Annotated in this window: 45 protein-coding genes and 2 pseudogenes; 19 read left to right on the plus strand and 28 right to left on the minus strand. The window is 72.4% G+C overall.

Annotated elements, in window-relative coordinates:
* Positions 1-573 precede the first annotated feature (573 nt).
* The gene (gene dnaK, locus ACGF4C_RS17835; RefSeq protein WP_393567257.1) at positions 574-2,457 is read left to right on the plus strand and encodes a molecular chaperone DnaK; all 1,884 of its coding nucleotides are present in this window, start codon (positions 574-576) and stop codon (positions 2,455-2,457) included.
* Positions 2,454-3,149, plus strand: coding sequence for a nucleotide exchange factor GrpE (grpE, locus tag ACGF4C_RS17840; protein ID WP_393567258.1), 696 nt, complete (start codon positions 2,454-2,456; stop codon positions 3,147-3,149). Before dnaK ends, grpE begins: the two co-directional genes overlap by 4 nt.
* Here grpE and ACGF4C_RS17845 read toward each other — a convergent pair.
* The 4 genes from ACGF4C_RS17845 to ACGF4C_RS17860 form a co-directional block, all read right to left on the minus strand.
* Entirely contained in the window at positions 3,106-4,239 is a 1,134-nt protein-coding gene (locus ACGF4C_RS17845) for a PP2C family protein-serine/threonine phosphatase (RefSeq protein WP_393567260.1), read from the minus strand. The two genes, grpE and ACGF4C_RS17845, sit on opposite strands and share 44 nt — an antisense overlap.
* 122 nt (positions 4,240-4,361) lie before the next feature.
* On the minus strand, positions 4,362-4,568 hold the full coding sequence (locus tag ACGF4C_RS17850) for a hypothetical protein (protein WP_107052853.1): 207 nt from the start codon (positions 4,566-4,568) through the stop codon (positions 4,362-4,364).
* Between the two features lie 493 nt (positions 4,569-5,061).
* Positions 5,062-5,328 (minus strand): acylphosphatase, encoded by a 267-nt coding sequence (locus tag ACGF4C_RS17855; RefSeq protein WP_393567262.1) that lies wholly within the window; start codon positions 5,326-5,328, stop codon positions 5,062-5,064.
* A gap of 84 nt (positions 5,329-5,412) precedes the next feature.
* Positions 5,413-6,186 (minus strand): DUF72 domain-containing protein, encoded by a 774-nt coding sequence (locus ACGF4C_RS17860; RefSeq protein ID WP_393567264.1) that lies wholly within the window; start codon positions 6,184-6,186, stop codon positions 5,413-5,415.
* Positions 6,187-6,334: 148 nt separating this feature from the next.
* On the opposite strand from ACGF4C_RS17860, the gene ACGF4C_RS17865 reads away from it, so the two are divergent.
* Positions 6,335-7,168: an alpha/beta fold hydrolase gene (locus tag ACGF4C_RS17865; RefSeq protein ID WP_393567266.1), complete on the plus strand. Its 834-nt coding sequence runs from the start codon at positions 6,335-6,337 to the stop codon at positions 7,166-7,168.
* Positions 7,165-8,460, plus strand: coding sequence for a cytochrome P450 (locus ACGF4C_RS17870; protein ID WP_393567267.1), 1,296 nt, complete (start codon positions 7,165-7,167; stop codon positions 8,458-8,460). The genes ACGF4C_RS17865 and ACGF4C_RS17870 overlap by 4 nt, the downstream gene beginning before the upstream one ends.
* Here ACGF4C_RS17870 and ACGF4C_RS17875 read toward each other — a convergent pair.
* Entirely contained in the window at positions 8,405-9,277 is an 873-nt protein-coding gene (locus ACGF4C_RS17875) for a helix-turn-helix transcriptional regulator (RefSeq protein ID WP_393567269.1), read from the minus strand. The genes ACGF4C_RS17870 and ACGF4C_RS17875 overlap by 56 nt on opposite strands.
* A 163-nt stretch (positions 9,278-9,440) precedes the next feature.
* On the opposite strand from ACGF4C_RS17875, the gene ACGF4C_RS17880 reads away from it, so the two are divergent.
* A complete protein-coding gene (locus ACGF4C_RS17880) occupies positions 9,441-10,922 on the plus strand; it encodes an MFS transporter (protein ID WP_393567271.1) in 1,482 nt (493 codons plus the stop codon).
* A 16-nt stretch (positions 10,923-10,938) separates the two neighbouring features.
* Here the strand turns inward: ACGF4C_RS17880 and ACGF4C_RS17885 are convergent, their stop codons facing one another.
* The 7 genes and pseudogenes from ACGF4C_RS17885 to ACGF4C_RS17915 all read right to left on the minus strand — a co-directional run.
* The gene (locus ACGF4C_RS17885; RefSeq protein WP_393567514.1) at positions 10,939-11,700 is read right to left on the minus strand and encodes a GNAT family N-acetyltransferase; all 762 of its coding nucleotides are present in this window, start codon (positions 11,698-11,700) and stop codon (positions 10,939-10,941) included.
* A 197-nt stretch (positions 11,701-11,897) separates the two neighbouring features.
* The gene (locus tag ACGF4C_RS17890) at positions 11,898-14,660 is read right to left on the minus strand and encodes a SpoIIE family protein phosphatase (protein ID WP_393567273.1); all 2,763 of its coding nucleotides are present in this window, start codon (positions 14,658-14,660) and stop codon (positions 11,898-11,900) included.
* A gap of 124 nt (positions 14,661-14,784) precedes the next feature.
* A pseudogene (locus ACGF4C_RS17895) lies at positions 14,785-15,702 on the minus strand (LLM class F420-dependent oxidoreductase); the annotation flags it as partial.
* Between the two features lie 306 nt (positions 15,703-16,008).
* Entirely contained in the window at positions 16,009-17,166 is a 1,158-nt protein-coding gene (locus ACGF4C_RS17900) for an XdhC family protein (protein WP_393567275.1), read from the minus strand.
* Positions 17,147-19,312, minus strand: coding sequence for a xanthine dehydrogenase family protein molybdopterin-binding subunit (locus ACGF4C_RS17905; protein WP_393567277.1), 2,166 nt, complete (start codon positions 19,310-19,312; stop codon positions 17,147-17,149). Before ACGF4C_RS17905 ends, ACGF4C_RS17900 begins: the two co-directional genes overlap by 20 nt.
* Complete coding sequence (locus ACGF4C_RS17910; protein WP_393567279.1) at positions 19,309-20,301, minus strand: FAD binding domain-containing protein; 993 nt, start codon at positions 20,299-20,301, stop codon at positions 19,309-19,311. Before ACGF4C_RS17910 ends, ACGF4C_RS17905 begins: the two co-directional genes overlap by 4 nt.
* Positions 20,302-20,459: 158 nt before the next feature.
* Positions 20,460-20,999, minus strand: a pseudogene (locus ACGF4C_RS17915) ((2Fe-2S)-binding protein); the annotation flags it as partial.
* A 582-nt stretch (positions 21,000-21,581) separates the two neighbouring features.
* On the opposite strand from ACGF4C_RS17915, the gene ACGF4C_RS17920 reads away from it, so the two are divergent.
* Positions 21,582-22,184, plus strand: a complete 603-nt coding sequence (locus ACGF4C_RS17920; RefSeq protein WP_393567281.1) for a TetR/AcrR family transcriptional regulator — start codon at positions 21,582-21,584, stop codon at positions 22,182-22,184.
* Positions 22,185-22,288: 104 nt separating this feature from the next.
* Here the strand turns inward: ACGF4C_RS17920 and ACGF4C_RS17925 are convergent, their stop codons facing one another.
* Positions 22,289-22,498, minus strand: coding sequence for a hypothetical protein (locus ACGF4C_RS17925; RefSeq protein WP_393567282.1), 210 nt, complete (start codon positions 22,496-22,498; stop codon positions 22,289-22,291).
* Between the two features lie 310 nt (positions 22,499-22,808).
* Between ACGF4C_RS17925 and ACGF4C_RS17930 the strand changes: the two genes are divergently transcribed.
* On the plus strand, positions 22,809-22,952 hold the full coding sequence (locus ACGF4C_RS17930; RefSeq protein WP_199816338.1) for a hypothetical protein: 144 nt from the start codon (positions 22,809-22,811) through the stop codon (positions 22,950-22,952).
* 22 nt (positions 22,953-22,974) lie between these two features.
* On the opposite strand, the gene ACGF4C_RS17935 is transcribed toward ACGF4C_RS17930, so the two are convergent.
* The 3 genes from ACGF4C_RS17935 to ACGF4C_RS17945 form a co-directional block, all read right to left on the minus strand.
* The gene (locus ACGF4C_RS17935; RefSeq protein ID WP_393567284.1) at positions 22,975-23,466 is read right to left on the minus strand and encodes a J domain-containing protein; all 492 of its coding nucleotides are present in this window, start codon (positions 23,464-23,466) and stop codon (positions 22,975-22,977) included.
* A gap of 240 nt (positions 23,467-23,706) precedes the next feature.
* Positions 23,707-25,311, minus strand: a complete 1,605-nt coding sequence (locus tag ACGF4C_RS17940; protein WP_393567285.1) for a SufS family cysteine desulfurase — start codon at positions 25,309-25,311, stop codon at positions 23,707-23,709.
* On the minus strand, positions 25,298-26,680 hold the full coding sequence (locus ACGF4C_RS17945; protein WP_393567286.1) for a family 2B encapsulin nanocompartment shell protein: 1,383 nt from the start codon (positions 26,678-26,680) through the stop codon (positions 25,298-25,300). Before ACGF4C_RS17945 ends, ACGF4C_RS17940 begins: the two co-directional genes overlap by 14 nt.
* 457 nt (positions 26,681-27,137) lie before the next feature.
* Here ACGF4C_RS17945 and ACGF4C_RS17950 point away from each other — a divergent pair, with 457 nt between their 5' ends.
* A complete protein-coding gene (locus ACGF4C_RS17950; RefSeq protein ID WP_393567288.1) occupies positions 27,138-27,896 on the plus strand; it encodes a dienelactone hydrolase family protein in 759 nt (252 codons plus the stop codon).
* Between the two features lie 17 nt (positions 27,897-27,913).
* Here ACGF4C_RS17950 and ACGF4C_RS17955 read toward each other — a convergent pair whose 3' ends face one another.
* On the minus strand, positions 27,914-28,546 hold the full coding sequence (locus tag ACGF4C_RS17955) for a GPP34 family phosphoprotein (protein ID WP_393567289.1): 633 nt from the start codon (positions 28,544-28,546) through the stop codon (positions 27,914-27,916).
* Between the two features lie 197 nt (positions 28,547-28,743).
* Here ACGF4C_RS17955 and ACGF4C_RS17960 point away from each other — a divergent pair, with 197 nt between their 5' ends.
* Positions 28,744-29,130, plus strand: coding sequence for a DUF2267 domain-containing protein (locus ACGF4C_RS17960; RefSeq protein ID WP_393567291.1), 387 nt, complete (start codon positions 28,744-28,746; stop codon positions 29,128-29,130).
* 11 nt (positions 29,131-29,141) lie between these two features.
* On the opposite strand, the gene ACGF4C_RS17965 is transcribed toward ACGF4C_RS17960, so the two are convergent.
* Together ACGF4C_RS17965 and ACGF4C_RS17970 are read right to left on the minus strand one after the other, a co-directional pair.
* Positions 29,142-30,263 (minus strand): hypothetical protein, encoded by a 1,122-nt coding sequence (locus tag ACGF4C_RS17965; protein WP_393567293.1) that lies wholly within the window; start codon positions 30,261-30,263, stop codon positions 29,142-29,144.
* Between the two features lie 141 nt (positions 30,264-30,404).
* On the minus strand, positions 30,405-32,489 hold the full coding sequence (locus tag ACGF4C_RS17970; RefSeq protein ID WP_393567295.1) for an ATP-binding protein: 2,085 nt from the start codon (positions 32,487-32,489) through the stop codon (positions 30,405-30,407).
* Between the two features lie 169 nt (positions 32,490-32,658).
* On the opposite strand from ACGF4C_RS17970, the gene ACGF4C_RS17975 reads away from it, so the two are divergent.
* The 3 genes from ACGF4C_RS17975 to ACGF4C_RS17985 all read left to right on the plus strand — a co-directional run bounded on the left by ACGF4C_RS17975 (position 32,659) and on the right by ACGF4C_RS17985 (position 40,292).
* Complete coding sequence (locus ACGF4C_RS17975; protein ID WP_393567296.1) at positions 32,659-33,177, plus strand: hypothetical protein; 519 nt, start codon at positions 32,659-32,661, stop codon at positions 33,175-33,177.
* Between the two features lie 209 nt (positions 33,178-33,386).
* The gene (locus ACGF4C_RS17980) at positions 33,387-36,209 is read left to right on the plus strand and encodes a hypothetical protein (RefSeq protein WP_393567298.1); all 2,823 of its coding nucleotides are present in this window, start codon (positions 33,387-33,389) and stop codon (positions 36,207-36,209) included.
* Positions 36,210-36,248: 39 nt separating this feature from the next.
* On the plus strand, positions 36,249-40,292 hold the full coding sequence (locus ACGF4C_RS17985) for a hypothetical protein (protein ID WP_393567300.1): 4,044 nt from the start codon (positions 36,249-36,251) through the stop codon (positions 40,290-40,292).
* 37 nt (positions 40,293-40,329) lie between these two features.
* On the opposite strand, the gene ACGF4C_RS17990 is transcribed toward ACGF4C_RS17985, so the two are convergent.
* The gene (locus ACGF4C_RS17990) at positions 40,330-40,911 is read right to left on the minus strand and encodes a GNAT family N-acetyltransferase (protein ID WP_393567302.1); all 582 of its coding nucleotides are present in this window, start codon (positions 40,909-40,911) and stop codon (positions 40,330-40,332) included.
* A gap of 2 nt (positions 40,912-40,913) precedes the next feature.
* Positions 40,914-42,173 carry a helix-turn-helix domain-containing protein gene (locus ACGF4C_RS17995; protein ID WP_393567304.1) on the minus strand — a complete coding sequence of 420 codons (1,260 nt, stop codon included), beginning with the start codon at positions 42,171-42,173 and terminating at the stop codon, positions 40,914-40,916.
* A 360-nt stretch (positions 42,174-42,533) separates the two neighbouring features.
* Between ACGF4C_RS17995 and ACGF4C_RS18000 the strand changes: the two genes are divergently transcribed.
* The gene (locus ACGF4C_RS18000; protein WP_393567305.1) at positions 42,534-43,514 is read left to right on the plus strand and encodes an esterase/lipase family protein; all 981 of its coding nucleotides are present in this window, start codon (positions 42,534-42,536) and stop codon (positions 43,512-43,514) included.
* Between the two features lie 163 nt (positions 43,515-43,677).
* Here ACGF4C_RS18000 and ACGF4C_RS18005 read toward each other — a convergent pair whose 3' ends face one another.
* Positions 43,678-45,183, minus strand: coding sequence for an MFS transporter (locus tag ACGF4C_RS18005; protein ID WP_393567307.1), 1,506 nt, complete (start codon positions 45,181-45,183; stop codon positions 43,678-43,680).
* Between the two features lie 309 nt (positions 45,184-45,492).
* Between ACGF4C_RS18005 and ACGF4C_RS18010 the strand changes: the two genes are divergently transcribed.
* Positions 45,493-46,143 carry a TetR/AcrR family transcriptional regulator gene (locus ACGF4C_RS18010; protein ID WP_393567308.1) on the plus strand — a complete coding sequence of 217 codons (651 nt, stop codon included), beginning with the start codon at positions 45,493-45,495 and terminating at the stop codon, positions 46,141-46,143.
* 44 nt (positions 46,144-46,187) lie between these two features.
* Here the strand turns inward: ACGF4C_RS18010 and ACGF4C_RS18015 are convergent, their stop codons facing one another.
* Genes ACGF4C_RS18015 through ACGF4C_RS18025 form a run of 3 tightly spaced genes read right to left on the minus strand, consistent with a single transcriptional unit; the run spans position 46,188 to position 47,668 of the window.
* On the minus strand, positions 46,188-46,373 hold the full coding sequence (locus ACGF4C_RS18015) for a hypothetical protein (protein ID WP_393567310.1): 186 nt from the start codon (positions 46,371-46,373) through the stop codon (positions 46,188-46,190).
* A 15-nt stretch (positions 46,374-46,388) separates the two neighbouring features.
* On the minus strand, positions 46,389-47,102 hold the full coding sequence (locus ACGF4C_RS18020; protein WP_393567311.1) for a hypothetical protein: 714 nt from the start codon (positions 47,100-47,102) through the stop codon (positions 46,389-46,391).
* A gap of 50 nt (positions 47,103-47,152) precedes the next feature.
* Entirely contained in the window at positions 47,153-47,668 is a 516-nt protein-coding gene (locus ACGF4C_RS18025; protein ID WP_393567313.1) for an RNA polymerase sigma factor, read from the minus strand.
* Between the two features lie 434 nt (positions 47,669-48,102).
* Between ACGF4C_RS18025 and ACGF4C_RS18030 the strand changes: the two genes are divergently transcribed.
* A complete protein-coding gene (locus ACGF4C_RS18030) occupies positions 48,103-49,515 on the plus strand; it encodes an amino acid permease (protein ID WP_393567315.1) in 1,413 nt (470 codons plus the stop codon).
* Positions 49,516-49,624: 109 nt separating this feature from the next.
* Here the strand turns inward: ACGF4C_RS18030 and ACGF4C_RS18035 are convergent, their stop codons facing one another.
* Both ACGF4C_RS18035 and ACGF4C_RS18040 read right to left on the minus strand, forming a co-directional pair.
* A complete protein-coding gene (locus tag ACGF4C_RS18035) occupies positions 49,625-49,963 on the minus strand; it encodes a toll/interleukin-1 receptor domain-containing protein (protein WP_393567316.1) in 339 nt (112 codons plus the stop codon).
* 179 nt (positions 49,964-50,142) lie between these two features.
* Positions 50,143-51,279: a substrate-binding domain-containing protein gene (locus ACGF4C_RS18040; RefSeq protein ID WP_393567318.1), complete on the minus strand. Its 1,137-nt coding sequence runs from the start codon at positions 51,277-51,279 to the stop codon at positions 50,143-50,145.
* Positions 51,280-51,785: 506 nt separating this feature from the next.
* On the opposite strand from ACGF4C_RS18040, the gene ACGF4C_RS18045 reads away from it, so the two are divergent.
* The 4 genes from ACGF4C_RS18045 (at position 51,786) to ACGF4C_RS18060 (ending at position 56,147) form a co-directional block, all read left to right on the plus strand.
* Positions 51,786-54,353, plus strand: coding sequence for an ATP-binding protein (locus ACGF4C_RS18045; protein WP_393567320.1), 2,568 nt, complete (start codon positions 51,786-51,788; stop codon positions 54,351-54,353).
* Positions 54,334-54,810, plus strand: a complete 477-nt coding sequence (locus ACGF4C_RS18050; protein WP_030804461.1) for a roadblock/LC7 domain-containing protein — start codon at positions 54,334-54,336, stop codon at positions 54,808-54,810. The genes ACGF4C_RS18045 and ACGF4C_RS18050 overlap by 20 nt, the downstream gene beginning before the upstream one ends.
* A 412-nt stretch (positions 54,811-55,222) precedes the next feature.
* On the plus strand, positions 55,223-55,585 hold the full coding sequence (locus ACGF4C_RS18055) for a DUF742 domain-containing protein (protein WP_393567515.1): 363 nt from the start codon (positions 55,223-55,225) through the stop codon (positions 55,583-55,585).
* Positions 55,533-56,147 (plus strand): ATP/GTP-binding protein, encoded by a 615-nt coding sequence (locus ACGF4C_RS18060; RefSeq protein WP_393567321.1) that lies wholly within the window; start codon positions 55,533-55,535, stop codon positions 56,145-56,147. The genes ACGF4C_RS18055 and ACGF4C_RS18060 overlap by 53 nt, the downstream gene beginning before the upstream one ends.
* A 373-nt stretch (positions 56,148-56,520) precedes the next feature.
* On the opposite strand, the gene ACGF4C_RS18065 is transcribed toward ACGF4C_RS18060, so the two are convergent.
* Positions 56,521-57,330 (minus strand): universal stress protein, encoded by an 810-nt coding sequence (locus ACGF4C_RS18065; RefSeq protein WP_393567323.1) that lies wholly within the window; start codon positions 57,328-57,330, stop codon positions 56,521-56,523.
* Positions 57,331-57,671 lie beyond the last annotated feature (341 nt).

Raw genomic sequence — 57,671 nt, forward strand, 5'->3', positions numbered from 1 at the left:
GCCCCTCCGGCCCGTCCCCTCCCGTTGGGGGAAGGGTGCGGGTGGGTAGGGGTTGGCGTGGGGACGTCCGGACCCGTAGGGGTGGGTCGAACAGATCCCGTAAGGGTCGCGAAGGCCCCCTGCGGGGCCACAACCGGACACGCGGGCGGAGCTATTCCCGCTGACCGGCGACGTGAGGTGTACGCGGTGCGACGCGCGCCCCCGCTCACCCGCACACTCCCCCCTCACGGGAGGGGACGGGTCGGAGGGGCCGGTTGTGTGGACGTAAAGCGTCAGCAGTCCACACAACCGGCCCCGGAGGCCCGTCACCGCACCCACCACAAACCCAGCCCGCCGCAGGCGCAACGGCGAGCGAGCCCCGCGGCGCAGCAGACAACTACGTACGCGGCGCCGCAAAGCGCAACGGCGAGCAACCCCCACGGCGGGAAAGCCAGGTACGTGGGAGGCGCCGCAAAGCGCAACCGCGCGCAACCCCGACGGCGGGAGAGACGGGTACGTACGCGGACCCCAAAGGCGCAATATGGGACAATTGCCGCGGCGAGCGCCCCGGGCCGCTAGGTGAGGAGAAGAACCATGGCACGTGCAGTGGGTATCGACCTCGGTACGACGAACTCGGTGGTCAGTGTGCTGGAGGGCGGCGAGCCCACGGTGATCACCAACGCCGAGGGGGCCCGCACGACCCCGTCGGTGGTGGGGTTCGCCAAGGGCGGTGAGGTGCTGGTCGGGGAGATCGCCAAGCGGCAGGCCGTGACCAACATCGACCGCACCGCGCGGTCGGTCAAGCGCCACATGGGCGAGTCGGACTGGCGCTTCCCCGCCAGCGGCGACATCGACGGCAAGCGGTACACCGCCCAGGAGATCTCCGCGCGGGTGCTGCAGAAGCTCAAGCGCGATGCCGAGGACTACCTGGGCGAGGACGTGACGGACGCCGTCGTCACCGTTCCGGCCTACTTCAACGACGCGCAGCGCACCGCCACGAAGGAGGCCGGGGAGATCGCCGGCCTGCGGGTGCTGCGGATCGTCAACGAGCCGACCGCCGCGGCGCTGGCGTACGGCCTGGACAAGGAGAACGACCAGACGATCCTGGTCTTCGACCTCGGCGGTGGCACCTTCGACGTCTCCCTGCTGGAGATCGGCGAGGGGGTGGTCGAGGTCAAGGCCACCAACGGCGACACCCATCTGGGCGGTGACGACTGGGACCAGCGGATCGTCGACCACCTGGCCAAGCAGTTCAAGAACGCGTACGGCATCGACCTGTCGAACGACAAGATGGCCACCCAGCGGCTGCGGGAGGCCGCGGAGAAGGCGAAGATCGAGCTGTCGGCGGCCACCGAGACGACGGTCAACCTGCCGTATCTGAGCGCCTCGGCGGAGGGTCCGCTGCACCTGGACGAGAAGCTCACCCGCTCGCAGTTCCAGCAGCTGACCGCGGACCTCCTGGAGCGCTGCAAGACGCCGTTCCACAACGCGGTGAAGGACGCCGGAATCAGCCTCTCGGACATCAACCATGTGATCCTGGTCGGCGGTTCGACCCGGATGCCCGCGGTGACGGAGCTGGTCAAGGAGCTCACCGGCAAGGACCCGCACAAGGGCGTGAACCCGGACGAGGTCGTGGCGGTGGGGGCCGCCCTGCAGGCCGGTGTCCTCAAGGGTGAGGTCAAGGACGTCCTGCTCCTCGATGTCACCCCGCTGTCCCTGGGCATCGAGACCAAGGGCGGCATCATGACCAAGCTCATCGAGCGGAACACGACGATCCCGACCAAGCGCTCGGAGATCTTCACCACCGCGGAGGACAACCAGGCGTCCGTGCAGATCCAGGTCTACCAGGGCGAGCGCGAGATCGCGGCGTACAACAAGAAGCTCGGGATGTTCCAGCTCACCGGCCTGCCGCCGGCCCCGCGTGGCGTCCCGCAGATCGAGGTCTCCTTCGACATCGACGCCAACGGCATCATGCACGTGACCGCGAAGGACCTGGGCACGGGCAAGGAGCAGAAGATGACCGTCACCGGCGGCTCCTCGCTCCCGAAGGACGACATCGACCAGATGGTCCGCGACGCCGAACGGCACGCCGAGGAGGACCGGCAGCGCCGTGAGGCCGCGGAGACCCGCAACCAGGGCGAGCAGCTCGTCTACCAGACCGAGAAGTTCCTCAAGGACAACGAGGACAAGGTCCCCGGTGAGATCAAGACCGAGGTCGAGACCGCCGTCGGTGAGCTGAAGGAGAAGCTCAAGACCGAGAACACCGCGGAGATCCGCACCGCCACCGAGAAGGTCGCGGCCGTCTCCCAGAAGCTCGGCCAGGCCATGTACGCCGACGCCCAGGCCGCACAGGCCGCCGCGGGTGGCGGCGGGAGCGCCGGGGGCGGCGCGGGTGAGCAGGGCAAGTCCGACGCCGCCGACGATGTCGTGGATGCCGAGATCGTCGACGACGACAAGCGGGAGGGAGGCGCGCCATGAGCCGCCCGACCCGGCTCCGCGGCACGGCCCGGCCGCCGCTGGCCATCGTCGGAAGCGGCACGGCGGACCGGCCGGAGCTCGGACGGCGCGGGCAGCAGGCCGGCTCGGGGAACGAGGCCGGTTCCCCGCCGCCCCGAACCGAGCGGACCGACCGGGACACCGGTCCCCCGCCGTCCCGCGTGTCCGAAGAGGCCGGAACGTCCGCCCAGGAGGCCGTACTCCGCGCCGAACTGCGGCAGCGCACCGCCGAACTGCAGGAGCGCACGGCCGATCTGCAGCGGCTGAAGGCCGAGTACGACAACTACCGCAAGCGGGTGCACCGGGACCGGCTGGCGGTCGGTGAGATCGCCGTGGTCAACGTGCTGGACCGGCTGCTGCCCGTGCTCGACGCCGTCGAGGAGGCGGCCGGGCAGGGCGAGGTCACGGGTGGTTTCGGGCGGGTCGCCCGGGCGCTGGTGGCCGAACTGACCGCGCTGGGCCTGATCTCCTTCGGCAGCGTGGGCGACGCCTTCGATCCGGAGATCCACGAGGCCGTCACCTTCACCGCCATGAGCCGTCCCGAAAGCCCTTCGGGTGCCGTGTGCACCGCGGTGCTCCGGCAGGGTTACCGCGTCGGTGAGCATCTGCTGCGTCCCGCGCAGGTGTCGGTCACGGGTGATCCGCCCGCGGCTCCGGCCCGTCCGTCCTGGTGAGGGCGATGAGGGCGACGTCGTCGCTGAGGGTTCCGCCGACGTACGCCAGCAGGTCGTCGCGGAGGTGCGCCACCAGTGCGCCCGGGTCCCGGTCGGTGCAGACGGCGATTTGGTCCGTCAGCCGGTAGAACGCGCCGGTCGCGTCCCGGGCCTCGATCACCCCGTCCGTGTACAGCAGGAGCAGATCGCCGGGGGCGAAGCCGAACGTCTCGACCTGGTAGTCGCCCTCCGTCGGGGCGCCGATTCCCAGGGGCAGGGCTGGGTCCCGGACCTCCAGGGGGCGGACCTTGCCCTCCCGCAGCAGGAGCGGCGGCGGGTGCCCGCAGTTCACCATCGTGAGGAACGGCTCGTCGTGGTGGACGTCCAGCACGAGCGCGGTCACGAAGGACTCGGTGGGCTCGGGATCGGCGGCGGTGCGGTGCGCGGTGTTCCAGTGCACGGAGTTGCCCAGGTGGGCCGCCATGCCCGGCAGGGAGAGGTTGCGGTAGGCGGAGCCCTGGAAGGCGCCGATCAGCACCGCCGCCTCCCCGATGGCGGACAGTCCCTTGCCGCGGACGTCGCCGACGACCAGCCGGGTGGCCCCCGGGGTGGGCGCCACCGCGTACAGGTCGCCGCCGATCAGCGCTTCGGCGTCGGCGGCGAGGTAGGTGGCGGCGATCCGCAGCGGGCCGATGCGTTCGGGCAGCGGCCGCACCAGGACCTGCTGCGCCGCGACGGCCACCGACTGCACCTGGCTGAGCCGCCGCTGGTGCCGGTCCTGGACGTACCGGAAGACGGTGACGAGCACGGAGATCACCAGCAGGGCGGCGACCTGTGCCTGGTGATTGGCGGTCATCAGACCGCCGTGCAGCGCGCCGACGAGGATCTGGGCCGCCACCGCGAGGGCGCCGACCGCGCCGGTGAGGCCGGGCCCGGCGAAGGAGGCGGTGATCGCGGGCGCGGCGACCAGGAGCGGGCCGAGGTGGATGCTCGTCGGGGAGTTGATGTCCGCCACGGTCACGGCCACGATGATCGCCAGCGGGAGGACCAGCAGGCCGGGGCTCCCCCGCCGGAAGCCGGCGAGCGGGGCAGGACCGTGCCGGAGGCGCATAACTCCTCTTTACACCCCCGCCGCCGACCATGCCGGGCAACGGGACGGACCCCGGGACCGTAGGTCCCGGGGTCCTGGCCGACGCGGTGCCGCGCCGGCCTCCGCAAGTCTGCCGTGACGTCTCAGACGTCGCTGGTCTGCACGGTGGCGAGACCGGCCAGCTGCCCGGTGGGCAGGGAGGGGACGAGCGACTGGGCGGTGCCGACGACGTCGCCGATGGCCACCGAGCCACCGTGGCCGGCCACCTCGGCACCGGCGCTGGCGAGACCACCGGAAATGTTGTCCAGCTCGCTGTCGGCAATCTCGCAGGTCTCGACGATGTCACGCATGACGTGCCCTTCCTTCATTACTCTCAATTTTCCTGGCGGACACCGCGCGGAATTCATGCACTCCACATGCAAGAAAAATTACGCACGGTCCGGCGGCAGCGAGTTCACCGCCCGATAATCCGGGCCGCGGTGATCAACCTCCCGCACCGGAAGGATGCAATCACGCCGACGAAGCGTCAGGCAACCTGCCACCCATTTTCCTTTCCGGATGTTCACGTTCGCCCTCACAACCCCGCTGAAGTGCAGCTTTGTCAGTCACCGGGTGACGAATCCAACGAACCACACACCGATGGAAGCAACGTCCCGGCCATTACGAAAAGACGCCGCACCGCTGGAAAAGGCATCGCACCCGGTCGCGACTGGACATATCTGCATTTACGTTTCGAGGGGGGATGCGGGGGCCGGGATGACCCGAGATGTCGGGATGTATGACCCGACGGAACGTGCAATTGGCCAGGACGGACGAAATCGGCACTTCAGGCGCTCGGGGCGATTACCGGACCTCGAAGCCCGGCAGCCCTTCGGGTTCCTCCTCCGTCACCGACACCGCGTCGACGACCGCCGCGGGCGGCCCCTGGTGCGCCCACTCCACCAGCTTCCGCACGCTCTCCGGATCGCCCTCGAACACGGCCTCCACGGTTCCGTCCCGAACGTTGCGCACCCAGCCGGCCACGCCCCGCGCCTCGGCCGTACGCCGGCAGGTGTCGCGGAAGAACACCCCCTGCACGGTCCCGGAGACCACCACCCGCCTGCGGATCATCCGTCCTCACCTCGCCTCATGGCTTCCCTCGCCTCATGGCTTCCCTCTCGTCACGTCTGCCCGCTCGTCGGAGCTGCTCCGTCGTCAGGTCCGTCCCTCGTGCCCGGACGGCGTACGGCTGACCGTGCGCCCGGTGGCCGCCACCGCCCGCGCGAAGACGCTCGCGTCGTGGACGGCCGCGCCGCCCGGGTCGTTGTTGAAGTACGCGTACACGTCGGCCCGGTCCGGCCAGGTGTCGGCGATCCGGCGCGCCCAGGTGGCGAGCGCCTTCCTCCCGTAACGCGGCCAGGGTGCCGCGCGGCCCTCGTGGAAGCGCACGTAGCCCCAGTCGGCGGTCCGCCACAGCGGTGCCACCGGACGGGAGCCCCGGTCGGCCCAGCACAGCGCCGCGCCCCGGCGCTCCAGCACCTCGCGGACCTCCTCGGTCCACCACGAGTCGTGCCGGGGCTCGACGGCCACCCGGGTACCGGCCGGGAAGCAGTCGAGGCAGGCGTCCAGCAGCCCGGCGTCCCGCCGCAGCGTGGGCGGCAGCTGGAGCAGTACGGGCCCGAGCCGCGGCCCCAGGGCGGCGGCCCGTGACATCAGCCGGTCCACCGGCTCCTCCGGGGTGCGCAGCCGCTTGATGTGGGTCAGATAGCGGCTCGCCTTGACTGCCATCACGAAGCCGTCCGGGGTCCGGTCCCGCCAGGCGGCGAAGGTCTTCTCCTCGGGCAGCCGGTAGAAGGCCGCATTGCTCTCGACGGTCGCGAACCCGCGCGCGTACTCCTCCAGCCACAGCCGCTGCGGCCGGTCCGGCGGGTAGAGGACACCGCGCCAGTCCTTGTACTGCCAGCCGGAGGTTCCGAGGAGGACGGTCATGTCCGGATGCCTGCCCGCTGGTGCGCACGCCCTATCAGGGCACCCTCCGGCACGATCAGGCCGCCCTCGGTGCCACGGCCGTCCCACGGCTCCCGCCCGTGCCGGGACGCCCTTGCGGAGGCGTGTGGTGACGGTCAGTGTGGGGCCCGTGACTTCCTTCGTCCTGCCCCACGCCCTGCACGGCAGGGGTCCGCACAAGGTGATCGCCGTCCACGGGTGGTTCGCCGACCGGTCCGCCTTCGCCCCGCTCCTCCCCGACCTCGACCGCGCCGCCTTCCAGTACGCACTGGTCGATCTCCGTGGCTACGGCGAGGCGCAGGACGCGGCCGGTGCCTACACCACGACGGAGGGCGCGGCCGATGTGCTGGCGCTCGCCGACCGGCTGGGCTGGGACCGGTTCTCGGTGATCGGCCATTCGATGGGCGGCAGCGTCGTCCAGCGGGTGCTGGCCGCGGCCCCGGCGCGGGTCCGGCGGCTGGTCGGCATCTCGCCGGTGCCCGCCTCCGGGTTTCCGCTGCCCCCGGACCAGTGGGCGCTGTTCGCCTCGGCGGCGCACGCCCCGGACAGCCGGCGGGCCATCATCGACCTCACGTCCGGCGGGCGGCGCCCCGACGCCTGGCTGGACCGGATGGTGCGGCGGTCACTGGAGCGCAGCAATCCGACGGCGTTCCGTACCTGGCTGGACTCCTGGGCCGGTGAGGGCTTCGCCGACGACGTCGAGGGTTCGCCGGTGCCGGCGCTGGCGGTGACCGGCTCGCTGGACCCCGCGCTCACCGCCGAACTGACCCGCCGGACGTGGCTGCGCTGGTACGCCAACAGCCAGCTGATCGAGCTGTCGGCGGCCGGGCACTACGCGATGGACGAGACGCCGCTGGAGCTGATCCGCGCCGTCGAGGACTTCCTGCGCGCGGACGGCGACGGGGACGGAGATGGGGGCGGGGGCGGCGGGATCCGGGCCGGCGGCGGGCCGGAGGCGGGATGACGTCTCCGGCGGCCGGCGCTCCACGGATACCCGACGTCTTCGACCCCCGCGGCTATGCCCAGGGGCTGCCGCACTCCGCCTACCGGCTGCTGCGCGACCGGCATCCGGTGGTCCGGCAGGAGGAGCACGAGGTCCTCGGCTGGCCCGCCGGGCCCGGGTTCTGGGCGGTCACCCGGCATGCCGACGTCGTCCGGGTCCTGAAGGACGCCCGCACCTTCTCGTCGTACCTGGGCGCCACCCAGATCCGCGATCCGGCCCCCGCCGACCTGCCGTTCATCCGGCGCATGATGCTGAATCAGGATCCCCCGATGCACGGTCGTTTGCGTCGGCTGGTCGGCCGGGCCTTCACCCGCGGCCGGATCGACCGTTTCGAGACGGCGGTACGCGACCGGGCCCGCGGCCTGCTGACCGCGGCGCTCGACACCGCGCGCGCCGGGAGCGGTGTGGTCGACCTGGTCACCACCGTCACCGACGATTACGCGCTGCTCAACCTCGCCGACGTGCTCGGGGTGCCGCCCGGTGAACGCGGGCTGCTGCTGGACTGGACCCGGCGGGTCATCGGCTACCAGGACCCGGACGAATCCGGTCCGCCGGCGTCCGGTCCGGACGGGCGTCCGGCCGACCCGCGCTCGCCGGCGATGCTGCAGGACATGTTCGCGTTCGCGCGGGAGCTGGCCGCCCACAAGCGGCGGCACCCCGGCGACGACGTGCTGACGGTCCTCGCCACCGACCGCCAACTGGCCACGCCCGAGCTGGAGATGTTCTTCTTCCTGCTGACCATCGCGGGGAACGACACGGTACGCAGCGCGGCACCGGGCGGCCTGCTGGCCCTGGCCCGGCACCCGGACGCCTACCGCGCCCTGCGCGCCGGTGCCGTGGCGACGTCCTCGTGCGTGGAGGAGCTGCTGCGCTGGCACCCGCCGGTGCTCAGTTTCCGCCGTACCGCGGCGTGCGACACGGAACTTGGCGGCCGTCCGATCCGGGCCGGTGACAAGGTGGTCGTCTTCCACGGCTCGGCCAACTACGACGAGCGGGTGTTCGCCGCCCCGCACCGCCTGGACCTCGCCCGTACGCCCAACCCCCATGTCTCCTTCGGCGACGGTCCGCACGTCTGCCTGGGCGCCCATCTCGCCCGGCTGCAGCTGAGGGTGCTCTACGAGGAGACCCGAGTGCTGCTGCCGGTCCTCGAACTCGCGGCCCCGCCGCGGCACTTGGTGTCGAACTTCATCCACGGCCTCAAGTCCCTGCCGCTGCGGCTCCGCCCTCCGGACGGGGATCATCTGCCGGGCTGAGCGCGGCCAGTTCGGGGAGTCTGGCGGCGGTCGTCGCGTCGGCGGGCAGGCAGGAGACCAGGGTGACGCCCGGTGCGTCCACGGCTGCGAGCTTGACGTAGTCGAAGGTCAGCCGGCCCAGTGACGGATGGTCGAACTCCCTGCGCGCCGGCCGGAAGTCCGCCACGTCATGGGTGGCCCACCATGCCTTGAACTCCTCGCTGCGGGCGCACAGTTCGCCGGTCAGCCGGCGGAACTCCGGGTCGTCGGGGTGCCGGTCGGCGCTGGCGCGGTACTGCTCCAGCAGGGCCCTGGCCTGGCCGTCCCAGTCGGCCAGGAGCGTACGGATCCTGGGCCGGGTGAACACCAGGCGCATCAGGTTGCGTTCGGAGGCGTCCCAGTGGGCCGGGTCGCCGATGAGACCGGCCTCGGCGCGGTTCCAGGCCAGCAAGTCCCAGTTGGGCGCGAGCAGGTACGCGGGGTGCGGGTCGAGCGCGTCCACCAGGCGCTGCAGTTCCGGCCCGCCGGGGTGGTCGCCGGCCGGCTCGGGCAGCGGCTGCCCGGCCAGGGCGAACAGGTGGCGGGTCTCGGCGGCGGACAGCCGCAGTGCCCGGGCCAGGCTGTGCAGCACCTGACGGCTCACGCTGATGTCCCTGGCCTGTTCGAGCCAGGTGTACCAGGTGACGCTGACGCCCGAGAGGACGGCGACCTCCTCGCGGCGCAGCCCGGGGGTACGGCGGCGAGGGCCGGCCGGGAGTCCGGCGTCGGCGGGCGGGACCCGTTCGCGTCGCGAGCGGAGGAACTCCGCCAGCACCCGGCGCCGTTCCCGGTCGGCCATCGATCCCTCTCCCCCGCGCACCGTGCCGTGCGCCCACGCTGCCCCGTACCGCGGCCCGGGGCTTCCGAAGCCCTGAGGTGGTCGTCGGTCCGACACCGGTACCGCTGCCACCAGGATAATTCGCCTCTGTATGGCTCCCGCGGCCCGGGCCAGGGTCGCAGGTATGACTCCTCTGCGACCGCCGGCCGAGCCGGCACCTGCCGCGCCCGCCGCCGCTGCCCCGCACACCGCGGCGGCCGGCCCGCCCGCTCCGTGGCGGGCCCTGTCCGTCGTCCTCACCGGCGTCTTCATGGCCGTGCTCGACACCTTCATCGTGCTGGTGGCGGCGCCCGCCGTCCAGGACGATCTGCGGGCCTCGGACGCCGATGTGCAGCTGATCCTGGCGGGCTATCAACTCACCTACGCCGTCGCGCTGATCACCGGTGCCCGGCTCGGCGACCGGTTCGGCCGCAAGCGCTGTTTCCTCATCGGGATGGGGGTCTTCACCCTGGCGTCGGTGGGCTGCGCGGCCGCGCCCGGGGCCGGCGCGCTGATCGCGGCCCGGCTCGTCCAGGGGCTCGGGGCCGCGGTGATGTTCCCGCAGGTCTTCTCGACGATCCAGGTGCTGCTGCCGCCCGAGCGGCGGGCCCGCGCCTTCGGTGTGCTGGGCGCGGTGATCGGCACGGCGGGGGTGGCCGGCCAGCTGCTGGGCGGGGTCCTGCTCTCCGCCGACCTGTTCGGCGCGTCCTGGCGGCCGATCTTCTGGGTCAACGTTCCCGTCGGGCTGGTGACGCTGGCCCTCGCGGCGGTCCTCCTGCCCGAGTCGCGGGCGCCCGAGGGCCGCCGGCTGGACCTGGCGGGCGTGACGGTGCTGACCGTGGCGCTGTTCCTCCTGGTCGTGCCTCTGGTGGAGGGCCGGGAGGCCGGCTGGCCCGCCTGGACGTGGGTCAGCCTGGCCGCGGGAGTGCTCGCCCTGCTCGGCTTCGGCGTCGTGGAACGCCGGGTCGAGGCGCGCGGCCGGTCCCCGCTGGTACGGCCGGGGCTGCTGCGTGAGCGGGCCTTCGCGATCGGGATGGTGCTGGTCCTCCTGGCGTACTTCGGGATCAACTCCTTCTTCCTGGTGCTGTCCGTGACCGTGCAGGACGGGCTGGGGCTGGACGCACTGGGCGCCGGGGTGTTCTACCTGCCGTTCGCCGCGGGCTTCTTCACCGGGAGCCTGGTGGCGGGGCGCCTGGCCCGGTACGGGAAGCGGCTGCTGCAGGCCGGGGCGCTGGTCCTCGGGCTCGGCCACGCGGTGTCGCTCGGTGTCGTCGGGCTCGCCGGCCAGACGCTGACGGCCCGGTCGCTGGCCCTGCCGCTGCTCGTCGTGGGCCTGGGGAACGGGGTCCTGGTCACACCGCTGCTCAACGCCGTGCTCGCCCGCATCCGGCCGGCGGAGATCGGCATGGCTTCGGGTGTGCTCTCCACCGGCCAGCAGATCGGCGGCTCGGTCGGGGTCGCGCTGGTCGGCGTCCTGTTCTACGGGACGCTGGGCCACGCCGCACGCCATGACGTCGGCGCCTACGGGCACGCCCTGATGGCGGCGCTGCTCTTCGACCTCGCGCTGGCCGTCGCCCTCTCGCTGTTCCTGCGGGTCCTGCCGGGCCCGGCGGCGGCCGGCCGGTGAGCGGCGTCGTGCGGGGTCAGTGCGTGGCGAGGCGGGCGGACACGCAGGGGTCCTCGTTGCGGTAGCCGAGGCGGGTGTAGAGCCGGTCGGCGGGCGCGTTGTCGGCGAGCTGCCACAGCGTGCAGAAGCCGTGCCGGCGCACCGCGTACCGGGTCAGCCATGCGGTCAGCGCCGCACCGAGGCCCTGGCCGCGCTGCGCGGCGTCGGTGGCGACGGAGGCCATGAGCGGGGCGCCGGTGTCCCGCAGGCTGCTCAGGGCGCCGCAGGCCACGAGGTTCCCGTCCGCGTCGCGGATGCCCGCCCACAGGCTGACGGCGGCGGAGCCGGGTCCGGTGGAGTGGGCCGGGCTGTGCACCGCGAGGAAGGCGAGCAGTTCGTCGTGGTGGGTCTCGTCGAGGACGACCACCCGCTCCTCCGCGCGCTGGACGGGCGGTTCGTGAAGCGTCCAGCGGAAGACCCACTCGACGACGTCGGTCACCGGCAGGTGGCGGCCGACCAGGGCCTCCGTGCCACGGGGGCCGGTGAACTCCCGCACCCGGTCGGGCAGGCCCAGCGCGGCGCGCAGCACCAATCCGGCCGCGGCCTGTGGTCCGCCCACGCTCCACACGTGCCCGCGGGTGTCGTCGAGCCAGGCCACGGCGCCGTCGCCGGACCAGCCGGGCCGGCCGGCCGGTCGTTGCCGTGCGGCGCCGAAACGCAGCAGGGCGGAACCGGTCCGGCGTTCCAGGCCCTGGTCGAACAGATCGGTGGCCCGGGGGACGAGGGTCGTTGCCAGCATCGCTCTCAGGGGGACGTACGGACACGGGAAGGCGGCGGCGCCGCTGCGCGCGCGGGGCGCGGTCGGAACCGTCCGGGAGGGTGGGGGGAGCCCGGCGGCGGCAGCGCACGGGGGCGGGCCCGGCCGACCGGACGGCCCACTGTTGCACACCGCCCCGGGCCGGACGCAAATCCACCTGCGCGCCGGGCCGCGGGCGGTCAGCGCAGGGGCAGTTCCGCCCAGATGATCTTGCCTTCGGCGGTGTAACGGGTGCCCCAGCGCCCTGCCATCCGGGCGACGAGGAAGAGCCCGCGGCCGCCCTCGTCCTCGCCCGCGGCGAACCGGAGATGCGGCGCGGTGCTGCTGGTGTCGGAGACCTCGCAGATCAGCGTGCGGTCGTACAGCAGGCGGACGCCGATCGGGCCGGAGGCGTAGACGATGGCGTTGGTGACCAGCTCGCTGAGGATGAGCTCGGTGGTGAAGACCTCCTCCTCCAGGCCCCACTCCAGCAGCTGCCGGGTGAGGTTCGCCCGGGCCTCGGCGACGGCCGCGGGTTCGGCGGGGACCTCCCACTCGGCGATGCGGTCGGGCGGCAGCAGGCGGGTGCGCGCCACGAGGAGGGCGATGTCGTCGCGCTGCCGGTCGGGGAGCAGGGCGCCGAGCACGGCCTCGCAGGTCTCCTGCGGCGTCCGGTCGCGGTGCGCCAGGGCCGTGGCGAGCTGGTGCATGCCGGTGTCGATGTCGTGGTTGCGGTCCTCCACCAGGCCGTCGGTGTAGAGGACCAGGTTGCTGCCCTCGGGCAGCAGCAGTTCCACCGATTCGAAGGGCAGGCCGCCGACGCCGAGCGGCGGGCTGGCCGGGAGGTCCGGGTAGGCGACGGTGCCGTCCGGGTGGACGAGGGCGGGCGGGAGGTGGCCGGCCCGGGCCAGCGCGCAGCGGCCGGAGGACGGGTCGTAGATCGCGTAGAGGCAGGTGGCGCCGGCGACCGTGGCCTCGTCGTTCGCCGCGATGGCCTCCTCGTCGATGCGGTTGACCAGCTCGTCCAGGAAGCCGAGGAGTTCGTCGGGCGGCAGGTCGAGGGTGGAGAAGTTCTGCACCGCGGTACGCAGCCGGCCCATGGTCGCCGCGGCGTGCAGCCCGTGCCCGACGACGTCCCCGACGACCAGCGCGACCCGTGCGCCGGGCAGCGGGATGACGTCGAACCAGTCGCCGCCCACCCCGGTCTGTGCGGGCAGGTAGCGGTGGGCGAGGTCGAGGGCGCTCTGTTCGGGCAGACCGCGCGGCAGCAGGCTCTCCTGCAGTGTGACGGCCATGGCGTGCTCGCGGGTGAAGCGGCGCGCGTTGTCGATGCACACGGCGGCCCGGGCCGCCATCTCCTCGGCCAGCGACAGCTCGCCCTCCTCGAAGGGCCGCTCCCGGGAGCGCCAGAAGTTGACGATCCCCATCCGGACGCCGCGGGCCTGGAGCGGAACGGTGATCAGGGATTCGCAGCCGTGGCTCATGACCAGTTCCAGCCGCCCGGGGTCGTCGGGGTACCAGTCGCCGGCGGCCCGCACATCGGGCACGAGCACGGACTGGCCGCTGACGAATCCGGTGGCCATCGGCGTGAGCGAGAGGTAGGTGTGCACCTCGCCCGGCCGGTAGAGGGGGTGGTCGTCGCGGATCCCGGCGACCGCCACCCGGCGCAGCTCGGGCGCCTCGCGGTACGAGCCCACCGGTGGCTCCCCGCCGCTCAGCACGGCGTCGGCCAGGTCGACGCTGGCGTAGTCGGCGAACCACCGCACGGCGACCTGGGTCAGCTCCTCGGCGGTGCGCCGTACGTCGAGGGTGGTGCCGATGGCCACGCTGGCCTCGTACAGCAGCCGCAGCCGGCTCTGGGTGACCTCCGCCTTCCCCGCGAGGGCCAGCAGGTCGGTGGAGTCCCGCAGCGTGGCGACGCTGCCGGGCGGGCCGCCCTGGCGGTCGGTGGACCGGATGTTCAGCGCGAGCAGCCGGTCGTTGACCGGCAGCACCTCGTCGGAGATCGCCCGCCCGGACGTCAGCAGCTCGGCGATCCGGGAATCGAGGCCGAGGCCGGTGAGGCATTGCCCCTCGGCGTCGGCGGGCAGGCCCAGCAGCTTCTGGGCCTCGTCGTTCGCCAGCAGGACCCGCCCGTCCGCGTCGAGGATCAGCACCCCCTCGCGCACGGCGTGCAGCACCGCGTCGTGGTGCTCGTACATCCGGGTCATCTCCGCCGGGCCGAGCCCCCGGGTCTGGCGCCGCAGCCGGCGGCTGACCAGTGCGGTGCCGGCCGTGGTGAGGGCGAGCGCGGCGCCGCCGGCACCGATGACGACGGGCAGCTGACGGTCGACGGCGCTGCTGACCCGGCTGACCCGCATGCCGGAGCTCACCAGGGCCACCACCTTGCCCTTGGCGTCCTTCACCGGGACCGTGGCCTGCACCTCGTGGCCGAGCGGCCCGTAGACGCTCTCGATGGTGGTGCGGCCGGCGAGGGACGGCTTGATGTTGCCGACGAACTTCTTGCCGATCCGGTTGGGGATCGGGTGGGTGAAGCGGATCCCCTTGCGGTCCATGACGACGATGAAGTCCACGCCGCCGCGCTTGCGGGCGTCCTCGGTCAGCGGCTGGAGCACCACGCTGGCGCCCGGATGGCCCTTCTGCACCACGGCGGGCAGGCCGGGGGCGTGCGCGAAGGACTCGGCGGAGGCGAGCGAACGGTCCCGCGCGCCCTGGAACCGGTCGCTGCGCGCCTGGACCAGCAGCGTGATCACCGCGGCCACGACGAGCAGCAGCACGATCAGCACCTGCAGGAGGAACATCTGGCCGGCGACGCTGTGGACGTCCACCAGGCCGCGCAGGCGCTGGGCCAGCGGCTTCGGCGGGCCGCCGTCCCGCGCCCGCCGGCCGTTGCCGCCCGGGCTCCGACCGGTGTGTCTGCGCGTCGGAGCGAACCACGGAAAGCGGCCGGAAAATCGGGCCATGTTCCATATGTACCTCGCGCACCGAGGTGGCCGGTACGCACCACGCTGAGGTATCGCATGACTGTACGGCGGTGACCGGGCCCGCGCGGCGGTGTTTCCGGGGCCCGGCCGCCGCGCTCAGCCGGGCCAGCCCGCCCAGGAACTCCCAGGTGCGTCGCCGGTCCGCGGCCCCGGCGAGCTCCGTTCCGGAGAAGACGACCTCCGTCGCCCCGGCGTCCCGGTAGCGCCGGACCTCCGCCGCGACCGTCCGCTCGTCGCCGATCACGGCCACGTCGGCCGCCCGCTTCCCGCCGGAGAGCCCGATGACCCGGGCGTAGGACGGGATCTGCTCGTAGAAGGCGAGCTGCTCGGTGAACGTCCGGCGCACCGCGTCGGCGTCGTCGGTGACCAGGCCGGGCACCAGCGCCACGATCCGGGGCGCGGGCCGGCCGGCGGCCTCGGCCGCGGCGGTGACGGCCGGGACGATGTGCTCGGCCAGCGCCCGGGGCCCGGCGAGGTACGGCAGGATCCCGTCGGCCAGCTCACCGCTCACCCGCAGGGCCTGGGGGCCCATCGCGGCGACGAGCAGCGGCACCCCTGCTTCGGCGCCCGGCACCCGCGCGGGGATCGGGGTGGCGGCGGTCAGCAGCTCGCCGTGGAAGTCGGCGGTGCCGGTCTCGGTCAGCTGGCGCAGCGCGGTGAGGAATTCCCGCAGCCGGGCGACCGGCCGTTCGAAGGGGAGGCCGAAGCCGGACTCGGTGAGGAGTTTGGTACCGAGGGCGAGTCCGAGGTGGTAGCGGCCGTGCGTGGCCGCCTGGGCGGTCAGCGCCTGGCTGGAGACGACCAGCGGGTGGCGTCCGAAGACGGGGATCGCGGAGGTGCCCACCTGGAGCTCCGGGACCTCGCGCCCGACGATCGCCGCGAGCTGGGGCGAGTCCGCCCCGAAGGTCTGGCCGAACCATGCGGACCGCAACCCCGCAGCCGCCGCCTCCGCGGCGAGCCGCACGGTGGCGTCGATCTGGTTGTCGGGGCCGGTCGCGTTGAGTGCTACTCCCAGAGTCATGTCAGCTGGAACGAAAGGGAGTTGGCCGATCATTCCGGCGCGGGCGTGACGGTTTTTTGTCGGCTGTGTGAACTCTTTTGGGGTGGGGTTGGGTGGGGCTGGGGGTGGGGTGAGGGTGGTGGGCTGGGGTGTGGGTGGTGGCCTGGTGCGTTGCGGCTGGTGTGGGGGTGCCTGGGCGGCAGGGGGGGTGGCCGGTGGGTGGGTGGGTGGCCGGTGGGGTGCGTCGCAGATGCGGCCACGTGACCGACGGGGTGGGTGGCCGGGACGGCTGCGTGGCCGGCGGAGGGGGCTGACGTGCGGGAGGACTCAGGCGGCGGCGGTCGAGCCGGCCGGGCCCTGGGGCGGGTCGGCGGGGTCGCGGTGGATGGGGGTTCCGGAGCCGGTCAGTGGGCGGCCCGTACCGCCGCGCCGGGACGCGACGATCTCGGCGGCGATGGACAGGGCGGTCTCCTCGGGCGTACGGGCGCCGAGGTCGAGGCCGATCGGTGAGTGCAGCCGGGCCAGCTCGCGGTCGGTGAGGCCGGCCTCGCGGAGTCTTCGGTCGCGGTCGTCGTGGGTGCGGCGCGACCCCATCGCGCCGACGAACGCGACCGGCAGGCGCAGCGCCACCTCCAGCAGGGGTATGTCGAACTTGGCGTCGTGGGTGAGCACGCACAGGGCCGTACGGCCGTCGGTCGCGGTGCGCCGGAGGTAGCGGTGCGGCCAGTCGACCACGATCTCGTCGGCCTCGGGGAAGCGGGCCCGGGTGGCGAAGACGGGGCGGGCGTCGCAGACGGTGACGTGGTAGCCGAGGAACTTGCCGGTGCGCACCAGGGCCGCGGCGAAGTCGACCGCGCCGAAGACGATCATGCGGGGCGGGGGTACGTTCGCCTCGACGAACAGCGTCAGCTCCGCCTCGCAGCGGGTGCCGCCCGCCGAGAGGTCGAAGCTGCCGGTGCGGCCCGCGTCGAGCATGGCGCGGGACTCGCCCCGTGCCGTCCGGTCCAGCTCCGGTCCGCCGCCGAGACCGCCCTCGTGGGAGCCGTCCGGGCGGACGAGCAGCGCCCGGCCGAGGAGGTCGGCCGGGCCCCGGATCACCCGGGCCAGGGCCGCCGACTCGCCGCGGGCGGCGGCCGCCAGCGCGGCGGCCAGCACCGGCCGGTCCCGGGCGTCGGCGGTCACCGGGGTGACCAGGACGTCGATCGTTCCGCCGCAGGTCAGGCCGACCGCGAAGGCGTCCTCGGCGCTGTATCCGAAGCGTTCGCGGACGGTCGTGCCGTCCTGCAGAGCCTGGGCGCACAGGTCGTAGACGGCCGCCTCCACGCACCCGCCGGAAACCGACCCGATGGCCGTGCCCCGGCTGTCGACTGCGAGGGCGGCGCCGGGGCTGCGCGGGGCGCTGCCGCCGACGCCCACGACCGTGGCGACGGCGAACTCCCGGCCCTCCTCGGTCCACCGGTTCAGTTCATCGGCGATGTCCAGCATCCCGCTCTCCCACGCTTCCTCGTCCGGTCCCCGCCTGCAGGACCCGGTCCGGCCGGATCGGCAGATGCCGGTGCCGTACACCGGTCGCGTGCCAGACCGCGTTGGCGACGGCCGCCGCGGCACCGACGATGCCGATCTCACCGATGCCCTTGATGCCCACCGGATCGTCCGGGTCCGGATCGTCCACCCAGTCCGCCTCGACGAGCGGTACGTCGGCGTGTGTGGCGACGTGGTAGCCGGCGAGGTCGGCGCCGACGTGACCGCCCGAGGCGCGGTCCCGGACCGCCTCCTCGTGCAGGGCCATGGAGATGCCCCAGATCATGCCACCGACGAACTGGTTGCGCGCGGTGAGGGGATTGACGATCCGGCCCGCCGCGAAGACGCCGAGCATGCGCCGTACCCGCACCTCGCCGGTCGTGACGTCCACCGCGACCTCGGCGAACTGTGCGCCGAAGGAGTGCCGTTCCTTCTGCGCGAGGGCGCCGATCGCCGCGGTGGTGTCCGACCGTACGGTGATGCCCTCCGGCGGGAGGTCTGCGCCCAGGGCGAGCCGCTCGCGCAGCTCCTTGGCCGCGGCCAGCACCGCCCAGGACCAGGAGCGGGTGCCCATCGAGCCGCCTGCGATCATCGCCGGGCCGAAGTCGCTGTCCCCGATGCGCACCCGGACCCGGTCCGGCGGGACCTCCAGCGCGTCGGCGGCGACCAGGGTGAGCGCGGTGCGCGCTCCGGTGCCGATGTCGGCCGCGGCGATCCGCACGGTGAAGGTGCCGTCGGCCTCGGCCGTCAGGACCGCCGTGGAGGGTGCGGCTCCGGCGCCGAAGGAGGCCGCGGCCGTGCCGGTGCCGAGCAGCCAGCGCCCGTCACGGCGGAGCCCGGGCCGCGGGTCCCGGTCGGCCCAGCCGAACCGGCGGGAGCCCGCTTCGAAACAGGCGCGCAGGTTGCGGCTGCTGAACGGCAGGCCGGAGACCGGGCCCTTCTCGGGTTCGTTGCGCAGACGCAGCTCGATCGGGTCGATCCCGCACTTCTCGGCGAGCTCGTCGAGCGCCGCCTCCAGCGCGAACGACCCCGGCGCCTCGCCCGGCGCGCGCATGAACGTCGGCGTCGGCACGTCGAGCCGTACGACCTTGTTGGTGGTGTGGTGGGCGTCCGCGTCGTACATCACCCGGGCCACGGCGGCGCTCGGTTCGATGAATTCGTGCACGGTCGAGGTCAGGCTCAGGGCGCGGTGCTCCAGCGCGCGCAGCCGCCCGTCGGCGTCGGCGCCGAGCCTGACCCGCTGGCTGGTGGGGCTGCGGTACCCGGCCAGCGAGAACATCTGACGGCGGGTCAGAACGACGCGTACGGGGCGCTGGAGGGCGGTCGCGGCCATCACGGCGGCCACCTGGTGTGCGCGCACGCCCTTGCTGCCGAAACCGCCGCCGACGTGCTCGGACCGCACCCGCACGGCGGACGGGTCGAGCGAGAACAGCTTGGCGAGCTCGCCCACGACCCAGGTGGCGCCCTGGTTGGAGTCGACGACCTCCAGCCGGCCGCCGTCCCAGCGGGCCGTCGCCGCATGGGGCTCCATCGGGTTGTGGTGCTCTTCGGGCGTGGTGTATTCGGCGTCCAGGACGACGGCGGACGCGGTGAGTTCGGCCTCCAGGTCGCCCTTCTCCGCCACCGCCGGCAGATGACCGTCCAGCGGGTAGGCGTCCGGGTGGCCGCCGGCGAAATCGATGTCGTGCGGTTCCTGGTCGTAGTGCACCACCAGCGCTTCGGCGGCCTCCCTGGCCTGCTCGGACGTCTCGGCGACGACCAGCGCCACCGGCCAGCCCAGGCTCGGCACCCGGTCGTGCTGGAACACCGCGCAGGTCGGGTCCGGCGGAATGCCCAGCATGCCGATGTAGTCGGTGTCCACGCGCGGGGCGTTGCCGTGGTGCAGCACGGTGAGCACACCGGGCATCGCCAGGACGGGACCGGCCTCCAACGAGCGGATCCGGCCGCGGGCGATGGTGGACACCACCAGCCAGCCGTGGGCGAGCTCGGCGAACGGGATCTCGCCGGCGTAGCGCGCCGCGCCGGTGACCTTGGCCAGGCCCTCCACCCGGGTGTGCGCGGTGCCGACGGCTTTCCGTACCGCGGTGGTTTCCGTCGTCGTCGTGGTCATCGCGCGGCCTCCTCGGCGAGCTCGGTCAGCAGGGCGACGACGAGATTGCGCATCAGCGTCACCTTGTATCCGTTGTGGGGCAGCGCCTCGGCGGCGGCCAGTTCGGCGTCCGCGGCGGCGGCGAACGCGTCGGCGTCGGCCGGCCCCCCGGTCAGCACCCGCTCGGCCGCCAGGGCCCGCCACGGCCGTGACGCCACCGCCCCGAGGGCGAGGCGCACCTCGCGCACGACCCCGTCGCGGACGTCGAGCGCGGCGGCGACCGAGCCGATGGCGAAGGCGTACGACGCGCGCTCCCGCACCTTGCGGTAGCGCGAAGCGGCGGCGACCGGCAGTGGCGGCAGGGTGACGCCGGTGATCAGCGCCCCGGCCGGCAGTGCGGTCTCCCGATGCGGGGTGTCCCCCACGGGCAGATAGAACTCCGCGAACGGCAACTCCCCCGGCCCGTCCGCCGTTTCATAGTGGACGACGGCGTCGAAGGCGGCCAGCGCCACCGCCATGTCCGAGGGGTGGACGGCGACGCAGTGCGAGGACGCGCCGAGGATCGCGTGATGGTGGTGCTCGCCCTCGATGGCGGAGCAACCACTGCCGGGCACCCGCTTGTTGCAGGGACGGGCGAGGTCCGTGAAGTACCCGCAGCGCGTCCGTTGCAGGAGGTTCCCGCCGACGGTGGCCATGTTGCGCAACTGGCCGGAGGCACCGGCGAGCACCGCCTGCGCCAGCGCCGGGTAGCGCCGCCGCACGTCGGGATGGGCCGCGAGATCGCTGTTGGTCACCGTGGCACCGATCCTCAGCCCACCGCCCTCCGTGAACTCGATCCCGTCCAGGGGGAGTTCACGTACGTCGATGAGCAGCCCGGGCCGCTCCACCCCGGCCTTCATCAGGTCGACGAGGTTGGTGCCACCGCCAAGACAGCGCGCCTCCGGATCGGCCCCGAGCAGCGCGACCGCCCCGGGAACGTCGAACACCCGCTGATAACCGAATTCCCTCATGCCGTCACCTCCGCACCCGCCGAGCCCGCCGCCCCTGCTTCGAACCCATGCGCCTCGCCCTCCCGCGTCTGGCCCTTCCGCGTCTCGCTCTCTTGCGTCTCCATCTCCCGGGCCTCCATCCCCCGGGTCTCCGCCCCCTTGGTCTCCATCCCTTGCGTCGATCCGGCACCGTGCGCGGCTGCCGCTCGCGCGACGGCCTGAACGATCGACACATACGCCCCGCAGCGGCACAGGTTGCCGCTCATCCGCTCCCGGATCTCCTCGGGCGTCAAGGGTGGAATTCCCGCCTCCGGCCGCACATCGGCACTCGCCGCGCTCGGCCAGCCGGCCGCGTGCTCCTCGATCACCGCAAGGGCGGAACATATCTGCCCCGGTGTGCAGTAACCGCACTGATAGCCGTCGAGGTCGAGAAAGGCCTGCTGCACCGGGTGGAGCGTCTCACCGTCCGCCACGCCCTCGATGGTGGTGATCTCCCGCCCCTCGGCGGCCACCGCGAGCTGCAGGCAGGAGACGGCTCTGCGCCCATCGATCAGCACCGTACAAGCACCACATTGACCCTGGTCACAGCCTTTTTTGGTGCCCGTCAGATCGAGCCGCTCGCGCAACGCGTCGAGAAGCGTGGTGCGGTGGTCGACGGGCAGCGCATGCTTCTCGCCGTTGATGTTCAGGGTGATGGCACTGGACGTCGATAGGGCCATGATCAGCTTCTTTCGCGTGTGGCTTCACGTATCCGATGCGCGAAACGGGAGGGAGACAGGGAAGGAAGGAGGGCAGGGACGGGGAGGCCGGGGAGGGGGAGGTCAGGGAAGAGGTCAGGGAAGGACGGACGGTCAAGAAGGCGAGCAGGGTTAGGAGTTCAGAGCAAGGGCGGATTGCAGTTCCCGGCGTCCGGCGTCCGAGCGAACTCCGAGAGCACCTTCAGAAGGACACCCTCAGTCAGGCACCTTCGGGAAGGGCAGTGCATCCAGCACGTCGGCGGATCAGCACGTCGGTGGGTCAGCACCTCAGTGCGTCAGTGCGTCAGTACGTCAGGAAAGACATCGAGTGCAGTGCAGGTCAGTGCAGTGCGAGCAATGCGTGCGATGAGCACGGCAACATAGCGAACGTGGCAGACGTGACAAACGTGGTGAACGTAGCAAGTACGGAAGAGCAACCACCCCACCACCCGCTTCTGACGCTATGGTGGAGCTAACCGGACAGCTATCCGATTACCGCAAACCTACCGGACACCTGTCCGGTTAGCAAGGCCGAGCCGGCAGTGATTCCCGGAAGGAGGACGAGTGCGGGAGAAGAAGGACGCTCCACTGCGCTCGGACGCGCAACGGAATCGCGAGCGCATCCTGGAAGTCGCCCTGGAGGAGCTGACGCGCGCGGCCGACGCCCCGCTGAGCGCGATCGCGAAGAAGGCCGGCGTCGGGCAGGCGACGTTCTACCGCAACTTCCCCAACCGCGAGTCACTCGTCCTCGAGGTCTACCGCTACGAGGTCCAGCAGGTCGCCGACACCGCGGCCCAGCTGCTCGACACCCGCTCCCCCGACCAGGCGCTGCGGGAATGGATGGACCGCCTGGCCCAGTACGCCATGGCCAAGGCCGGTCTGGCCGACGCGCTCCGCAAGGCGACCGCGCACGGCAGCCTGGCCGCCTCCGGACACGGCCCGGTGACGTCGGCCGTCGCCCTGCTGTTGAAGGCCAACGAGGAGGCCGGCACCATCCGCCCCGGCATGACCCCCGACGATTTCTCCCTCGCCATCGCCGGCCTCTGGCAGATCGACCCCCACAGCGACTGGCAGTCCCGCGCCGGCCGCCTCCTCGACCTGGTCATGGACGGCCTCCGCACCGGGGCCCCGGCCCCGGCCTCACACCGCGACGCTCCGGAAGGCTGAGCACCACCGCCCCCGGACTCTCCTGAACCCCGCCCTTCCCCACCGACTCCCCGGCAGCAGCCCATAATTCATGCGCCCCGGGGGCCGCCCGCTTGCACGTGCGTCTACGGCTCCCGGTGGCCCGGGCTCGGATTGGCGACGGCCAGGCCGAGCCGGTGCGCCACCGCTGACCCCATGCCCTGCACGGTGTCGGCGGTCTCGGCGACCGGGAGCCGGGTGCCGGTGTCGGCTGCGGCGGCGGGCACGGCCCCCGCCAGTCCCGCCAGGGCCGCGGCGGTGGCCGCGAGGGTCAGGGTCGTCTTGCGCACGCGCACGGGTGCCTCCCGAAGTGGTTACCAGCTGTAGTTGGCGGTTGTTCGGTCAACGAGACGTGCTTGGGCCAGGACACGGCGAGAGAAGCCGGGTTACCCGAGGTCAAGGCGGTGGAGGTGCGCGGTACGGCGGGTGTTGGTCGGTTGTCGCCGAGGGGCGGTCGCTCACCGAACGTCGCGGGCGGGCGCCCGGCCCGTCTCAGAGTGCGATCACTTCGTTGACACTCTGGCGGGCCCTATGTCCAGGATGTTCGGCATTTCGCGTTCTTTGCCTTGCTGCGGAATTTCTGCCGTACAGCGGAAAGGAACCCCGATGGGTGCACATGTACACGTCCGCCTGATACAGAGCCTGGGCGTCACCGAAGACGGCGATCTGATCGAGTACTCCTCTTGCGCCGAGTGCGGCGCGACGTGGGTCAGGAAGTACCCGGAGGGGCAGGTTCCGGTGCCGGAGTGAGGGCGCGCCACGCCCGTCCCCACTAGCGCCCCTGGCGGCCTCGCTGCCACAGCGGGCGCAGGAACCACTCCAGGGATTCGAGCCCGTCGGTCGCCGGCGCATCGTCCTCTGCGGGACGGACGCCGAGCAGTTCGATGCGCACCGGGCCGAAGCGCAGCACGATCACGGTGTCGGCTTCGTCGCCCGACGGCCGTGGGCGGCGGGTCCGGGCGGGGGCCGGGCGGGCGGGGGCCGAGCGGCTGGGTCCAGCGCGGGAAGCCCGCCGCTGCGCGTAGCGGCGGTCACGCTCGGCGAGGGCGCGGTCCGCGTCGTAACGGGCCCGGCTCTGCGGGTCGTGGAGGACGCGGTAGGCCGTGAGCACCTCTGCGAGTTCTTGCTCCGCTGCCGGCCGGGCGGGACCGGTGTCCGGATGCAGGCTGCGGACCAGGCGGCGGTAGGCCGTGGTGATCTGGCGCGCGGACGCGGAGGGCTGGACACCGAGCACGGCGTAGTGATCGGGCTGCGGTCCCGGCATCGCCGTCACCTCCTGCTCAGGCAGGCATGCGATAGGTAGGCAGGCATCGGGTAGCCATCGCCGGACCCATACCCGAAATTCCTCGCTGAATGCCGGGGGAGCCGGCCGCACGAGCACGTCGTCGTATGGATGACGCACGCCTTGACAACGGCGCCCCGCCGTCGCCGACCGTGATCCGGACGGCGACGGCGGGACGGGGCGAGGCGGCGGCGGGCGAGCCGGCCGCCCACGGACGGTCCGTCAAGCGCCCTGCTGCAGTTGCAGTTGTTGCAGCGAGGCCACGAGCTTGTCCACCTCCTCCGGGGTGTTGTAGAGCGCCAGCGAGGCACGCGCCGCGCTCGTCAACCCGTAGTGGGCCAGGGCGGGTTGGGCGCAGTGGTGGCCGGCGCGGATGGCGATGCCGTCCCGGTCCAGCCAGTCGGCGATCCGGGAGGGGTCCTGGCCGGCGAGGGTGAAAGTCAGCACGCCGACCCGGCCGGGCGCGGAACCCAGCAGTTCCAGTCCGGGAACCGTGGACAGCGCCTGTTGGGCGTGGGCCGTCAGCGCCGTCTCATAGGCGGCGATGGCGTTCCGATCGAAGGAGGTCAGCCAGTTCAGGGCGGACAGCAGGCCCACCACTCCGGAGATGTGCCCGGTGCCGGCCTCCATACGGTGCGGCACCGGCGCATAGGTGGTGCGGGTGAAGTCGACGGACTCGATCATGTTGCCGCCGCCCTGCCACGGCGCCATCTTCTCCAGGACGTCCGGCTTCGCGTACAGGGCACCGATGCCCGTGGGGGCGAACAGCTTGTGGCCCGAGAACGCGTAGAAATCGGCGTCCAGGTCCGTTACGTCGACGGGAAAGTGCGCCACCGCCTGCGCGCCGTCCACCAGCACCTTCGCGCCGTAGCGGTGCGCCAGCGCGGTCATCTCGCGTACCGGCACGACGGTGCCGAGCACGTTCGAGACCTGGCTGATCGCGACGAGCTGGGTGCGCATGGAGAGCAGATCGGCGTACGCGTCGAGGTCGACCTGCCCGTCCGGTTGCAGCGGTACGGGGACCACCCGGGCCCGGGTCTCCTTGGCGATCAGCTGCCAGGGAACGATGTTCGAGTGGTGCTCCAGTGTGGAGACCAGGATGTCGTCCCCGGGACCGAGGTTGGCCCGTCCCCAGCTCTGGGCGACGAGGTTGACCGCCTCGGTGGTGCCGCGTACGAAGACGATGTCGTCCGGGGACGGCGCGCCCAGGAACTGGGCCACCGCCGCCCGGCCCGCCTCGTACACCTCGGTGGCCTCCCGGGCCATGGTGTGCGCGCCGCGGTGGATGTTGGAGTTGGCGGCCCCGTAGAAGCCGGCCAGCGCCTCGATCACCTGGCGCGGCTTCTGGGTGGTGGCCCCGTTGTCCAGCCACACGAGGGGGTGCCCGTTCACCGTCCGGTGCAGGATGGGGATGTCCCGCCGGGCCAACTCCGGTGAGAATCCGGCCGGTTGGCCGGGGAGGACGGTGGTGGACGGCGGGGCGGGGGCAACGGCGGGGGCCTGCGCGCCGACGGGGTCCGTGACGGGACCCGTGACGGGATGCGGGACGGACGTTGACACCGAGGCCGGTACCGAAGCCGGCACGGAAGTCGTGGCGGGAGCCGTCCCCCAGTCCGTACCAGGGCCCGTAACGGGAGCCGCCCCCGCACCCGCGACCGGGTCCGCCAGCGGCGCCGTGACGGCCGTCGCATCCGGCGTCGCAACGGGCGCGGCAACCCCGGCCGTGACCGGTCCCGTAGCCGGTGTCGTGGCCGGTGGCGTGACTGGTGGAGGGGTCGCAGCCGGGGCGCTCGGCCAGGCGCCCCGGAGGGCGTCAGGAGTAGTCATGGTAGTTGGCGACCTCGACGTTCTGGAGGACGGCGAGTGCGTCCTCCACCAGTACCGCGGTGTTGAAGTACGCCGTCATCAGGTACGACGTGATGCCCTTCTGGTCGACGCCCATGTTCCGCATCGACAGGCCGGGTTCCACCTCGTCCTCGATCTTGGCGGGGCGCAGGCCCACCACACCCTGTTCGGCCTCGCCCACCCGCATCAGCAGGATCTCGGTCGTACCGATGCCCGCACCGCCGGAGAACCGCACCTTGTCGGACGGCAGCAGCGGCACACCGCGCCAGGTCAGCAGCGGGCTGCCGAAGCTGGTGTCGATGACCGGGGGCACACCCCGGCGCGTACATTCCCGGGCGAACGCCGCGATGGCCCTGGGGTGCGCGAGGAAGTAACCGGGCTGCTTCCAGACCCGGGTCAGCAGCTCGTCCAGGTCGTCGGGGGTCGGTGAGCCGGTGCGCGCCTGCACCCGCTGACCGGGCGCCACGTTGTTGAAGAGCCCGAATTCCGGGTGGTTGAGCAGCGAGGCCTCCTGCCGCTCGCGCAGGGCGTGCACGGTGAGGTTGGACTGGGCGCGGATCTGGTCGATGGGCCCGTTGTAGAGGTCGGAGACCCTGGTGTGGACGCGGAGGACGGTCTGCGCGAGGGTCATGTGGTACTCGCGGGGCGTGTCCTCGTAGTCGACGAAGGTGCCCGGGAGGTCGGGTTCGCCGACGTGGCCGGAGCTGAGGTCGACCGGCACCTCGGCGCCGGGCAGCACGCCGTCCGTCGAGAGGTAGGCGTCCAGCGCGCCGCGCACCGTCGCGTCGCGGTCGCAGAGTCCGGCGAGCGCGCTGCGTTCGAGGCACAGCGCCACACCGGGGGTGAGCGCCCTGACGCGGTACTGCATGGGCTCGCCGCGGGTCCAGGCGTCGAGGTCGAAGAACTGGCCGTCGCCGATCACTTCGAGCACCGCGTCCTCGCCGTAGCGGCCGCTCACCCGCTTCTCGGCGCGGCCCTGGGCGATCACCCACAGCTGGTCGTGCGCCTCACCGTCCTGGGCCAGCATCTGCCCGGCCTCGAAGGGCACTTCCGTGAAGGCGCCGGCCAGTTCGGTCAGCAGGGCGTCGTCGGCCTCCCGGAGGTACGGCAGTTCCCGCAGGTCGCCCGGGATGACCCGGGGCGAGCCGCCGTCGTTGTGCGTGCTGATGCGGTCGTCGCCGAGGACGTAGGTACGCCGCCGGTTGACGCGGAACACACCCGCTTCGACGTCCACCCAGGGCAGGGCACGCAGCAGGTAGCGCGGTGTGATGCCGCGCATCTGCGGGGTGGTCTTGGTGGTTGTCGCGAGCTGCCGTGCGGCATCCGGGCTGAGGCTCAACTGGTCGGTCACGGGACCCCTCCTCGCACACAGGCATGCCGGACGGCCGGCGTACGGCCGGTCGGCATGCGGGAACAGGGAGATCGTCCGGGCGGGCGTCGCCTACCCGCAACCAGCCGGTCGTCGGTCTCCGGCCGGAATTGGGCGCCGTTCTGACATCTCAACTCCGCATGGACGTACGACCAGGGGTCGACTTGTCGCCATGACCACGAGGGGGATGGTGGAAGGGCCGCGGCGTCACCCGTTCGGCGGTTCCCTGAAGTCCCACCAGGCACAGTCCGGCGCTGCGCATACGACCTGATTTGCCCTCATAACACTGCTTTGCATTTCCTAAAGGGCGGCTTATGGCGATGGCTTATGACGCCGGCCGGTGTGGCGACAGGGTGTGGTGACGTGTTGCGCCGTGTTGTGCCGCGGAGCGGATCGGGGGCTGCCCGACGCTGTACGCAACCCGAGGAAAGGTACGGATATGAGCACCGTGCGCGGTACGGACCTGGACATTCCCACGCGGGACGGCGTCGTGGACGCCTGGCTCGCCCACCCCGACGACGGCCGTGCGCACCCCGGGGTCCTGCTGTACATGGACGCCTACGGGTTGCGCCCCTCGCTGGAGGCGATGGCCGAGCGCCTGGCCGGCCACGGCTACACCGTGCTGGTGCCCAACGTCCTGTACCGGGCCGGGCGGGCGCCTGTGGTGGAACTCCCCGACTTCATCGGCGCCGCCGAGCGGCCGGAGCTCTTCGAGCAGCTCCGGCCGCTCCTTCATCAGCTCACCCCGGAGCGGGCCGTGCGGGACGCCGGCGGGTACCTCGACTGGCTGGCCGCCTCGCCGCTGGTCGCCGACGGCCCGGTGGGCACCACCGGTTACTGCATGGGCGGCGTCCTCGCGCTCCGCACCGCCGCGGCCCACCCCGACCGCATCGCGGCGGTGGCCTCCTTCCACGCCGGCCGTCTGGCCACGGACGCCGAGGACAGCCCGCACCGGCTCGTCGACCGCATCACGGCGGAGGCGTACTTCGGGCACGCCGATCAGGATCCGTCGATGCCGGCCGAGGGAATCAAGGCCCTGGAGCGCGCCCTGGACACCGCGGGCGTGCGCTACCGCAGCGAGGTGTACGAAGGGGCCCGGCACGGCTACACCCAGACCGACACCGCCGCCTACAACGGCGCGGCGGACGACCGGCATTGGCGCAACCTGCTGGAGCTGTTCGGGCGCACGCTCGGCTGAGCCGGCCCGCCCGGGCGTCACCCGTCGCCGCCCCGCCAGATGTTGTCGAACGCGGCCTTGTCGATGGCGCGCCGCTGTCGCTGGTACCCGAGCTCGCTCAGCGCGTCATGGACGGCGGCGAGCACCGTCTCCACCGACTCGTCCGCCGGGGGCCCGTCGTCCCGGAGACCGCCGGTCCGGGGCTCTCCGGCCGGCTCCTCGCCGATCCCGAGGGTTGCCGCGAGGGCGGCGAGGACGGGTTCGTCCGCCGCCCAGCGGTCCGCCGCCGCACGGCGCGCGGGGGACTCGGCCAGCACCAACTCACCGGCCCGAAACGGCCGCCAGTGGCCCCGCCGTTCGCGGGTGAGCTCTCCGTCCGCTTCGAGGGCGGACAGATACGTCGTGAACAGGCCGCTGCCCCTGCGCCACAGCCAGTCCTCGACCGACTCGTACGGCTCCTGCTGGACGAGCGCTGCCGCCGCCTCGTCCAGGAGGCGATCGGTCACGGCCGGCCGGTAACCGGGGATGATGCGCTCGCCGTCCAGCGCGGCGGCCTGCGCCCGCAGCAGGTCGATCAGCTCGGCTCCCGCGAGCGCGAGCGACAGGTCACCCTGCTCGGGGGGCGACGCCTCGCCCAGGGCCACGATCAGCAGGTCCCGCGGTGTGGTCATGACGGCTCCCCACTTCTGCTTCGAGCTTACGGAGTGGTGGGCCCGGTTGCATCCCACACCTACGGTGGCACGGAATTGCCCGGGCCGTGTGCGATATCCCCGAGCCACACCGGGAACGCGTGCCAGGAAGACGCCCCGACGCCCCCGAACATGCCTGACGGCCAAGTGACGAAGCTGAGAGATGAGGTGTGGCACTGATGAAGAGCGACGAGTTCCTGGCGAAGGTGCGGGAGCGTGGTGAGTACGGGAGCCGGGCGGAGGCCGAGCGGGTCACCGGGGCCGTGCTGCGGGTGCTGGCCGGGCGGATCACTCCCGGAGAGGTCGCGGACCTGGCTTCGCAGCTGTCGGCGCCGCTGGACGCGGCGTTGCGTCCCGACGGGCCGACCGAGAGCTACGGCCGGGAGGAATTCCTGCGCCGGGTGGCCGAAGGCACCGGCGCCCGGGCCCGGACGGCCGAGTGGGACGCCTGTGCCGTGCTCTCCACCGTGGCGGAGGCCGTGTCCGGCGGGGAGCTGAACCAGGTCCTCGGCCAGCTGCCCTCGGGTTACGCCGTCTTCTTCGGCAAGCCGGGGCTCAGCGACTGACCGGCCGGGCCTCAGGCCGCCTGCGCCTCGTCGCCGTAGCGCAGGGCATCGGCGTAGCGCAGCAGCACGCCGACCCCTTCGCGCAGTCTCAGCTGCTCCTCGGGGACGAGGACGAGTTCCGCGCCGGTGCCCACCAGGGCGCGCGTGAGCGCGGCGTCGGCGCGCTCCTCGCGTACGGTCGGCACGCCGTAGACCCGCAGGTCGCTCTCCGTGAGGGCGAGCTGGCCGGGCTCCGGGCCGACCCACAGGCGTAGCGGCGACTCCGGGTGGTTGTTGAGGAAGAGCGCGCTGACCTGGCCGCGCTGCAGTGCCGCGACCGTGGCCGCGAGTCCTTCGGCACAGGCGCCGTCGTGGGCCCGGCGGGCCATGAAGGTCTCCAGGAGGGTGCGGTCGTGGGCGGCCATGCGTCCGCTGAAGAGGCGGTCGAGCTGGCCCTCCAGCAGCGCCCGTCCCGGTTCCGGCTGGCCGCCTCCTTCGGCGGTGGCGAGCCGGCTGCGCAGATGGGTGGGGAGCCGGCGGGCCAGGATGCCGCGGGCCCAGGTGTCGCCGGCGAGTACCAGCGTCTCGGCGCCGCGGCGGCGGGCCTGCGTCTCCAGCTGCCGGCCGAGGCGTTCGGCGAGGTGCTGCCATTCGGCCACCGGGACCTCCATGTGGAGCCGGTCGCCGGGCGTCACCTTGGTCAGGGGCCAGGTCCCGGCCTCGGTGTCGATGCGGACGGTGCCCTCGGCGTCGGTGGAGTGGCGGCCCGTGTAGTGGACACGTACCGCCAGATAGGCGATCTCGGGGGCGTGCTGGGCGATCAGCGGCAGGGTGTCGGGCAGGGCGCCGAAATGGGCGGTGTCCTGTGCCGGCGGGCGGGGCAGTTCGTCCTGGAGGACGAGCTTCCCGTGCGCGGTGAACAGCGCCTGCCCGTGCCGGCCGGGCACCCGGACGTCGTCCCCGACGGTGCCCGCCACGGCGGCGATGGACTCCGGGTCCGCCCCCTCGGCGAGCAGGTCGTCGCGCAGATGCCGCCAGCGCAGCGCGATGGCGGAATCCGGGTCCTCAACGGCACTGTCACGCGAGGTGTCGAGGTACACCGAGGCGAACGGGCCGGCCTCCTTGTAGAGCGGTTCGAGGAAAGAAAGTCGCATCGCCACTCCCACCGGGAACGGAACCATCCCTGGGCCCATGATGCGCCCGCGGGACGCGGGGCGCGTCCGCTGGCGGTACGGTGCGGCCGCCGGCACCACGGTGCGGGCCGCTACCGGTCGTCGGGGGCCGGCCGCACACCGTCACCCCGCCTGGCTCACACCGTCGCCTCCGGCCCCCGCTCCCGCCGTCAGCCCGTCCAGCAGCTCCGTGACCTCCTCCGCGGCCAGCGGCAGTTCGGCCTCCTCGTACGCCGTCCGGGCCCGCTCCCAGTAACTGCGGGCCTCGGCCGGCCGGTTGGCGGCCGAGGCGAGGTGGCCGAGGTGCTGCAGGGTGCGGGCCCACCCGACCGTGTGGCCGAGCCGGTGGTAGCGGTCGAGTGCCGAGCGGTAGTGGTCGTGGGCCGCCGCGTGGCTGCCCTGCAGGCGGGCCGTGAACGCCAGGTTGAAGAGGGTGTGGGCGGTGGCCTGGTGGTCGTCGAGCGCCCGGAAGAGCGGTAGCGCGGCGGCGTAATGGCCTTCCGCTTCCGCGTACCGGCCGAGGCGGCGGGCGACCGTGCCCATGCTGTGCAGCGTACGGGCCTCGCCGGTACGGTCGCCGAGCGCGCGGTAGCGGTCGAGTGCCGCGGCGAACAGGGGCAGCGCCTGGTCGAAGTCCTGCTTGTGCTTGAGGAAGTCGCCCTTGTCGTACAGGGCCAGGGCCTGCTGGGCGCGGTCGGCGACGGTGCCGGCGAACTCCACGGCCATGTCGCACACCTCCAGGCCGGCGTCCCAGTCCTGCTGACGGCGCAGGAACCAGCTGACGTCGTGCGCCAGCGGCAGCACCACGGCGGGCCGGCCGTGCCGCTGGGCCAGATGGAGGGCCGACCGCAGGTTCAGACGCTCGGTGTCGAGCCAGTCCTCCGCGGCGTCGTCCCGCCCGCGCGCGCGGGCCGCCGCCACGATGCGCTCGGTGGCGTCCCGGGCGGCATCGCGGTAGTGGGCCAGCAGCCGGTCGACGGCGGCCTCGACGCCTGCCGAGTCCTCCTCCTCGTGGCGGCGCCGCTCGGCGAACAGACGCAGCAGGTCGTGGAAGCGGACCCAGCCGCGGGGTTTGCCGGGCTCGACCATGTGGACGTCGCGGAGCGCCCGCAGCAGCTTCCTGGCCCGGGGTACGGGCTCCCCGGCGAGCGCGGCGGCCGCCTCCACGCTCACCTGCTGGCCCGGGTTGAGCGACAGCAGCCGGAACATCCGGGCCTCGTCGGCGGTGAGCCGGGCGTACGACAGGTCGAAGGCGGCGGTCACCGAAGTGCGGTCACCGTAGGAGAGCTCCTCCAGGCGGGTGGCGCGGTCGCGCAGGGCCGCGGTGAGTTCGCCGACGGACTGCTCCGGGTCACCGGCCAGTATCGAGGCGACAACGGCGAGCGCCAGGGGGAGGTGGCCGCAGAGTGCGGTGAGGTCGGTTACGGCGTCGGGTTCGTCGAGGGCGCGGGTGTCGTCGGGGCGGCGTATGCGGAGGGTGCGGCTGATCAGGGCGGCGGCCTCGGCCGGTGCCAGGACGCCGAGGTCGAGGATCCGGGAGCCGGGGAGGTCCCCGAGGGTGCGGCGGCTGGTGACCACGACCCGGTGGGCAGGGGAGCCGGGCAGCAGCGGGCCGACCTGGTCCGTCGAGGAGGCGTTGTCGAGCACGACGAGTGCGGAGCCGTGCCGGGCGGCGCGTTCGGCCAGCTTGGAGCGGTACAGCGACAGCCGACCCTCGAAGGAGGGCGGGAAGAGTTCGTCGGGGACGCCGAGCGCGCTCAGGAAGACGGAGACCGCGAGGTCCGGTCGGACATAGCGGCTCTCGTCGTAGCCCTGGAGGTTGATGAAGAGCACCCCGCCGGGGAACCAGCCCGCCGCCACGGCGTCGTGCGCGGCGCGCAGGGCGAGTGCGGTCTTGCCGACGCCGGCGGTGCCGACGAGCGTGGACACGGCGAGCGGCGTGACCGCGGTCTGCGGGGTGGACGCGACCTGTGGGGTGGGCGCGACCTGTGGGGTGGGTGCCGTCGCCGTCGGGGAGCCGGGGCCGGGGCGCAGTGCGGCGGTCAGGGTGCGCAGTGCCTCCTCACGGCCGGTGAACTCCGGCGGCGCCGGTGGCAGTCCCGCCAGTGCGGTGGGCACCGGGTGGGTGAGGTGCAACTGCCCCACCTGGCCTGCCTGCACGACCGGCCCGGTGACGTTCCCGCTCAAGTCGTTGGATGACTGGTTCACGGTCCCTTTTCTAGCCGACCGCCGCGTCGCCCAAGCGGGTTTTCCGGCGACGGCCGCCGGCGGCCGCCCGTACTCCGGCGGTGTCCGTGCCGATCGGCCCGCGTGGCACGCGGGCCGATCTCTTGGGACCGTGGCAGTACCGTCCCCGTCCGTCCCGCGAGGTGGCACGTTGAGCGACAAGGTCAGTCGGTCCACCCCACCTGCCCGCCGCGGGGAGCCGTTGCAGCGGTTCCTGTTCGGCGGGGTCTACGGATCGGTCCTCGCCAGTGCCCTGGCGGCCGCCCTCGGGGGCGAGCACGGGCCCCTGGACCCCGGCTACGACGCGGCGTGGGTGCTGGTGGCCTGCATCGCGTCGGCCGCGGCCCACGGCTACGCGCACGCCATCGCCCACCGCACGGCCGACGCGGCCCCGGTCACCACGAGCGCGGTGCGGTCGATGCTCACCGAGTGGCCGCTGGTGGTCGCGGCGCTGCCGACGGTCGCCGCGCTGTTCGGCTCCTACCTGGAGTGGTGGGGCGAGGAGGGCGCGATCGACGTGGCCCTGACGATCAATACGGTGGCGCTGTTCGGCTGGGGCCTGTGGAGCGCCCGGGCGGCGGGGCGGAGTTGGCCGGCGTCGTGCCGGGTCGGGTGCGTGGACGCGCTGCTCGGGCTGTTCATCATCGCCGCGAACGTGCTGACCAAGTGACCCGCCGGGTCGCGGACCCGCGGGCGATGAAGGGAGGTCGCCCCACGGGTCCGCCGCTTGGACGCGCTGCGCCGTGCGCCGGCAAAAGATGCGCGCCGGTCACCCGTTCGCGACACTGAAGGGGACGGAAGCGCCTTCGTGCGCGGTGTGACGTCCCTGCCCACGAGGCTTCCGCAGGCACGCTCCGACGTCATCGGAAGGCGGCTCGCATGACCGCCGAACCCTTCTCCCTGCTGCGGGTCGAGGACCTGCTGCAGCTCCGGGTCGAGGTGATCAACCTCCGGCGGGACGGCACCCACTTGGTGCGGGAGGATCCGGCCGCGGAGGCGCTGCTGATGTTCAGCCTGCCGGCGCAGCACATCAGCGAGACCGTGGTGCACCCGGCGCCGGGCAACTTCCCCGAGACCGTGCCCTCGTTCGTGTCCGGCGGCACGACGCTGGTGTTCCGGCTCCCCGACGGTGAGGACTCCGTCGAACTCTCCGCCGCGGCCCTCCTGGACTGGAACCACCTGCGGTCCACGACCGTGCCCGACGACCCGCCCGACCCGTCCACCGTCAACGTCTTCGGCGGTGTGCCGCGCACGGCCATCGAGTTCCCCACCCGGGTGCTGCTCGGGCACGAAGGGGCCGTCGAGTGGACGACGCCGCGTCAGGCCGTGACGCTCGACGGCCGGTGCGAGCTGTTCCACGCCGAGCTGCACGGGGAGAACGGCGGCGACGCACTGCTGCGTGCCTTCGCGGCACCGGGCGACCGGCCGCCGCGCACCGATCTCCCGCTCACCGACGACAACCGCACCGATCTCGTCGCGTTCACCCATGACGTGGACCTGGTCGGTCCGGACGGTGCCCCGGTGCGCAGACCGCTGCACGCCGAGCGGTTCGTCCTCACCCCGCTCGGTGCGTCCGTGCGGATGGCCGGTGCCTGGGAGCCGGTGCCGGGGACGAATCTGGCGTCCTATCACCACGTCGCCGAACTGGGCCGTGACCAGGTGGTGCAGGTCGCCCAGCGCGGTTACCTCAGCACCGGGCACCGGGCCCTGCTGATCCGTACCAGTGAGCGCAGGTTCTCGGACCCGGGTGACGGCACCTCCGTTGCCTATCTGCAGCAGGAGACACGTATCAGCGTCAGCGAGCCCGAGGTCTTCTACGGGGACGTGGGATTTCCGCACGGGGGGCGGGAGATGCCGTTCCGGTCGCTGCGCATCGTCGACACCACCACGCCGCCGGTCGTCGACCACGGCGAGGAGCAGTTCTGGGTGACCCTGGAAGGGAGCGAGGAGCCCTACCGGTTCACGGTCGTGGGGGCCGACAGCGAAGGCCGGGCCCTGAGCTTCACGATGCCGCTGCTGTTCGTCGACGCGCGGGCGGTGGGCAGCCTGCGGATCTTTGACTACAACGACCCGCTGTTCGAGGACCGCCGGACGATCGCGCTGAACGGCCGGACGGCGGCGCTGGCCCGGCCGCCCGACGGTGCGCCCGGGACCACCGCGCTTCCGGTGAGCTCGGTCAAGCTGGTCATGTCGCAAGCGCCGGGCCATCCGCTGGGCGCCCTGCCGATCCTGCAGACGGCGCAGGTACGGGTCCCCGCCGTGGAGCAGCTGACCGGGCTCGCCACCGAGTCCGAGGTCGCGCTGCACGACGCCTATCTGAACGACGGTATGGCCGGGCAGGCGACCGGTGCCTTCCTCTCCCTGGCCGAAGAGGTGCCGGTGCGCTTCGGTGCGGGCAAGGGCGGCGGTGTCGCGAGTCCGGACTCCGCGGTCCGGGCGGTCACCGCGCGGGCGGGCCTGCTCCCGGCCGCTTTCGCCGACGCCCGGGCGGCCGCGTCCGGGCTGGGCACGGACCAGCTCCGGGAGATCTTCGGCGGGGCCAAACTGCTCGGTGTCCTCGACCTGTTCGACCTGCTCGACCATGTCGACGGCTCCGCCGTCCGGGAGCTGGCCGGGCTGACCGACGACGAGATCCGCCGCAGGCTGGCGGGCGGCGCCGACCAGCTGCTGCCCGTACCGATCATGCGGGCCCGCGAGTTGGCGGCGGGCCGGGAGGTCCGCTACCTCTGGAAGCCCCGGCTGCGGCGCGCGCCGGTGGACATCGTGCCCGGCGTCTTCTCCCTCGACCTCAGGGATGCCTCGCTGGCCATGGAGGCCACCACCGTCTGCTCGCCCCGGGCGCTGCAGCAGTCGACGGTGCACGGCGAGCTCACGGGTTTCGCGCTCGACTTCGCAGGCATCGTGCGGGTCGACATCGGGCGGCTCGCCTTCACCGCGCGGCCGGGAAGCCGTCCCGACCTGACCGCCGAGGGCCTGAAGGTCCGTCTCGTCGACGCACTGGAATTCGTCAACGCGCTCAAGGACCTGCTGCCGGTCGACGGATTCGGCAAGGGCGCCTTCGTGAGGCCCTCGCCGACGGGCATCAGCGCGGGCTACACGCTCGCCGTTCCGGCCGTTCAGCTCGGCGTCTTCGCGCTGAGCAACGTCACCCTCACCGCGGAGCTGACGGTCCCCTTCGACGACCGGCCGGTTTCGTTCCGCTTCGCCGTCTCCGAGCGGCACCAGCCGTTCAACCTGAGCGTCTCGCTCTTCGGCGGCGGCGGGTTCTTCTCCCTGATCGTCAGCACCCGCCGGGTGGAACTGGTCGAAGGATCACTGGAGTTCGGCGGCAACGCCTCCCTCGACCTCGGTGTCGCCAGCGGCGGCGTCCACCTCATGGGCGGGGTCTACTTCGCCCTCACCGGGCAGTCCGTCACCCTCACCGGCTATCTGCGCTGCGGGGGCTACCTCTCCGTCCTCGGGGTGGTCAGCGTCTCCGTGGAGTTCTATCTGCAGCTGACCTACGTCAAGGACAGCGACAAGCACACCTCGGAGGTGTTCGGTGCGGGAAGTCTCTGCGTCAGTGTGCGGGTGGCCTTCTTCACCAAATCCGTCACGCTCAGCCTCCAGCGCCGGTTCGGCGGTTCGCCCGCCGATCCCGGCTTCGCCGATTGCGTCGAGCCGGCCGACTGGGACCGGTACTGCCTGGCCTTCGCCCCGTGAGGCGGCCGGGCGGAAGCTGCGGAAGGGCGGGACCGGACCGTGACCATCGACCAGCGCATCCAGTGGGTCCTGCTGCCGGCCGGTCTGAGCCCGGACGGCAGCCAGGCCCGGTTCTCGCTCTTCGTGGCCCCCAGACTGGGCGCCGACCGCGCGGTCACCCTCGCCGACTTCCCGGACTTCCAGGACTGGCCCGCGCGGCTGGCCACCGCGAGCTTCTTCGTCGTCACCACCGATGCGAACGGCACGGCGTCCGACGGCGAGGCCGGGCCGCTCACGGTTTCCGGCCCGGCCGCCGACTCGGCACTGTGGCAGCGCCTCTTCCCGCGGCACACCCCCGTGACGCCCTTCGAGTTCGACGACTTCCGCAAGCCGGTCAAGGTGTCGTACCCGGCCAGGGGACTCGCGGACACCACGCGCGGGGCGTTCGCCGCCGCCGCGGCGGGCTCGCCGGAAGAGCTCCCCACCGCCAGCGGCATGAGCCAGTTCGCCGGCTTCGCCCCCGCCGAGGACATGCCGACCCGGCTGCAGCAGATCGCGGCCACCCTCGCCGCCGCCGACCAGCTCGCCGCCGACCGGCCCGACGGACCGGCCGAGCCCGAACTCGGCCCGCAGGACGCCTTCCTCGCCTTCCACCAGCAGGAGAAGCAGCTCCCCACGTTCGCCGGGCCCCGGCCCCTTGACGAACCGCCGCCCGAGCCCCCGCCCCGCCCGGTGCCGCCGGCCCTCGACTTCCACCAGATGCTCTCCGCCCTGGGCGACCACCCCGCGCTGCTGCGCCGGCTCGGCCTGGTCGTGGACCTCACCCTGCCGGTCGGCCGGCTGACGCCCGCCCGCGGGGAGCGGGGCCTGGCGATGGCCCCGCGGTTCGCGTCCCTGGTGCCCGACGCCGCCTCCCAGGACCTGACCCCGGCGACGCGGTACGCGCTGGTCCCCGGCGAGGAGTTCTGCGCCGCCGCCTTAGGCGAGGATCCGCTGGGACCGCCGGCCCGCGGCCTGTTGGCGCTGCCCGGTTCCGAGTACGCCATCGAGCAGGCCGACATCGACGGCGTGAACCTGAAGCTGCTCGCCGCATCCGCCGCCGCGTCGGTGCCGGACGACGTCTCACCGGACGGGAGGACGCCGGAACACTCGGCGCCGCCGAGCCTGCGGACGGCCGGTCTCGCCGTCGTACAGGGCGGGCGCGCCCAGGCCCTGCAGTCCGGGTTCCGGCGGGCCGCGGCGCAGCAGGACGCCCTCGGCATCGGTGGCTCCCCCGTCCTGACCGCCGAGGACCTGGTGCGCGGCCATCGGGTCGACGTCTTCGACGAGAGCCGGCAGCGGTGGTTCTCGCTCCATCAGCGCATCGTCCACTACAACCCGCCGGACGGGGACGGCGGTGGGCCGATCGCCACGGTGACCGACGAGGGCTTCTTCCAGCCCGGCATGACCCGGCCGGAGGGGGCCGCCGAGCGGCTCCACGTCCACGAACACCTCGTCTGCTGGGACGGCTGGGCCCTGTCCGCGCCCCGCCCCGGCATGGCACTGGTCGACGAGGGACCGGCCGGCGGGGACGGCGAGGAACCGCCCGGGCCGCGGCGCATCACCAACCGGGCCACCACGACCCTGCCGCTGCAGATCGAGGCGGAGACCCCGCCGGGAACGCTGCCCCGGCTGCGGTTCGGCCGCTCCTACCGCCTGCGCATCCGCACGGTCGACCTCGCGGGCAACGGCCCCTCCCTGGACGAGGCCGAGCGGCTCATGGACCAGGACGTGCTGGTCCTGCCCTCCGCCGGGGGTGAGGTCTTCCGCCGCTACGAGGCCGTGGCCGCGCCCACCGTGCTGCCGCGTGCGCCGTTCACCGAGGGCGATTCGGCACACCGGCTGGTGATCCGCAGCACCGCCGAGCAGTCCCCCCAGCAGTACGCGGACGACTTCAACGCCCGGCCGCCGGTCGCCGGCGGCACACATCCGCCGTACCGGGCGGTCGACGAACGGCACCTGGTCGCCCCCAAGGCCTCGCTGGAGGCCGTCGAGCGGCACGGCCTGCTCGACGCGGCGATCGGCTCCGCCGACCCCGAGGCCCGCCGGGCGGTGTACGAACTGGCCGTACGGGAGAGCGGTCAGCTGGACGACCCGTCGCTGGACGGCATCGCCTTCGTCGACTTCCCCGCACCGGAACCCGGCCCTTCGCCGGACGGCCCTCCCTCAGGCGACTCGCCGGAGGGCGGCCCGCCGGACGAAAGCCCGCCGCAGCGCTACGTCGTGCACACCGGGGAGCAGATCGAGCTGCCGTACCTGCCCGATCCGCTGTCGCTCGGCGTGGTCTTCCGCGGTCTGCCGGGCGTGCCGGACCAGGACCCCTTCGAGGTGCCCTGGGCCGGGCCGGACTGGTCCACTCCGAAGTCCCTGCGGCTGCGCCTGGTCGAGGGCACCGGCCCGCCCCAACTGGACGCGGCGGCCCGGGTCCTGACCGTCGCGCTGCCGAAGGCCGCGGTCCGCACCGTGCGGGTCTGCTCCAAGGCAGTGGCCAACGAGAAGATCCTGGGCATGCTCCACTGGTGCCGGGAGGCGCTCGGCGACGGCGAGCAGTTCGAGAAGGTGATGGGCGCCGCCCGGGCGAACCGGCACTGGATGACCACCCCCTGGCACGAACTGACCCTCACCCACGCCGTCCAGCGGCCACTGCTCGCCCCGGCCCTGACCCTGTTCGACATCACCGGCCGCGGCCTCGGCGACACCGGTGAACACCTGGCCGGGTTCTTCGAACTGGACGCGCCCAGCACCGAGCGGATCGACCTCGTCGCGCACTGGACGGAGGAGATCGACGACCTCGCCGAGCCGGGGCCCCGGACGCGGGACCTCACCGCCCCGGTCTTCCGCCTGCCGCTGGCCCTGGCCGTTCCGTTCGGCCCCGGCGTCGACGTCAACAACGTTCCCAGCACCCTCGACGGGAACCAGCTCTTCTTCAGCACCGGTGCCGCCGCGGCGGTGGCGAACGACCCGGGAAGCGTCCCGCCCCCACCGGAGATGCAGGAGTTCGGCGACACCAAGCACCGGCAGGTGACGTACCGGCCCGTCGCCACCACACCGTTCGGCGACTGCTTCCCGCCCGAGTTCGCCGCCGACCCGGAGCAGAAACTGCTGGCGCAGTGGGGCGAGCCGGTGCCGCACACCGTTCTGAGCAGCAGCAGACCCGCCGTGCCCCAGGTGCTCGACTGCCTGCCCACCCTGGCCTTCGAGACGTCCGGCAGCCTGCCCGGGACCCTCACCCGGCACCGCCGCGGGGGCGGGCTGCGCCTCTACCTCGCCCGGCCGTGGTTCACCTCCGGCAGCGGCGAACTGCTCGCGGTACTCGTCCCGGAGGAGGGCGAGGAGCCGAGCGAGGGCGCGTACCCCTTCATCACCCTGATGGGCCGCGACCCCGCGCACCGGTCCGCGCCGGTCACGCTGCCCACCCCGGCCCACTTCCCCGGCGCCGAACGGGTCAGGTCCGGCCTGGTGCTGCCGGACCCGGACGCCTTCTTCCCCGGCTTCACGGTCACGGCGGTGGGCTTCCGCCCGCAGTTCGCCGAGGAGAGCGGCCGCTGGGTCTGCGATCTGGACGTCGACCTGGGCGACGCCTACCTCCCGTTCGTCCGGCTGGCCCTCGCCCGCTTCCAGCCGGACTCCCTGGAAGGCGAGCACCTGTCCCCGATCGTGCACACGCCCGTCCTGCGGACCCTGCCCGACCGGGTGCTGACCGTCGAGGGAACGGACCCGCTGACCGTGCGGCTCTCCGGGCCGAACTACCTCAGCGACTTCACCGTCGGCGGAGGCGTCAGCCCCGAGGTGAGTGTGTCCCTGTTGCAGCGGGACCCGGAGGTCCCGGACGACGCGGTCGCCTGGCGAAAGCTCGACGAGACCGAGATCCTGCTCGACCCGGAGGACACCTCCCGCCCCGACCAGACCTATGCCGGTGAGTTCTCCCTGCCCTCACCGCTGCCCCCGGGCCCGCTGCGGCTGCTGGTGACCGAAAGCGCCGTCTCCGGTTCGGACTTCGCCGTGAGCGAGCTCTTCGGCCCGCTCGGGACCCAGGTGATCTACGCCGACACCGTGCCGCTCTAGGGGACCGGCACACCCCTCCCCCGCGGCCGGCCCGGGGTCAGTGCACCCGGCCCGACCACGCGCCGGCGCCCTTCCCCGCCCGCCACTCCGACGCCAGCACCGACCAGATCTCCTCGTCGTGCCGCCGCCCCCGGTAGAGGTAGCTCTCGCGCAGGACGCCGTCCCGCGTCATGCCCAGACGCCGGGCCACGGCGATGCTGGGCGCGTTCGTCGACGAGACCCACCACTCCACCCGGTGGATGCCGCGTTCCTCGACGGCCCAGTCGATGAGGACCCGCGCGGCCCGGGTCACCAACCCCCTGCCGGCCGCGGACGGTTCCAGCCAGCAGCCCGCCTCGGCGTTGCCCTGCGCGACGTCCATCGTCCGCAGGATGACCGCGCCGACCAGCGTGCCGTCCGTCCGGATGCCGTGGATCCGCCCGGTGTCGGCGGCGGCCTTCTCGGCGTAGCCCTGCAGGAAGGCCCGGCTCGACGCCAGGTCCGTCACGATGTCGGGCAGCCCGTTGTGCTGACCGATGAAGTCCCGGCCCCGGTCGATGTGGGCCAGGAACTCGCCGGCCTGCCACGGCTCCAGCGGGCACAGCTCGGCACCGTCGGCACCGAGGGATATCGCGTACATGGTCACCTTCCGCGGTCGGGAGCATCGGGGGTCCTGGGCGAGGTGGCGTTCCGCCTCAACGCATAAGTGCGCAGGGCGAGTTGGGCCTCGAACCGGAAGTGCGGGTCGCCGAGCCGGTCGCCGAAGAGCTCGTCGAGCCGGCGCAGCCGTTTGCGGGCCGTCTGCGGGTGGATGCCCAGGGCCTGGGCCACCTCGGGTGCGGTACGCCCCCAGGACATCAGCAGGGCGTCCAGCGTTTCGGCGAGCCGCACGGCCCGGCCCCGCGGCAGGTCCGCGAACGCGCCCAGCACCCGCCGGCCGAGCAGCAGCCCGATGTGCGCGCTCCGGAGCAGATGGAGGTCCGCCAGTTCCTCGTCGGCACGCAGGAACACCCCGCCGTCCGGCTCGGCGCCCGGCGCCCGTTCGGCACGGTGGTCGAGCGCGAGACGGGCGCACTGCAGCGAGAGCCAGGCCTCGTGCGCGGCGACGACCGGACCCACGGCGGCGACGCGACCCCGGGCGGCGCTGCGCACCCGGTCGACCAGTCCGCTCGTCCCCGGCTCGGGAACGACCAGCACCGCGTCGCTCCCCCGGTGGACGGTGAGCAGCTCGGCATCGGCGCCCGGTACGGTGAACCGGCCCGCCGACCGGACCACGACACAGGCGGCCGTCCGCGGCAGCGGCCAGCGGGCCCGGGACGCCAGCGGCCCCAGCGGTGCCTGCTCCTGCCCTCCCGCTCGGGGCTGCTCCAACAGCCGCTCCACCAGTGTGCGGCGGGCCCGCTTCAGCTCGTCCTCCGAGCGCAGCTGCGCCGCGAGGAAGCCCTGCACCGCCTCGTTGGACAGGGCGTTGATGTGGATCAGTACCGCTTCGTGCAGCGGTACGACGATCCGGGGCGGCAGCGAGGCCTCTTGTACGAGCTCGGCGTACCGCCGGCTGCCCACCCGCGCGCCGACACGGAAGGCGGCCTGGAGGCCGTCCGTCGTACGGCCGTTGAGACATTCGATGCGGCCCAGGTGCCGGAAGTGGCGGATGTGGTGGTCCTGCGGACTGTCAGGATGTTCGGTCAGCTCCGCGAACTGCCGCAGGGCGCGACGGATCGAGTCGAGGAGATCGCGCCCGACGGCGGAATCGAGCGGGCGACGGTACGCGGACACCTCCTCGCGGATCGCCTCGACCATGTCGGCGACGATGGCGTCGGTCCGCGGGCGGATCAGTGCGGCCAGCGCCACGGGCAGCTCGTGCCAGGGCTCGCGCCGGAATGTCTCGGCCGATGACGCCATCGCAGTAACTCCGTCTCGGGCGGCGGGGGGAGGAAGGGGATGGGGATGGGGATGGGGACACACGGGTCGGGGCACGGGCTGCCGCGCACGGGCTGCACCCGGTGAGGCGGAGCCGAGGAAACATGTCACGCGGATGACATCTTCTCCGCTCCGCGCCCGTTCTGCCTGGTAGGGCTTCCGCGCACGGCGCCAGTGTGGATCCGACGTTACGCGGCGGTAGCTTCCGTGTCTCGCCTTGTGCCAAAGAACCACGGGGGAAAGGACAGGACCGAGGGCGGGCTCAACCACGCCCGGAATCACGGCGCTTGGAGCACGGAACCTCTGCCGCACCCCCTCCAGAGCACGGCAGAGGAGATCCCCATGCGCACCTTCAGATCCCGGCCCGCTCCCCGACTACGGCTGCTGACCGCGGCCCTGACCGGGCTCGCCGCAGCCACCTGCCTCGGTCTCGCCGGCGCCGCCCCGACCCAGGCCACGCCGTCGGCCACGCCGTCCGCGGACAGCTCCGCCCCGAGCGCTGCGGCGGACGATCCGGCCGGCCCGCGCCAGGACGGCTTCCTGCCGGCCCTCGCGTACTCCGCACTCCACCCCACGGCCGTTCCGACCGGCGCCAACGACTGGAACTGCCGTCCCAGCGCCGGCCATCCGCGTCCCGTCGTGCTGGTCCACGGCACGTTCGAGAACCGCTACGCCAACTGGGCCGGACTGGCGCCCCGGCTCAAGGATGCCGGCTACTGCGTCTACGCCCTCAACTACGGTGGCGGCTCGACCGGACCGCTGATGGCCACCGGCGACATCCCCACCTCCGCGCGCCAACTGGCGTCCTTCGTCGACCGGGTCCGGGCCGCGACCGGTGCCGCGAAGGTCGACCTGGTGGGGCACTCCCAGGGCGGCCTGCTGCCGCGCTACTACCTCAAGAGCCTCGGTGGCGCGGCCAAGGTGGCCAAACTCATCGCCCTCACCCCGACCAAACACGGCACGTCGCTCTGGGGCCTCGGCCTGCTCGCCCACCTCTTCCCCGGCGGTGACGCGATGATGGAGTCCTCCTGCCCGGCATGCCGCCAGCAGGTCACCGGCTCGGACTTCCTCAACGACCTGAACGCGGGCGGCGAAACCCACCCCGACGTCACGTACACGGTCATCACCAGCCGCTACGACGAGGTCGTCACCCCCTACACCTCGGCCTACCTCGCCGCTTCCCCGAACGTCAGCAACCTCAAGGTCCAGGACTTCTGCCCCGCCGACCTCACCGACCACGTCGACATCAGCTACGACCCCACAGCCACCGCCCTCACCCTCAACGCCCTCGACCCGGCCCACACCCAGCGCCCGGCCTGCTGACCGGACGACACCAAACAGGCACACGTGGCCGCGCGGAATGTTCCGTGCGGCCACGTGGCCTCCGGAGCCGGACGGCGGGCCGGTGCGGTGGGTGAGATGGCGCGAGCCGCGCCGCCCGGCGGGTACCTGCGGTCCCCGGCCGGCCCCGGCCCCGGACGCCACCTCAGCCGGCAGCCGAGTCGACCGTCCGCCCGGTAGCCCTCCGGCCCGGCAGGACGGCGAGGACCAGGACGGTGCCGATGGCCATGATGATGCCGCCGGTCAGGCTGGTCGTGGCGACGCCGTGGGCGAACGCCCGGTGCACGGCGTCGACCAGGGCCTGGGCCTGCAGGGGGCCGCCGGACGGGTCCTGGGCGATCCGTTCGGCGACCGCCAGGCCGCCGCCCACCGAGTCCTTGGCGGCGTCCATGGCCGCGGCCGGGAGGTGGCCGCCGGCCAGGTCGGTCAGTCGGTCCCGGTAGGAGGTGCCCAACAGCGAGCCCAGCACCGCGATGCCGAGCGAGCCGCCGAGTTCCAGGGCGGTGTCGTTGGCGCCGCCGCCCACCCCCAGCTCGTCCTCCGGGAAGGAACCCATGATGGTGTCCGTGGCCGGGGACACGCTCAGCCCGATCGCGAAGCCCAGCATCATCATCGGCGCCAGGAAGTCGGTGTAGGCCGAGCCCTGGTCGATCCGGGTGAGCAGGAAGACCCCCGCGGTCCCGATCGCCATACCGGCCACCACCATCGCCTTCATGCCCAGCCGCGGGGTCAGCCGGCCGGTCACCGCCGCGCCGACGAACACCGCACCGGCCAGCGGCAGCAGCCGTACGCCGGTCTCCAGCGCGTCGTAGCCGAGGACGAACTGCAGGAACTGCGTGGAGTAGTAGAGCGCGCCGAAGGTGCCGAAGAAGAAGAACAGCACCGCGAGCAGGGAGCCGCTGAAGGGGCGCAGCGTGAACTTCCGTACGTTCAGCATGGGGTGCGGGTGCCGCAACTCCCAGGCCACGAAGGCCGGCAGGCCCAGGCCCGCGACCACGGCGGCGGTGACCGGGCCGGCGCCCCAGCCGAAGTGCGGGCCCTCGATCGTCGCGTAGACCAGGCTGCCGACGGAGACGATCGACAGCAGGCCGCCCACGTAGTCGATCCGGCCCATGCCCTGCGCCTTCGACGACGGCACCAGGACCAGCGCGCCGATGACCGCGACGACCGCGACGGGGACGTTGATCAGGAAGGTGGCGCCCCAGGCGTGGTCCTCCAGCAGCCATCCGGCGACCAGCGGGCCGACGGCGATGGCGAGTCCGGAGGTGGCGGTCCAGGCCGTGATGGCGCGGGCGCGCTCGGCCTTCGGGAAGACCGCGACGAGCAGGGAGAGGGTGGCCGGCATGACGACGGCGGCGCCGACGCCCATGACCGCCCGGGCCGCGATGACCAGCTCGGTCCGGTCGACCAGGCTGCCCATGACCGAGCCGCCGGCGAAGACCACCAGTCCGGTGAGGAGCGCGCCGCGACGGCTGTATTTGTCGCCGATCGCGCCCAGCACCAGCATCAGCGCGGCGTACGGGACGGTGTAGCCGTCGACGACCCACTGCAGGTCGCTGCTGCTCAGGCCCAGGTCCCTGGTCATGTCGGGCGCGGCCACGATCAGCGAGGTGTTCGCCATGACCACGATCAGCAGGCTCAGACAGAGCACGAGCAGGGCCCACCACCTGCGCGGATACGGAGCTTCCCGATGCTCCCCGGGCGCCGGAGCGGGTGTGGACGCGCGGCGCCCCGCTGCGGGCGCTGCCGGCGGGGCTATGGATGCGGGATCGACGGGCGACACGGAACCTCCACGGCGAGGGGAAGGGAAGAGGGCAGGAAGGAGGGGGACGGGAACGACAGCGACGGCAGGAAACGGCGAAGCCGAACTTGCACAGTCGTGTGCAACCATATGAACCTGCACAGCGCTGTGCAAGTAAGTAGGATGGCGGGGCACCGCCGACACAGGAGCCGCCCGCCCATGACCAGCCGCCCAGGGCCCGCCCCGCAGCGCAGCCACGCCCGCTCCAACCGCGCCCGCATCCTGGCCACCGCCCGCGAGGAGCTCAGCCGCAACCCCGAAGCGAACCTGGAGGAGATCGCCCGCGCGGCCGGTGTCGTCCGCCGCACGCTCTACGGCCACTTCCCCAACCGCCAGGCCCTGATCGCCGCGCTCGCGGAGGAGGCCGCACAGTCGCTGGAGGAGGCGTTCACCTCGGTGCGGCAGTCCGACGCCGCCCCCGCGACGGCCCTGGCCCGCAAGACCCTGGCCGTCCGGGCCGTCGGCGACCGCTACCGCATGCTCATCGCCCTCGGCCGCCGCGACCTGGGCGAGGAGGGCATCCGCGCCGCGCTCGCCCCGGTGCGCGCGGAGGCGACCTCGATCCTGGAACGCGGCCAGCGGGAAGGCGTCTTCTCCGACCACCTCCCCGCCCCGGTCCTCGCCCAGGCCCTGGAATCCCTCACCCTGACCCTCATCGAGGCACAGGACCCGTCCTCCTGGCACGACCCCACGGGCGATGCGACCGCCCTGGCCGTCCTCATCGCCGCCGGCCTCACCCCGGCCGCGGCGCGTACGTGCCTTCGGACCGCCCGCGCGGAACTGGACAACAGCCCGGGCCCTGCCGACTAGACCCAACTAGCCTGCCGGCGGCACGCTCAGCACCGCACTGCTCGCTACAGCTGTTGCTGGAGCCACCAGAAGGCGAGGCCGACCGCACCCGTGCCGAGCCCGTAGCAGGTGCCGCGCAGCAGATGGGCGACCGCGTCGTGGCGGTGGCGACGCGCCCACCGCCGCAGGCGGACCATCCGGGTCACCCGCGCCGGATCCGGGTGCTGCGGCGGGCGCTTGCGCTTCCTCATGCGATGTCCTTCGTCTCAGCGGTGCTGCGCACAGTCCTGCAGGCGGCGGGCGATCTCGCGATCCGGCCGGCACACCAGCACATCGTCCGTTTCCTCCCGGGTCGCCAGCCGCTCGACCTCGGCGGTGAGCCCGGGCTCCCTGACCCGTACGGGCGGGCAGTTGCGCCGCACGTACGTCGCGAACAGGCCCAACCCCTCCATGAAGGCGTCGTCGGGGCCGTCCAGGCAGTTCTGCAGCAGGTCGATCCAGTGCTCGGCCTCGGCCACCTCGCCCCGGCCGAGGTGGTGCAGGTGCAGGCAGTAGGCCGCGGCTCTGTTACCGGCACCGGCGGCGAACTGCCACCAGAACTGGGCGCTTTCCGGATGGTCCGCGAGGGACAGCATGCAGGCGAAGACCTGCGCACCGTCGACGTCGAGGTCCTCCAGGTCGTCCTCGTTCACCAACAGCGCGGTGCAGTCCTCGGCGCCGCCGCCCGCGCCCTCCTCGCCACCGCCCTTCCGGCCGATCGCCTCCGCCAGCCGCTCGACGTGCACCGCGGCACCGGGCTGGTCGAGCACCCAGCGGACGACCACGGACAGCTGCTGCCGGGCCAGCGAGACCGGCGGCATGTCACCGGCCGGCGGCACATAGCCGGCGTCTTCCGCCAGCCGCCGCAGCCCCGCCCCGACATCGAACGCGCGCCGCCCGACGTGCAGCCTTCCCCCGGCCTCCGCAAGGAGCCGTTCCACACTGCTCCGTTCCCCACTGCTTCGTTCCACCCTGCTTCGTTCCACACTGCTCACTTCGGGTCCCCCTCTCCCCTGATGTACGACGCCATGGCCCGCTCCAGGCGCTCCTTCGCCTTGCGGCAGTGGTAGTCGACGGTGCTGTGGGTCACGCCCAGGTACCAGCTGATCTCGCAGGTCTCGCAGCGCAGCACGTACCGCAGCACGATGACGTCGAACTGCCGCGGCGGCAGACTGCACAGCGCGCGGTACAACCCGGTCTCACCGCGCAGCAGCGCCAACTGCCTGCGGAAACCGCCCAGTTGCTCCGATATGACGACCCGGCGCAGGATGGCCCAGGTCTGCTGCTGGAGGTTGCTCTCCTCCAGGAGGGCGTCCCAGTGGCGCAGAATCTCCAGGAACGCCCGGTGCACCGCCTCCTCGGCGGCGTCGTTACCGTCGAGGTGGAGCAGCGCGTACCGGTGAAACGCGTCCTGGTTCGCCAGGTAGAGCGCCTCGAACTCCAGCGGGAGGGGCAGTACCGCCTCCGCCACCGGACTGCCGTCCTCCGCATGGACATCTTCGGTCATGGGTCCTCTTCATGGCGGCTGGAACCTAAGGGCGGACGTCAACTGGGGTCGCGTCACCCACTGATGACGCCCACTCAACCCGACCAAACGGCCGAACACGCATGCTTGGGCGGCCGAATATCACCCATTGATCATCATGCGCTGCACAGCGTGATGACCTACCCAGCGGTAGCGGATCGTGAGCTGCCGCTTCGCCCGGGGCGAGCCCAGGGGTCCACGCCCTTCCCCGCCCCAGCAGTGACCCAACTCACAAGCGCCCACCACCCTTCCGGCAATACCCGGCTGCGCGCCGCCACCTCACCAACCACCCGTGTCAACCCCTTCACCCCCTGTAGGCGAACGGTCCGAATAGTGGGCGTTCACGTCGTACGGGCAGGTCGGGCCCCCAGACTTTTCCGGCTCACCGACGTCTCACCCAATGAACAGGCACGACCATGAGTCGGACAAACACCCGGTCCCCCGAGGACTCCCCGCAGGCCGCACCGGACGGCGAGTCCGTGCTGTCGCACGGCCTCAAGCAGCGTCATCTGTCGATGATCGCGCTCGGCGGCGTCATCGGCGCGGGGCTCTTCGTCGGCTCCGGGGCCGGTATCGCCGCGGCCGGGCCGGCCATCGTGCTGCTCTTCATCGGGGCCGGCGCGCTGGTCATGCTGATCATGCGGATGCTCGGCGAGATGTCCGCCGCGCGGCCCTCCACCGGCTCGTTCTCGGTGCACGCGGAGCAGGAGCTCGGCTCGTGGGCCGGGGTCACTTCGGGCTGGATGTACTGGCTGATGCTCTGCGCCGGCGTGGCCGCCGAGGCCACCGCGGCCGGCACGATCATGCACACCTGGGTGCCGTTCCTCCCTGGCTACGGCTGGGTGGCGGTCTTCATGGCGTTCTTCTGCGCCAGCAACCTGACCGCCGTCAAGAACTTCGGTGAGTTCGAGTTCTGGTTCGCCGCGATCAAGGTCGCGACGATCGTGGCCTTCCTGGTGCTGGGCGTGCTGGGCATCCTCGGGGTCTTCGGCAACCCGCCCGGCACCCGCCACCTCACCGGCCACGGCGGCTTCTTCCCCACCGGCGCCGCCGGACTCGCCGCCGGCCTGCTCACCACCATCTCCGGCTTCGCCGGTCTGGAGACCGTCACCATCGCGGCGGCGGAGTCCGACCATCCGAGCCGGAACGTGGCCCGCGCCGTCCGCACCGCCGTCTGGCGCATCGCCGTCTTCTACATCGGCTCCATGGCCGTGGTCGTCACCCTGGTCCCGTGGAACGACCCGAAGGTCGCCACGGAGGGCCCGTACGTCACCGTGCTCGACCGGCTCGGCATCCCGGCCGCCGGCACGATCATGCAGGTCGTGGTGCTGGTCGCACTGCTCTCCGCGATGAACGCCAACATCTACGGCTCCTCGCGCATGGCGTACTCCCTCGTCAACCGGGGCCAGGGCCCGCGCTTCCTGAGCCGGGTCACCCGGGGCGTGCCGGCCGCGGCGGTCCTGGCGTCCTGCGCCTTCGGCTTCGCCGCCGTGATCGCCGGGATCGTCTGGCCGACCACCGTGTTCGCCTGGCTGCTGAACATCGCCGGCTGCGCGGTGCTGGTCGTCTGGTCCATCGTCTGCCTCACCCAGCTGAGGATGCGCCGCCGCCTGGAGCGCGAGGCACCCGAGCTGCTCTCCGTGCGGATGTGGGGCTTCCCGTACCTGACCTGGCTGGCGTTCGCCGCCATCCTCGGCATCTTCGCCGTCATGGCCGCCTCGGCCGACGGCCGCAACCAGCTCGCCGGCACGGCCCTCGTGGTGGCCGCCCTGGCCACCGCCGGCCACCTCAAGCAGCGACGCGACCGGCGGGAGAAGAGCACGGGCTGAGGCCGGGGTCGGTCCCGCCTCCTGGGTCAGGTCGGCGGGACACCGGCCCTTCGGCAGCCGCCGGGCCCGGGCGGGACCGCGGTTTCTGCACTTACGCGTGCCATCGGCGTCAGCACCCCCGCGAGGCGCCGGGGAGCAACACGGGAATGACCCGAAGGGAGTGCCCGCTGACCCGGGCGCTGACCGCGAGCCGGACTTCCTCCTCCTGCCACGGCCCCAGACCATGTGCACCGCACATCACGAGGCAGCACGAACTGTCGGCCAGCGCCTCGCTCTGCCGCTCCTGCCAAGGCTCGCCCGCCACCAGGCACCAGTCGTCGAGGAACACGTGGAAGCCCTCCTCGTGCAGCCTCTCGACGAGTCGGTGCACCACCGGCAGATCCATGGCGTTGTAACTGATGAACGCGTCATAGGCCGACGCCGCGCGGCGGGCTTCGCTCTCCACCACTCCCCCATCGAACCGCGCCGGTACGCACACCGGCCTCAGCGACTGTCATCGCATGCGATTTCGACACCTGGCACGGCCACCCGATTATGCCCGCCGGCAACAAGCCAGGTCATCGCTCACGGCGCGGACACCGGCGCAGAGCGAGCACCGGGCCCGCCCCCACCGACCGCCAAAGGCTCTCACTCGCCCCAGATCTTCCGATACGCCTGCCGGTATCCCTCCGAGTCCCAGGACAGCGCGCCGCCGCTGTTGGTGGCGGTGGCGATGTGGACGGGGGCGACGTACCCGCTGTCCGGGGCGCCGGCGAAGGCGCGGTTGAACTCGTCGATGATCTGCCAGCCCTGTTCGGAGAGCGGCTCGGGGACGGTGGCGGCCTGGAACTGCTTGCCGTTGACGCGCTGGAAGGCCGACGGATCGCCGTCGCCCGCACCGATGTTGTAGGGGGCGCCGGCACCGTCCTTGCCCGCGGCGCGCAGGGCGGGGGCGGCGTGCTGGAAGTACAGGTCGTTGATGGCCGCGGAATACGTCCACCTGCGGCCGAAGCGGGAGAGCAGCGAGCGGACTTCCCCGATGGAGCGGCTACTGGCCTGCGGGATGGGGATGTTGGTGTAGCTCAGCAGCTGCACGCCGGAGCAGGTGGCGAGTTCCTTCTTGATCAGGTCGGACTTGTGCTTCGCGAACGGCACCGAGGCGTCGGTGAACAGGACGACACCGGCACGGCCGTTGGAGCGGTCGATGATCCAGTCGGCGCTGATCTTCGCGACGTCCTCGACCCTGGAGGTGATGTTGCTGAAGAGCTGCAGGTCCTTGCTGGGGCCGGGGGCGGCGGTGGCGTGCCAGCCGATCAGCGGAATCCCCGCCGTACGGGCCTTTTTGACGTCCTCCGGGGCGATGCCGGGGTCGAACCCGCTGAGCACGATGCCGTCCGGCTTGAGGTCGAGGGCCTGCCGGAAGGCGGCCCGTTGGCCGCCGGGCGTGCCCTGGCCGTTGAGGGTGCGGGCGTGCCAGCCGAGGATCTTGGCGGCTTCCTGGAAGCCCTGGGCGACTCCGGCGACGCCCGGATTGGTCAGGGTCTGGGCTATGTAGACGACGGTCTTGCCGTGCACGGCCCTGGGCCCGGTGGTGGGGCCCTTCCAGGGGGCGTTGACCGCCTCGGCCTTCTTGACGGCCTGCTCGGCGCGGGAGCGGGCGGTGGGGCAGCCGGGCTTGGCGGAGCTCTTGTGGGAGGCGGCGGCACCGGCGCCGGCATCGCAGCCGGCGGTGGCCATGACCAGGAGTGCGGCGGCGGTCATGACCGCCTTGCGGGTGGGGTGCACGGGTGTCCTCGCAGCGCAGGATGGGGGTACGGGTGGGGTGGGGGGAGACAGGTTACGGGTGGCGGTGGTCCGTCGGGCAGCCGCCTTGGGGAGATGCCCCCACCGTCGGAGATGCCGCGTATGCCGCCCGTGCCGGACCCGGTGGAATCGCGCCAGTTCGCGCTCGCCTTCTCTCCCCCTTCGCACGGTTTCACTCCCTTTCCCGCTCCTTCGTTACGCTTCCCGGCGGCCACCGGATCGTGGGCGACCAGGCATTTCGCCGGGCCTTAACAGACCAAAAGTGACGAAGAGTTGAATAGTGCGGGGTCTCGATGCGCCACGTGTTGCATGCCCGTGCACAAGCGGTAGTGTTCACGGCCGGTTGACCGTGTGGCGGAAACCTTTCGCTCGCATTTGGGGTGCAAACCTCGCAATCTTCGTGCTTCACCGTCGTCGCGCTGCCCGTCGTCGGCGGTCGGCACCACCACCTCGGTCACCGCTCAGCAGCACGTCGTAAGGAGGCCCGGGTGTCCGTGGACGCAGTGGACCCGCCGCAACACGAACCCGAGCCGTCCCGGCGTTCACCGTTGCGACCGCGGTTCCGTCAGCAGGCGGACGCCCTCCTCGACCGCTGGCCGTTCCGGCGGAAGCTCAACGTCCTGGTGATCGCGCCCGTCGCGGTCGTCGGCGTACTGCTGGGCATCGGCGTCAACACGCAGGTGCAGAAGGCCCAGGACGCCGGCCGCAGCGCGGAGCTGGTGCGGGACAGCGAGCAGGTCACCCGGCTGATCAACGACGTACAGGCCGAACACCGGCAGGCGCTCCTGCTGTCCGTGGAGCAGGAGTCGGTGCGGCCCGGCGCCGCACTGCCGTCCACCGCCGCCTACCGCCGGACCCAGCAGGACACCGACGAGCAGGTCACCGCCGTGCATTCCGCGTTCGGCCCGGGCCTGCCGAAGGACGAGGCCCGCGCCCTGGACTACATCCGCGGTCTCGCCGTACTGCGCGACAAGGTCGAACGCGGATCGGTGCCGGCCGCCACCATCGACCCCGCCTACGCCGCCGCCGTCGGCTACCTGATCGACGGCATCGGCCTGGACCGCTACGCCGGCACCTCGTCGTCCTCGGTCACCAACCTCCTCGACACGGTGCTGCGCGCCGACGCCGCCCACGCGGCCTTCGAGAGCGGGGTGTTCTCCGCCCAGACCCGGGACGCCAACGCGCTCACCGAATACACCCGCGCGGTCGGCGCCCACAAGCTCTACGAGGAGCAGACCGCACGGTTCGGCCGGATCGCCGACCCGGAGCAGGTCCTGGCGCTCGGCGCGATCGAGCGCGACGCCGAACAGAACGGCATCGAGGCCCAGTTCGCGGAGCTCCAGATCGACCCCGGCTCCCTGCAGGGCCAGACCCCGCACCAGCTGCGCAAGGCGATGGCCGCCGGAACCCGGCAGGCCGAGGCCCGCCTCTCCGTCACCCGGTCACTGATCGAGCAGATCGCCGCCCGGGCCGACGGCCTCTCGCACAGCGCCCTCGACAACGCGCTGACGATGCTCGGTCTCGCCCTGCTCGGCTTCGCCGCCTGGCTGACCTTCGCCGTCCTGGTCCGGCGCTCGGTCGTCCGCCCCCTGGCGGCCCTGACCGGCGCCGCCCAGCAGGTGGTCGACGTGGCCGGCGAGGAGCTCGCCAGGGTCGAGGACGACGATTCCGCGGACCGCACCCCGCTGCGGCCACGGCCGATCCCGGTCCCGGTCCGCGACGAGATCGGCCACCTGGCCGAGGCGTTCAACCAGGTACAGGTCACCGCCGCGGCGCTGCTGGAGCGGCAGGTGCTCAGCCGCCGCAACGTCGCCGAGATGTTCGGCAACGTCGGACGCCGGGTCAGCAACCTCACCTCGCGCCAGCTCATGCTGATAGACGCGGTGGAACGCGAGGAGACCGACCCCGACGTCCTGGAGCGGATGTACCGCATCGACCACATCGCCGTCCGCCTCCAGCGCAACGCCGACAGCCTGATGCTGCTCGCCGGCATCCGGGACCCAGAGGTGGAGGCCCGGCCGACCGGTCTGGCCAACGTCATCCGGGCGGGTCTCGGCCAGATCGAGGGATACCAGCGGGTGTCGCTGCGGGCCGAGACCGAGGTCGTGGTCGCGCCCGACATCGTCGACGACCTGACGCTGATGCTCGCCGAGCTGCTGGAGAACGCGGTCTCGTTCTCCCCGTCCGACACGCCCGTCGAGGTCGTCGTCCGGCCCGGCACCGACGTCACCTCGGACGGCGGGGCCCTGATCGAGGTCATCGACCACGGCCTCGGCATGAGCGCGGAACGCCTCGCCGAGGAGAACTCCCGGCTGGTCCGCCGGGAACGGCTCGACCTCGTACCGACCAAGGTCCTCGGCCTGTTCGTGGTCGGGAACCTCGCCCGGCGCTCCGGCATCCGGGTCACCCTGAGCCGCACCCCGGGCGGCGGGGTCACCGGCACCGTCTGGCTCCCCGCCGCGCTGCTGCTGGCGGTGAACCCGGCCCCGACGCCGTCACCGGCCACCCCGCCGCCGGCTCCGGAATCGGCTGGAGTGGCGGCAACGGCGCAGCCCGAGCCCTCGCCCACGAACGAGCCCGGACCCACACCCGAGCCCGAGCCCGAGCCCAAGCTCGCGGCAAAGGCAGCCGAGCCCCCCTCCGCTTCCCCCTCCGCCGCCACGCCCCTGCCCGTACGGGCCCTCGCCACCGCGCCCGAACGGCAGCCGGGCGGGACCTCCCAGGAGGGCGAGCTCCCCCGGCGCCTGCCACGCCGCGGCACGGACGACGCGGAGCGGAACACCCCGGCGTCCGCGCCCCGGACGGACCGGTCCGTCCGGCCGCTGCGACGGCGGGTACGGGGCGCGACGCTCGACATGACCTCCCCGACGGCCGACCGAGCGGCCCAGGCCGCGCGCCGGCCCGTCGACGCCGACGCGGTCCGATCGGAACTCGACGAATTCGAGGCCGCGGTACGCAGGGCGGAGCAAGAGAGTGCGCCCGCCACAAGCGAACCGGCGCCATCGACACACCAGCAACCCCGGAAGGAGTCGGGCAGTGAGCACGCCGACAGGTAACAGCGGTTCCGAGCGGGAGGAACCCACCGATCTGACAGCCGCCGCGGCCGACTTCACCTGGCTGCTGGACCGGTTCGCCACCCAGACCGCCGGCGTCGTCGACGCCATCGCGGTGTCGTCGGACGGCCTGCTGATCGCCGTCTCCCAACTGCGCGAACAGGCCGACTCCGAGCGGCTCGCAGCGATCGTGTCCGGCGTCACGAGCCTGGCCGCCGGCGCCTCCGGCAACTACGGCCTGGGCGGCCTCAACAAGGTCATCATCGACCTGGAGGGCGGCCACGTGCTGGTCTCGGCCATCGGCTGCGGTGCCGTCCTCGGCGTGGTCACCTCGAAGGAGGCGAAGCTCGGCAACATCGCCTACGAGATGACCCTCTTCGCCAACCGCGCCGGGAGCGCCCTCACCCCCCAACTGGTCCTGGAACTCAAGAAAACAGCCGGCGCGGCCCCGGCCCGCTGACCTGCGCCGCCACCACCGCCACGGCAAGCGCCAGGGGGCGGACGCTGAGCAGCGGTTCAGCAGAGCAGTGCCGGCGCTGAACAGCGGTCAGGGCCGGCTCTGAACAGCAGGGCAGTGCCGGCACTGGGAACAGAATCACTGCCGGCACTGGAAGAGGATCTTTGCGGGCGCCGAGAAGAGGATCATGATGGTGGCCGGTGAACCAGAACCGAACGAGTCACCGAACGAGTCAGCGGACGAGCGGACGGCCGAGTCAACGGGCGAGCGCGCGGACAAGCCGGTGGACAAACCGGCGGACGAGCGAACAGGCAAGTCAACGGTCGAGTCAGCTGGCGAGTCCACGGTCGAGTCCGCGGTCGAGTCTGCGAGCGACGCCCCGGACCCGTCCGAACCGGTCGGCCGCGCTCCCGCCATCCGGCCCTTCCTGCTGACGGCCGGCCGGGTGGCCGGGGGCGGCACCGGCCCACCGCTCCCGGTCGAGACCCAGATCGTCGCGACCGCGTCCGGGATCTCCGTCCTGGGTTCCCTGGCCTTCGAACAACGCGACATCGTCGCCGCCTGCCGACATCCGCAGTCGGTGGCCGAACTGGCCGCGCGGCTGCGCCTCCACCTCAACGTGGTCCGGGTGCTGGCGGAGGACCTGCGCGCCGCCGGGCATCTGGCGGTCCACGTCCCGCACGCCGGCACCACCCAGGACATCTCCGTACTGCGAAGGGTTATCGATGGTCTCCGTGCCGTCCCCGACTCACGGGACACACTCCGTGACAGCGGTTGAACCGCCGCCGGTTCCGGTCAAGTTGGTCATCGCCGGCGGCTTCGGCGTCGGCAAGACCACGGCCGTGGGCGCCATCTCCGAGATCCGGCCGCTGACCACGGAGGCCGCCATCACAGAGGTCGCGGCGGGCGTGGACGACCTCTCCCACACCCCCGGCAAAACCACGACCACCGTCGCCATGGACTTCGGCTGCATCACCATCGACCCGACGCTGAAGCTGTACCTGTTCGGCACCCCGGGCCAGGACCGGTTCGGCTTCATGTGGGACGACGTGGTCGAGGGCGCCCTCGGCGGCCTGGTGATCGTGGACACCCGCCGGCTCGACGACTGCTACGCCGCGGTCGACTACTTCGAGCACAAGAACATCCCGTTCGCCGTTGCCGTCAACGCCTTCGACGGCGAGATCCACCACGACCTCGACGAGGTCCGCTGGGCCCTCGACGTCTCCGACCACGTCCCCCTCACCGTCTTCGACGCCCGCAAAACAGGCTCGGTCCGCGACGCCCTCCTGGTCGTACTCCAGGTCGCCCTCTCCCGCGCGGAGGGCGCTACGGGGAAGTGAACGGGACGCCGCCGCTCACAAGGCCGAGGAGCGAAGACGCGCTCTTGTCGACAGCCGAGGTGGCGGACGGTCTTGACGAGCGGCGTCGAGCAGCCGGATTCCGCAGCAGTTCTGGTGATCCTCGGGCTGTGGCAGCGCCCGACAGTGCGGGAGTCCGTTCGCGCCGCGACCGCAGTAGGCCGTCCGGGTGATGACCGTCGCCCTGTCGTCTCGCATGACGGCCGCCACGGGCGACTGTACGCACGGCGCCCTGGCCGTGCTCGCCCGCGCCGTACTCGCCGTCGACACGCCAGCGGGCAAGCAGGCAAGCGGGCAAGCGGGCAAGCAGGCCTCGTCGCAGCAGGCCGTACGGGTCGTCAGGCGCGCCGGCCGGTCATGTCTTGCCGCGGACGACGGTGACGGAGCAGTGCGCGTGGTGCAGCAGTGCCTGGCTCACCGACCCCAGGAGCAACCCGGCAAAGCCACCGCGTCCCCTGGCTCCGACGACCATGAGCTGGGCAGTCCGGCTCGCCTCGATCAATACCTCGCGGGTTTCGCCGCTCAAGACTTCGCGTCTGACCGTGACGTCCGGATAATTCTCCGTGCGGCCGGCGACAGCCTGGGCCAGCAGCCGCTCCGCGCTTTCGACGCCCGTACCGGGCGGCGCGTAATCCGGCAACCACGCATGCGCGGCGACGACCTCGGCTCCGCGCAGCGCCGCCTCGGCGAAGGCGAATTCGACCGCTTCCTCACCGACCTGCGAGCCGTCGACGCCCAGCACGATCGGCCCGGCTTCCGCCGGTTCCTCGCGGGCCACCATCACCGGACATTGGGCATGGGCGGCCAGCGAAGCCGCCGTTGATCCCAGCAGCAAGCCGATGAATCCCCCCATACCCCGGGGGCCGACGACCACCAGGTCCGCGGCTCGCGACTCGGCCTCCAATACCGCCACCGGTTCACCCGTCACCACGGCCGCGGTGACCTGCAGCTCAGGCGCCACACTCCGGGCGCGGTCCGCGGCATCGTTCACCAAACGGTCGAGCGGTGACGGGTCCAGCGGCGTGTGCATGGGCCTGACCGGCCAGCTCAAGGCGTTCACCACCCGCAGATCCGAACGACGCCGCTGGGCTTCCCGGGCGGCCTGTTCCACCGCGGCAAGGCTCGACGACGAGCCATCCACTCCAACGACGACCAGGTTGCCCACCGCTCCTCCATCGCTCGATTCAGCTTCCAAGCCTCACCCCGGTAAGGCGTTGCTGCAATCCGGCCGAGCGACCGGCGTCGGTGGGGCATTGGGGCGTTGATACAGGTGGGTAATGGGTGACCTCATGGCTGGGGTCATGCAGTGAGGCCCACCTGCCGGTGCAGGGAACCGGCACGCCGCGGCCTTCCCCGCCGCATCGCCTCCCTTCTGCACGGAGTCGCCTCAACAGGTCGCCCGAACTTGGTGCGGCTCACGGTTCCGGCTCCTGGTTCCGGCTCCTCGTTCCGGCTCCAGTCCGCTTGGTATCGATCCCTTAGGAACACCAGAAGAGGAAGCAGGTC

It is taken from the genome of Streptomyces sp. NPDC048197, assembly GCF_043202395.1.
Taxonomy (GTDB): Bacteria; Actinomycetota; Actinomycetes; order Streptomycetales; family Streptomycetaceae; genus Streptomyces; species Streptomyces siderophoricus.

Bases quoted from the DNA above. Each gene is read 5' to 3' on its own strand.
- dnaK (WP_393567257.1), top strand. From the start codon at position 574: ATGGCACGTGCAGTGGGTATCGACCTCGGTACGACGAACTCGGTGGTC.
- grpE (WP_393567258.1), top strand. From the start codon at position 2,454: ATGAGCCGCCCGACCCGGCTCCGCGGCACGGCCCGGCCGCCGCTGGCC.
- ACGF4C_RS17845 (WP_393567260.1), bottom strand. From the start codon at position 4,239: ATGCGCCTCCGGCACGGTCCTGCCCCGCTCGCCGGCTTCCGGCGGGGG.
- ACGF4C_RS17850 (WP_107052853.1), bottom strand. From the start codon at position 4,568: ATGCGTGACATCGTCGAGACCTGCGAGATTGCCGACAGCGAGCTGGAC.
- ACGF4C_RS17855 (WP_393567262.1), bottom strand. From the start codon at position 5,328: ATGATCCGCAGGCGGGTGGTGGTCTCCGGGACCGTGCAGGGGGTGTTC.
- ACGF4C_RS17860 (WP_393567264.1), bottom strand. From the start codon at position 6,186: ATGACCGTCCTCCTCGGAACCTCCGGCTGGCAGTACAAGGACTGGCGC.
- ACGF4C_RS17870 (WP_393567267.1), top strand. From the start codon at position 7,165: ATGACGTCTCCGGCGGCCGGCGCTCCACGGATACCCGACGTCTTCGAC.
- ACGF4C_RS17875 (WP_393567269.1), bottom strand. From the start codon at position 9,277: ATGGCCGACCGGGAACGGCGCCGGGTGCTGGCGGAGTTCCTCCGCTCG.
- ACGF4C_RS17880 (WP_393567271.1), top strand. From the start codon at position 9,441: ATGACTCCTCTGCGACCGCCGGCCGAGCCGGCACCTGCCGCGCCCGCC.
- ACGF4C_RS17885 (WP_393567514.1), bottom strand. From the start codon at position 11,700: ATGCTGGCAACGACCCTCGTCCCCCGGGCCACCGATCTGTTCGACCAG.
- ACGF4C_RS17890 (WP_393567273.1), bottom strand. From the start codon at position 14,660: ATGGCCCGATTTTCCGGCCGCTTTCCGTGGTTCGCTCCGACGCGCAGA.
- ACGF4C_RS17900 (WP_393567275.1), bottom strand. From the start codon at position 17,166: ATGCTGGACATCGCCGATGAACTGAACCGGTGGACCGAGGAGGGCCGG.
- ACGF4C_RS17905 (WP_393567277.1), bottom strand. From the start codon at position 19,312: ATGACCACGACGACGACGGAAACCACCGCGGTACGGAAAGCCGTCGGC.
- ACGF4C_RS17910 (WP_393567279.1), bottom strand. From the start codon at position 20,301: ATGAGGGAATTCGGTTATCAGCGGGTGTTCGACGTTCCCGGGGCGGTC.
- ACGF4C_RS17930 (WP_199816338.1), top strand. From the start codon at position 22,809: ATGGGTGCACATGTACACGTCCGCCTGATACAGAGCCTGGGCGTCACC.
- ACGF4C_RS17935 (WP_393567284.1), bottom strand. From the start codon at position 23,466: ATGCCGGGACCGCAGCCCGATCACTACGCCGTGCTCGGTGTCCAGCCC.
- ACGF4C_RS17940 (WP_393567285.1), bottom strand. From the start codon at position 25,311: ATGACTACTCCTGACGCCCTCCGGGGCGCCTGGCCGAGCGCCCCGGCT.
- ACGF4C_RS17950 (WP_393567288.1), top strand. From the start codon at position 27,138: ATGAGCACCGTGCGCGGTACGGACCTGGACATTCCCACGCGGGACGGC.
- ACGF4C_RS17955 (WP_393567289.1), bottom strand. From the start codon at position 28,546: ATGACCACACCGCGGGACCTGCTGATCGTGGCCCTGGGCGAGGCGTCG.
- ACGF4C_RS17960 (WP_393567291.1), top strand. From the start codon at position 28,744: ATGAAGAGCGACGAGTTCCTGGCGAAGGTGCGGGAGCGTGGTGAGTAC.
- ACGF4C_RS17965 (WP_393567293.1), bottom strand. From the start codon at position 30,263: ATGCGACTTTCTTTCCTCGAACCGCTCTACAAGGAGGCCGGCCCGTTC.
- ACGF4C_RS17980 (WP_393567298.1), top strand. From the start codon at position 33,387: ATGACCGCCGAACCCTTCTCCCTGCTGCGGGTCGAGGACCTGCTGCAG.
- ACGF4C_RS17990 (WP_393567302.1), bottom strand. From the start codon at position 40,911: ATGTACGCGATATCCCTCGGTGCCGACGGTGCCGAGCTGTGCCCGCTG.
- ACGF4C_RS17995 (WP_393567304.1), bottom strand. From the start codon at position 42,173: ATGGCGTCATCGGCCGAGACATTCCGGCGCGAGCCCTGGCACGAGCTG.
- ACGF4C_RS18000 (WP_393567305.1), top strand. From the start codon at position 42,534: ATGCGCACCTTCAGATCCCGGCCCGCTCCCCGACTACGGCTGCTGACC.
- ACGF4C_RS18010 (WP_393567308.1), top strand. From the start codon at position 45,493: ATGACCAGCCGCCCAGGGCCCGCCCCGCAGCGCAGCCACGCCCGCTCC.
- ACGF4C_RS18015 (WP_393567310.1), bottom strand. From the start codon at position 46,373: ATGAGGAAGCGCAAGCGCCCGCCGCAGCACCCGGATCCGGCGCGGGTG.
- ACGF4C_RS18025 (WP_393567313.1), bottom strand. From the start codon at position 47,668: ATGACCGAAGATGTCCATGCGGAGGACGGCAGTCCGGTGGCGGAGGCG.
- ACGF4C_RS18030 (WP_393567315.1), top strand. From the start codon at position 48,103: ATGAGTCGGACAAACACCCGGTCCCCCGAGGACTCCCCGCAGGCCGCA.
- ACGF4C_RS18060 (WP_393567321.1), top strand. From the start codon at position 55,533: ATGGTCTCCGTGCCGTCCCCGACTCACGGGACACACTCCGTGACAGCG.